Annotated in this window: 52 protein-coding genes (2 of these 52 cut by a window edge); 26 read left to right on the plus strand and 26 right to left on the minus strand. The window is 75.7% G+C overall.

The features are described from left to right. Window positions 1-3,411 carry the 5' portion of a sensor histidine kinase gene (locus tag WCD41_RS26840; protein WP_337718308.1) on the minus strand. Its footprint begins 1,251 nt before the window's first position, so the window shows 3,411 of its 4,662 coding nt (coding positions 1-3,411); the start codon lies at window positions 3,409-3,411; its stop codon lies beyond the left edge, outside the window. 490 nt (window positions 3,412-3,901) lie between these two features. Here WCD41_RS26840 and WCD41_RS26845 point away from each other — a divergent pair, with 490 nt between their 5' ends. After that, on the plus strand, window positions 3,902-5,614 hold the full coding sequence (locus WCD41_RS26845; RefSeq protein ID WP_337718309.1) for a DNA repair helicase XPB: 1,713 nt from the start codon (window positions 3,902-3,904) through the stop codon (window positions 5,612-5,614). Here WCD41_RS26845 and WCD41_RS26850 read toward each other — a convergent pair. After that, entirely contained in the window at window positions 5,611-6,159 is a 549-nt protein-coding gene (locus WCD41_RS26850) for a TetR/AcrR family transcriptional regulator (RefSeq protein WP_337718310.1), read from the minus strand. The two genes, WCD41_RS26845 and WCD41_RS26850, sit on opposite strands and share 4 nt — an antisense overlap. Window positions 6,160-6,254: 95 nt before the next feature. Here WCD41_RS26850 and WCD41_RS26855 point away from each other — a divergent pair, with 95 nt between their 5' ends. Next, window positions 6,255-7,145, plus strand: coding sequence for an LLM class flavin-dependent oxidoreductase (locus WCD41_RS26855; protein ID WP_337718311.1), 891 nt, complete (start codon window positions 6,255-6,257; stop codon window positions 7,143-7,145). Here WCD41_RS26855 and WCD41_RS26860 read toward each other — a convergent pair. Both WCD41_RS26860 and WCD41_RS26865 read right to left on the minus strand, forming a co-directional pair. Then, a complete protein-coding gene (locus WCD41_RS26860; RefSeq protein ID WP_337718312.1) occupies window positions 7,085-7,534 on the minus strand; it encodes a MaoC family dehydratase in 450 nt (149 codons plus the stop codon). The two genes, WCD41_RS26855 and WCD41_RS26860, sit on opposite strands and share 61 nt — an antisense overlap. A gap of 159 nt (window positions 7,535-7,693) precedes the next feature. After that, window positions 7,694-8,125, minus strand: coding sequence for an ester cyclase (locus WCD41_RS26865; protein WP_337718313.1), 432 nt, complete (start codon window positions 8,123-8,125; stop codon window positions 7,694-7,696). A gap of 216 nt (window positions 8,126-8,341) precedes the next feature. Here WCD41_RS26865 and WCD41_RS26870 point away from each other — a divergent pair, with 216 nt between their 5' ends. The 7 genes from WCD41_RS26870 (at window position 8,342) to WCD41_RS26900 (ending at window position 14,771) form a co-directional block, all read left to right on the plus strand. Beyond that, complete coding sequence (locus tag WCD41_RS26870; protein WP_337718314.1) at window positions 8,342-8,914, plus strand: OsmC family protein; 573 nt, start codon at window positions 8,342-8,344, stop codon at window positions 8,912-8,914. Between the two features lie 78 nt (window positions 8,915-8,992). Then, window positions 8,993-9,589, plus strand: coding sequence for an NAD(P)/FAD-dependent oxidoreductase (locus WCD41_RS26875; RefSeq protein ID WP_337718315.1), 597 nt, complete (start codon window positions 8,993-8,995; stop codon window positions 9,587-9,589). 69 nt (window positions 9,590-9,658) lie between these two features. Further along, window positions 9,659-10,138: an NAD(P)/FAD-dependent oxidoreductase gene (locus WCD41_RS26880; protein WP_337718316.1), complete on the plus strand. Its 480-nt coding sequence runs from the start codon at window positions 9,659-9,661 to the stop codon at window positions 10,136-10,138. A 10-nt stretch (window positions 10,139-10,148) separates the two neighbouring features. Continuing rightward, complete coding sequence (locus WCD41_RS26885; protein ID WP_337718317.1) at window positions 10,149-10,541, plus strand: hypothetical protein; 393 nt, start codon at window positions 10,149-10,151, stop codon at window positions 10,539-10,541. Between the two features lie 49 nt (window positions 10,542-10,590). Further along, complete coding sequence (locus tag WCD41_RS26890; protein WP_337718318.1) at window positions 10,591-13,098, plus strand: AAA family ATPase; 2,508 nt, start codon at window positions 10,591-10,593, stop codon at window positions 13,096-13,098. A gap of 87 nt (window positions 13,099-13,185) precedes the next feature. Further along, the gene (locus WCD41_RS26895; RefSeq protein WP_337718319.1) at window positions 13,186-13,596 is read left to right on the plus strand and encodes a YciI family protein; all 411 of its coding nucleotides are present in this window, start codon (window positions 13,186-13,188) and stop codon (window positions 13,594-13,596) included. Next, window positions 13,593-14,771, plus strand: a complete 1,179-nt coding sequence (locus WCD41_RS26900) for an RNA polymerase sigma factor (protein WP_337718320.1) — start codon at window positions 13,593-13,595, stop codon at window positions 14,769-14,771. The genes WCD41_RS26895 and WCD41_RS26900 overlap by 4 nt, the downstream gene beginning before the upstream one ends. Here WCD41_RS26900 and WCD41_RS26905 read toward each other — a convergent pair. Next, window positions 14,669-15,964, minus strand: a complete 1,296-nt coding sequence (locus tag WCD41_RS26905) for an NAD(P)-binding domain-containing protein (protein WP_337718321.1) — start codon at window positions 15,962-15,964, stop codon at window positions 14,669-14,671. The genes WCD41_RS26900 and WCD41_RS26905 overlap by 103 nt on opposite strands. A gap of 236 nt (window positions 15,965-16,200) precedes the next feature. Between WCD41_RS26905 and WCD41_RS26910 the strand changes: the two genes are divergently transcribed. Together WCD41_RS26910 and WCD41_RS26915 are read left to right on the plus strand one after the other, a co-directional pair. Continuing rightward, window positions 16,201-16,815 (plus strand): GNAT family N-acetyltransferase, encoded by a 615-nt coding sequence (locus tag WCD41_RS26910; RefSeq protein ID WP_337718322.1) that lies wholly within the window; start codon window positions 16,201-16,203, stop codon window positions 16,813-16,815. Between the two features lie 17 nt (window positions 16,816-16,832). After that, window positions 16,833-17,372 carry a cysteine dioxygenase family protein gene (locus tag WCD41_RS26915; RefSeq protein WP_337718323.1) on the plus strand — a complete coding sequence of 180 codons (540 nt, stop codon included), beginning with the start codon at window positions 16,833-16,835 and terminating at the stop codon, window positions 17,370-17,372. A 57-nt stretch (window positions 17,373-17,429) separates the two neighbouring features. Here WCD41_RS26915 and WCD41_RS26920 read toward each other — a convergent pair whose 3' ends face one another. From WCD41_RS26920 to WCD41_RS26945, 6 genes are all read right to left on the minus strand, one after another. Continuing rightward, window positions 17,430-17,873 carry a YccF domain-containing protein gene (locus tag WCD41_RS26920; protein ID WP_337718324.1) on the minus strand — a complete coding sequence of 148 codons (444 nt, stop codon included), beginning with the start codon at window positions 17,871-17,873 and terminating at the stop codon, window positions 17,430-17,432. A 46-nt stretch (window positions 17,874-17,919) separates the two neighbouring features. Continuing rightward, window positions 17,920-19,218 carry an MFS transporter gene (locus WCD41_RS26925; RefSeq protein WP_337718325.1) on the minus strand — a complete coding sequence of 433 codons (1,299 nt, stop codon included), beginning with the start codon at window positions 19,216-19,218 and terminating at the stop codon, window positions 17,920-17,922. Between the two features lie 65 nt (window positions 19,219-19,283). After that, window positions 19,284-20,309: a zinc-dependent alcohol dehydrogenase family protein gene (locus WCD41_RS26930; protein WP_337718326.1), complete on the minus strand. Its 1,026-nt coding sequence runs from the start codon at window positions 20,307-20,309 to the stop codon at window positions 19,284-19,286. A 7-nt stretch (window positions 20,310-20,316) separates the two neighbouring features. Then, on the minus strand, window positions 20,317-21,969 hold the full coding sequence (locus WCD41_RS26935; RefSeq protein ID WP_337718327.1) for an AMP-binding protein: 1,653 nt from the start codon (window positions 21,967-21,969) through the stop codon (window positions 20,317-20,319). Then, entirely contained in the window at window positions 21,966-22,796 is an 831-nt protein-coding gene (locus tag WCD41_RS26940) for an alpha/beta fold hydrolase (RefSeq protein WP_337718328.1), read from the minus strand. Before WCD41_RS26940 ends, WCD41_RS26935 begins: the two co-directional genes overlap by 4 nt. Continuing rightward, window positions 22,796-23,581 (minus strand): hotdog domain-containing protein, encoded by a 786-nt coding sequence (locus WCD41_RS26945; protein ID WP_337718329.1) that lies wholly within the window; start codon window positions 23,579-23,581, stop codon window positions 22,796-22,798. The genes WCD41_RS26940 and WCD41_RS26945 overlap by 1 nt, the downstream gene beginning before the upstream one ends. Window positions 23,582-23,667: 86 nt before the next feature. Here WCD41_RS26945 and WCD41_RS26950 point away from each other — a divergent pair, with 86 nt between their 5' ends. After that, window positions 23,668-24,288, plus strand: a complete 621-nt coding sequence (locus WCD41_RS26950) for a TetR/AcrR family transcriptional regulator (RefSeq protein WP_337718330.1) — start codon at window positions 23,668-23,670, stop codon at window positions 24,286-24,288. Between the two features lie 103 nt (window positions 24,289-24,391). Beyond that, window positions 24,392-25,738 carry an MFS transporter gene (locus WCD41_RS26955; protein WP_337718331.1) on the plus strand — a complete coding sequence of 449 codons (1,347 nt, stop codon included), beginning with the start codon at window positions 24,392-24,394 and terminating at the stop codon, window positions 25,736-25,738. A 441-nt stretch (window positions 25,739-26,179) separates the two neighbouring features. Here the strand turns inward: WCD41_RS26955 and groL are convergent, their stop codons facing one another. Together groL and WCD41_RS26965 are read right to left on the minus strand one after the other, a co-directional pair. After that, window positions 26,180-27,811 (minus strand): chaperonin GroEL, encoded by a 1,632-nt coding sequence (gene groL, locus WCD41_RS26960; RefSeq protein WP_337718332.1) that lies wholly within the window; start codon window positions 27,809-27,811, stop codon window positions 26,180-26,182. A 200-nt stretch (window positions 27,812-28,011) separates the two neighbouring features. Next, window positions 28,012-29,553 (minus strand): serine/threonine-protein kinase, encoded by a 1,542-nt coding sequence (locus tag WCD41_RS26965; protein ID WP_337718333.1) that lies wholly within the window; start codon window positions 29,551-29,553, stop codon window positions 28,012-28,014. Between the two features lie 154 nt (window positions 29,554-29,707). Here WCD41_RS26965 and moeA point away from each other — a divergent pair, with 154 nt between their 5' ends. From moeA to WCD41_RS26985, 4 genes are all read left to right on the plus strand, one after another. Next, entirely contained in the window at window positions 29,708-30,922 is a 1,215-nt protein-coding gene (moeA, locus tag WCD41_RS26970; RefSeq protein ID WP_337718374.1) for a molybdopterin molybdotransferase MoeA, read from the plus strand. A gap of 348 nt (window positions 30,923-31,270) precedes the next feature. Further along, window positions 31,271-32,038, plus strand: a complete 768-nt coding sequence (locus tag WCD41_RS26975; protein WP_337718375.1) for a phosphatidylserine decarboxylase — start codon at window positions 31,271-31,273, stop codon at window positions 32,036-32,038. Further along, complete coding sequence (gene pssA / locus WCD41_RS26980) at window positions 32,035-33,108, plus strand: CDP-diacylglycerol--serine O-phosphatidyltransferase (protein WP_337718334.1); 1,074 nt, start codon at window positions 32,035-32,037, stop codon at window positions 33,106-33,108. The genes WCD41_RS26975 and pssA overlap by 4 nt, the downstream gene beginning before the upstream one ends. After that, complete coding sequence (locus tag WCD41_RS26985) at window positions 33,105-35,429, plus strand: AAA family ATPase (protein ID WP_337718335.1); 2,325 nt, start codon at window positions 33,105-33,107, stop codon at window positions 35,427-35,429. Before pssA ends, WCD41_RS26985 begins: the two co-directional genes overlap by 4 nt. On the opposite strand, the gene WCD41_RS26990 is transcribed toward WCD41_RS26985, so the two are convergent. From WCD41_RS26990 to napA, 3 genes are all read right to left on the minus strand, one after another. Further along, the gene (locus tag WCD41_RS26990; RefSeq protein ID WP_337718336.1) at window positions 35,426-36,568 is read right to left on the minus strand and encodes a TIR domain-containing protein; all 1,143 of its coding nucleotides are present in this window, start codon (window positions 36,566-36,568) and stop codon (window positions 35,426-35,428) included. The genes WCD41_RS26985 and WCD41_RS26990 overlap by 4 nt on opposite strands. Window positions 36,569-36,699: 131 nt before the next feature. Beyond that, window positions 36,700-37,473, minus strand: a complete 774-nt coding sequence (locus tag WCD41_RS26995; protein WP_337718337.1) for a LytR C-terminal domain-containing protein — start codon at window positions 37,471-37,473, stop codon at window positions 36,700-36,702. A gap of 78 nt (window positions 37,474-37,551) precedes the next feature. After that, window positions 37,552-37,851, minus strand: coding sequence for a nucleoid-associated protein NapA (gene napA, locus WCD41_RS27000; protein WP_116707140.1), 300 nt, complete (start codon window positions 37,849-37,851; stop codon window positions 37,552-37,554). Between the two features lie 147 nt (window positions 37,852-37,998). Between napA and WCD41_RS27005 the strand changes: the two genes are divergently transcribed. The 5 genes from WCD41_RS27005 (at window position 37,999) to thiD (WCD41_RS27025) (ending at window position 44,782) form a co-directional block, all read left to right on the plus strand. After that, the gene (locus tag WCD41_RS27005) at window positions 37,999-38,586 is read left to right on the plus strand and encodes a peptide deformylase (RefSeq protein ID WP_337718338.1); all 588 of its coding nucleotides are present in this window, start codon (window positions 37,999-38,001) and stop codon (window positions 38,584-38,586) included. Between the two features lie 143 nt (window positions 38,587-38,729). Continuing rightward, window positions 38,730-39,650 carry a S1C family serine protease gene (locus WCD41_RS27010; RefSeq protein WP_337718339.1) on the plus strand — a complete coding sequence of 307 codons (921 nt, stop codon included), beginning with the start codon at window positions 38,730-38,732 and terminating at the stop codon, window positions 39,648-39,650. A gap of 91 nt (window positions 39,651-39,741) precedes the next feature. Then, on the plus strand, window positions 39,742-42,948 hold the full coding sequence (locus WCD41_RS27015; protein WP_337718340.1) for an ATP-binding protein: 3,207 nt from the start codon (window positions 39,742-39,744) through the stop codon (window positions 42,946-42,948). 109 nt (window positions 42,949-43,057) lie between these two features. Continuing rightward, window positions 43,058-43,891, plus strand: a complete 834-nt coding sequence (gene thiD / locus WCD41_RS27020; protein ID WP_337718341.1) for a bifunctional hydroxymethylpyrimidine kinase/phosphomethylpyrimidine kinase — start codon at window positions 43,058-43,060, stop codon at window positions 43,889-43,891. Window positions 43,892-43,954: 63 nt separating this feature from the next. Continuing rightward, complete coding sequence (gene thiD / locus WCD41_RS27025) at window positions 43,955-44,782, plus strand: bifunctional hydroxymethylpyrimidine kinase/phosphomethylpyrimidine kinase (protein WP_337718342.1); 828 nt, start codon at window positions 43,955-43,957, stop codon at window positions 44,780-44,782. On the opposite strand, the gene WCD41_RS27030 is transcribed toward thiD (WCD41_RS27025), so the two are convergent. The 3 genes from WCD41_RS27030 to WCD41_RS27040 form a co-directional block, all read right to left on the minus strand. Then, window positions 44,779-45,465, minus strand: coding sequence for a hemerythrin domain-containing protein (locus WCD41_RS27030; RefSeq protein ID WP_337718343.1), 687 nt, complete (start codon window positions 45,463-45,465; stop codon window positions 44,779-44,781). The two genes, thiD (WCD41_RS27025) and WCD41_RS27030, sit on opposite strands and share 4 nt — an antisense overlap. 67 nt (window positions 45,466-45,532) lie before the next feature. Beyond that, entirely contained in the window at window positions 45,533-46,249 is a 717-nt protein-coding gene (locus WCD41_RS27035; RefSeq protein WP_337718344.1) for a hemerythrin domain-containing protein, read from the minus strand. A 116-nt stretch (window positions 46,250-46,365) separates the two neighbouring features. Then, window positions 46,366-47,340, minus strand: coding sequence for a D-2-hydroxyacid dehydrogenase family protein (locus WCD41_RS27040; RefSeq protein WP_337718345.1), 975 nt, complete (start codon window positions 47,338-47,340; stop codon window positions 46,366-46,368). 42 nt (window positions 47,341-47,382) lie between these two features. On the opposite strand from WCD41_RS27040, the gene WCD41_RS27045 reads away from it, so the two are divergent. From WCD41_RS27045 to WCD41_RS27055, 3 genes are all read left to right on the plus strand, one after another. Beyond that, window positions 47,383-48,207, plus strand: coding sequence for a hypothetical protein (locus WCD41_RS27045; RefSeq protein WP_337718346.1), 825 nt, complete (start codon window positions 47,383-47,385; stop codon window positions 48,205-48,207). A gap of 69 nt (window positions 48,208-48,276) precedes the next feature. Continuing rightward, the gene (locus WCD41_RS27050) at window positions 48,277-49,563 is read left to right on the plus strand and encodes a cytochrome P450 (protein ID WP_337718376.1); all 1,287 of its coding nucleotides are present in this window, start codon (window positions 48,277-48,279) and stop codon (window positions 49,561-49,563) included. 128 nt (window positions 49,564-49,691) lie between these two features. Beyond that, on the plus strand, window positions 49,692-50,129 hold the full coding sequence (locus WCD41_RS27055; protein ID WP_337718347.1) for an SRPBCC family protein: 438 nt from the start codon (window positions 49,692-49,694) through the stop codon (window positions 50,127-50,129). A 145-nt stretch (window positions 50,130-50,274) separates the two neighbouring features. Here the strand turns inward: WCD41_RS27055 and WCD41_RS27060 are convergent, their stop codons facing one another. The 3 genes from WCD41_RS27060 to thiO form a co-directional block, all read right to left on the minus strand. After that, a complete protein-coding gene (locus WCD41_RS27060; protein WP_337718348.1) occupies window positions 50,275-51,030 on the minus strand; it encodes a thiazole synthase in 756 nt (251 codons plus the stop codon). Between the two features lie 6 nt (window positions 51,031-51,036). After that, the gene (gene thiS, locus WCD41_RS27065; protein WP_337718349.1) at window positions 51,037-51,240 is read right to left on the minus strand and encodes a sulfur carrier protein ThiS; all 204 of its coding nucleotides are present in this window, start codon (window positions 51,238-51,240) and stop codon (window positions 51,037-51,039) included. Between the two features lie 125 nt (window positions 51,241-51,365). Next, on the minus strand, window positions 51,366-52,502 hold the full coding sequence (thiO, locus tag WCD41_RS27070) for a glycine oxidase ThiO (protein WP_337718350.1): 1,137 nt from the start codon (window positions 52,500-52,502) through the stop codon (window positions 51,366-51,368). A gap of 23 nt (window positions 52,503-52,525) precedes the next feature. On the opposite strand from thiO, the gene thiE reads away from it, so the two are divergent. Next, entirely contained in the window at window positions 52,526-53,182 is a 657-nt protein-coding gene (gene thiE / locus WCD41_RS27075) for a thiamine phosphate synthase (protein ID WP_337718351.1), read from the plus strand. 49 nt (window positions 53,183-53,231) lie between these two features. Here the strand turns inward: thiE and WCD41_RS27080 are convergent, their stop codons facing one another. From WCD41_RS27080 to WCD41_RS27095, 4 genes are all read right to left on the minus strand, one after another. Next, window positions 53,232-54,152, minus strand: a complete 921-nt coding sequence (locus WCD41_RS27080; RefSeq protein WP_337718352.1) for a S1 family peptidase — start codon at window positions 54,150-54,152, stop codon at window positions 53,232-53,234. A 114-nt stretch (window positions 54,153-54,266) separates the two neighbouring features. Beyond that, window positions 54,267-55,544, minus strand: coding sequence for a hypothetical protein (locus WCD41_RS27085; RefSeq protein WP_337718353.1), 1,278 nt, complete (start codon window positions 55,542-55,544; stop codon window positions 54,267-54,269). Window positions 55,545-55,737: 193 nt separating this feature from the next. After that, a complete protein-coding gene (locus tag WCD41_RS27090; protein ID WP_337718354.1) occupies window positions 55,738-56,466 on the minus strand; it encodes a DUF3159 domain-containing protein in 729 nt (242 codons plus the stop codon). After that, window positions 56,463-56,706: the 3' portion of a VOC family protein gene (locus tag WCD41_RS27095; protein WP_337718355.1), read on the minus strand. Its footprint extends 197 nt past the window's final position; only the last 244 of its 441 coding nucleotides appear in the window; the start codon falls outside the window, past its right edge; it ends in the stop codon at window positions 56,463-56,465. Before WCD41_RS27095 ends, WCD41_RS27090 begins: the two co-directional genes overlap by 4 nt.

Consider the following 56,706-nt stretch of genomic DNA (forward strand, 5'->3'; position numbering starts at 1 on the left):
CGGCGGGGCCTGGGGTGCGGCGGCCCGGGTGACGTCGTCCCCGGTGCCGGTCGTCTCCTCGACGGCCTCCTCGACGGGCGTCTCGTCGCCGACCTCGACCTCGTCGGCCTGCTCGTCGGCGGGTGTCGCGGGGCCGGGCGGCGGCACGACCGGGGCGCCGTTCCACATCGGCGGGCCGGCGGCGGGCCGACGCGGCGGAGCACCGGGCGGCGGCGACCCGAACGGACCTCCCGGACCCCGTGCGGGCGGCGCGCCACGCCATCCGGGCGGCGGACCCTGACCCGGACCGCCGGGACCGGCGGGCGGCGGGCCCCACACGGGACCGGCGGGTCGGCCCTGCGCGCCGGGGGTGGGGGCGCCACCGCCGCCACCGAAGCCGCCGGGCCCGGTGGGCGCTCCGGGACCGCCGGGACCGCCCGGCTGGCCGGGACGCCCCGGCAGCGGGCCGTGCGGCTGACCCTGCTGCGGACCCTGTTGCTGCCCCTGCGGGGGGCCCTGCTGCTGACCCTGCAGGGGGTCGCGTGTCGGGCCCTCGGGGTGCGTCCCCGGGCGCCCGGCGCCCTCCGGGACGGGGCGCTCGTCCGCCTCCCCCACCTCCGGGGCCACGCCGGAGTCCGCGTCGGAGCCAGCGTCGCCGTCCGGGGCCTCCTCGGCGTCCTCCCGCTTCCAGGAGAGGTCCTCGTCGAGTGGCTCGTCGTCGTCCTCGTCGGCGGCGTCGAGGGGCTCGACGACGTCGGGGGCCTCCGGCTCGCCGTCCGGCTCCTCGGGGCGTCGGCTGCGCCGGCGGGCGGCGGCCGCGCCGATCAGCGCCGCGGCGCCCCCGGCGGCGGCGACCCCGCCGACGAACCCGTGACGACCCTGCTCCGCCTGGTCCGCGTCGTCCGGCGTCGACTGAGGAGCGGATCCGTCGACGGGCTGCTCGGCGAGCGCGCGGGCGTCCTGACCGTCCGGGACGGACCCGGCCGGCTCGCGCTCGTCCGGCGCGGGGTCGGGACGACCCAGGGGCCCACCAGGGCCGCCAGGGCCACCAGGCCCGCCGGGCCCACCCGGACGGCCCGGGCCGGACGGGCCACCACGACCCGGCAGACCCGGCCCACCCGGACCCCCGTGCCCGTTGGTGCCGTGCCCGTTCGTCCCCGGCGCGCCGCCCGACGGTCCGCGCCGCGGCAGCAGCGGGCGCCGCTCCGGCGATCCGTCAGGGGCCGGCGGAGGGCCCTGCTCCTGCGCGGGGTCGACGCCGGGCGAGAAGAACGACCCGGGCGCACCGACCGGCCGGCGCTCCCGCTGCGGGAGGCCGTTCGCGCCGTTCGCCGCGCCGTTGACGGCGCCGCGCGCCTGCTCCGGCACGGCACCCGTGCCGTTCGGGGCCGCGTCCGGCCGGCGGGTGCCGGCGCCGGCGCCCAGCGCGGGCTGCGCCTCCGAGGACCCCGCGAGCACCGCGGACGCCGGCACCAGGGCCGTGGCGGCGACCCCGCCGTCGTCGCGGTTGCGCAGCTCGACGGTGATGCCGTGCCGGGTGGCGAGGCGCCCGACCACGAACAGGCCCATGCGCCGGGACGCGGACACGTCGACGGTCGGCGGCGAGTCGAGGCGCACGTTGGCCTCGTGGAGGTCCTCCTCGCTCATGCCGACGCCGGAGTCGAGGATCTCGACGAGCACGGAGCCGTCGGCGTGCTGCGTCGCCTGCACGCGCACGCGGGTATCGGGCGCGGAGAACGTCGTCGCGTTCTCGAGCAGCTCGGCCACCAGGTGGACGACGTCGCTCGCCGTGCGGCCCAGCAGCTGGGCCTGCGGCGGCGGCGCGAGGTCGATGCGCTGGTACTGCTCGACCTCCGACGCCGCGGCGCGCAGGACGTCGACCAGCGGCACCGGCCGGCTGCCGCGCCGCGAGAGGTCGGTGCCCGAGAGCACGAGCAGGTTCTCGGAGTTGCGGCGCATGCGCGTCGCGAGGTGGTCGAGCTGGAAGAGGTTGGAGAGCGCCTCCGGGTCCTCCTCGGAGTTCTCCAGCTGCTCGATGAGCCGCAGCTGGCGCTCGACCAGCGCCTGGGAGCGCCGGGACAGGTTCACGAAGATCGAGTTGAACGCCGAGCGCAGCCCGGCCTGCTCCGCGGCCAGGCGCACCGCCTGCTCGTGGACCTGGTCGAACGCGCGGGCGACCTGCCCGATCTCCTCGCGCGTGGTGATCGGCGTCGGCACGATCGTGGTGTCGGGCGCCTCGCCCTCGCGCAGGCTGCGGACCGCCTGGGGCAGCCGCCGCTCGGCGACGTCGAGGGCGGTGCGCCGCAACAGGCGCAGCGGGCGCAGCAGCGAGCGGGTGACGAAGAAGACCACCGCGGCGCCCGCCATCAGCGCGAGCAGCAGGATCACCGAGGCGACGCCGGCGCCGCTGCGCGCGGCGGCCTGCAGCGACCCGGCCTGCTCCTGGAGCTGACCGCGCAGCTGCTCGGAGGTCGCGGCGTCGCGGTCCTCGACCGCCGCGGACGCGCGCTCCCAGTCCGGCCCCGCCACCTGCAGCGGCAGACCGGCGGCACCGCGGCCGAGCACGACCTGGGCGAGCAGGTCGCGGTTGTCGACGTCCGGGCCGACGACGGCGTCGGCGAGCGCGGCGTTGTCGGTGCCGATCGCCGAGCGGAAGTCGTCGACGGCGATCGAGCGGCGCAGCGTCGCGTTGCGGGCCTGGTCGATCGACGGCGCGTCGATGCGGCCCGCGGCGATGCCGGCGGCCACGACCGCCTGGACGTAGGCGTCCTCCTCACGGACCACCGAGAGCGAGTAGAGCCCCTGGGCGAGCCCCGCGACGCTCGGGTCGGCGGCCTCGCGCGAGAGCGAGCGGTCGAACACCTCGAGGGTGTCGATGGTCTCGGTGTAGCGCGCGATCGCGCCCGCGGCGTCGATGCGGCCGTCGATGACGTCGTCGCGCAGCCGGTCGAGCTGGTCGATCTCGGCGTCGGCCTGGTCGAAGGCCGTGACGGTCTGCTGGTCGAGGGAGTCGGCCGCGCCGGCGTTGCGCCGCAGCTCGGAGGTCGCCGCCTGCGTCGCCTCGATCCGCTGCTCGACCGGCCCGGAGCCGCCCGCGCGGTTGGCCGCGACGTAGACCGCGGCCGCCGAGCGCTCGGCGGCGAGGTCGCCGAGCACGCGCGACGTGCTGTCCTCGAGGGCCACCGCCTGCTGGACGCTGTCGTACGACGCCGCCTCGCTGGTCTGCTCGACGATCCGGAGCACACCGAGGGTCAGCACGAAGAGCGTCGGCACCAGGAGGACCGCCGCCAGCTTGACGGGCAGGCTCCAGTTGCGCAGGGCCAGCCGCTCGGTCCAGTCGCCACCCGTCCGGTCGTCCGGACCCGGCCGCCCGTCCCGCGGGTCGTGGTAGCGCACCGGGGTGCGCTCGGGTGCTCGCTCAGAGGTGGTCACGGACGGGTCCTCCCGGTTGCGCCGGACGGTCGGACGTCGCCCGGCGCCTCCACGCGCCGAACGCGTCCCTGGTCGACGCTGGGTGACCAGGGATGGGCTATGGTCACGGCCGTCCGGTTCGCGGAGTGGCACGTGGGTGACGCCGTGCGGCCTCGCGGCGACGCGTCGGTACGACGATCGGGGAGCAGGGCGGGCGAGCGCATCAGCGTGGTCTGGCGTCCAGAGCGGTCGGCGCGAGGTCCCGGGCGGGGCCCGGGGACGACGCGGGCGAGCCACGACGCCGTCGTGCGCGGCGCCGTGAGCCCATCGGGTCGGTGGTCACTCGTCGAGGGCGGTGTCGAGCGGACCTACTGTAGCCGCCCGGTGACGGGGAATGTCCGGCCCGCCTGCAGCGCTCCCCGAGCGGCGTCCCCGCTCCGCCCGACGGCGTGTCGGTCCCCCGGAGGAGAATGGGACGGACCACCCGCCGACCAGACCGGAGGTCGAGAGGTTGAGTCAGCCCGGTAACGGACCGCTCATCGTCCAGTCCGACAAGACCCTGCTGCTCGAGGTCGACCACGAGGCGGCCCCCGCCGCTCGTCAGGCGATCGCGCCGTTCGCCGAGCTCGAGCGCGCGCCCGAGCACGTCCACACCTACCGGGTGACGCCGCTCGCGCTGTGGAACGCCCGCGCCGCGGGCCACGACGCCGAGCAGGTCGTCGACGCCCTGGTGCAGTACTCCCGCTACGCCGTGCCGCAGGCCCTGCTCGTCGACGTCGTCGACACCATGGGCCGCTACGGGCGGCTGCAGCTCACCAACTCCCCCGTGCACGGCCTGGTCATGCTGTCCAACGACCGCGCCGTGCTCGAGGAGGTCCTGCGCAACAAGAAGATCGTCCCGATGCTCGGCGAGCGCATCGACGACGACACCGTCGCGGTGCACCCCTCGGAGCGCGGACGGCTCAAGCAGGCGCTGCTCAAGGTCGGCTGGCCCGCCGAGGACCTCGCGGGCTACGTCGACGGCGAGGCGCACCCGATCGAGCTCGTCCAGTCCGACTGGGAGCTGCGCGACTACCAGGCCGACGCCGTCGAGGGCTTCTGGCACGGCGGCTCCGGGGTCGTGGTGCTGCCCTGCGGCGCCGGCAAGACGCTCGTCGGGGCCGCCGCGATGGCGAAGGCCGGCGCGACGACGCTGATCCTCGTCACCAACACGGTGGCCGGGCGCCAGTGGAAGCGCGAGCTCGTGGCGCGCACGTCGCTCACCGAGGACGAGATCGGCGAGTACTCCGGCGAGCGCAAGGAGATCCGCCCGGTCACCATCGCGACCTACCAGGTGATGACCCGCAAGACGAAGGGCGAGTTCCGCGCGCTGGAGCTCTTCGACACCCGCGACTGGGGCCTGATCATCTACGACGAGGTCCACCTGCTGCCCGCGCCGGTGTTCCGCATGACCTCCGACCTGCAGTCGCGCCGCCGCCTCGGCCTCACCGCCACGCTCGTGCGCGAGGACGGCCGCGAGGGCGACGTGTTCTCCCTCATCGGGCCGAAGCGCTACGACGCCCCGTGGCGCGACATCGAGGCCCAGGGCTGGGTCGCGCCCGCCGACTGCGTCGAGGTCCGCGTCACGATGACCGACAACGAGCGGATCATCTACGCCACCGCCGAGGCCGAGGAGCGCTACCGGCTCTGCGCCTGCGCGCGCACCAAGATCCCGGTGGTGCGCAGCATCCTGGAGCGCCACCGCGGCGAGCCCGCGCTGGTCATCGGCGCCTACCTCGACCAGCTCGACGAGCTCGGCGTGGCGCTCGACGCCCCGGTGATCCAGGGCTCGACCAAGAACAAGGAACGCGAGATCCTCTTCGACCAGTTCCGCCGGGGGGAGATCCCGGTCCTGGTCGTGTCGAAGGTCGCGAACTTCTCCATCGACCTGCCCGAGGCGTCGGTCGCCATCCAGGTGTCGGGCACGTTCGGCTCGCGCCAGGAGGAGGCCCAGCGCCTCGGCCGGCTGCTGCGCCCCAAGGGCGACGGCCGCCAGGCCCACTTCTACTCGGTGGTCGCGCGCGACTCGGTCGACGCCGAGTACGCGGCCCACCGCCAGCGCTTCCTCGCCGAGCAGGGCTACGCCTACCGGATCGTCGACGCCGACGACCTGCTGGGCCCGGCCATGCCGGGCACGGAGGCCGAGGGCGAGCCGGAGTCGGAGCGCCCCGACCCGTCGGGCTAGCCGGCGCGCAGCCCGTCGAGGAGCACCGCGACGAGGCGGCGGGCGTCGTCGTCCGACGAGCCGATGCAGAGGTTGCCGACGCCGCGCATCAGCTCCCGTGGCGCGAGGTCGTCGCGGGCCTCGCCCGCGGCGACCGCGGCGTCCAGCAGCCCCGTGCACACCGGCACGAGGCGGTCGAGGAAGTACGCGTGCAGCGTCTCGAACTGCGGGCTGTCGGACTGCAGCGCGCCGGCCAGGCCGTGCTTGGTGACGAGGAAGTCGACGAACTGGTCGATCCACGCCCGGAGGGCGACGAACGGGCTGCCGGGCCGGTCGAGCGCCTGCTCGCCGGCCACGGCGCACGCCTCGACCTGGTGGCGGTAGACCGCGACGACGAGGTCGGCCCGCGTCGGGAAGTGGCGGTAGACCGTGCCGACCCCGACGCCGGCCTTCGTGGCGATGTCGCGCACGGGCGCCTCGACGCCTGCGGTGACGAACACCGCGGCGGCCGCGTCGAGCAGCGCGCCCTCGTTGCGCCGGGCGTCGGCACGCCTCTTCTCCGCCATGCATCCCCTCGCTAGAAATCGGAACAAAGTTCCGCTACGGTGGCGGAACACGGTTCCGTCTCCGGCAGGGTAGGCGGACCAGCGAGGAGGACGCCATGACCGCACCCAGTTTCGGCATCGTGACCGCGCCCCAGCAGGTCTCCTACGACGACGTGCTGCGCGTCTGGCGCGAGGCCGACACGGTCGAGGAGATCGACCACGCGTGGCTGTTCGACCACCTCAAGCCGATCGGGGGCGACGACCCCGAGGGACCGGTCCTCGAGGGCTGGACGCTGCTCGCGGCCCTCGCCGCGCAGACGGAGCGGCTGCGTCTCGGGCTGCTCGTGACCAGCAACCGGTTCCGGCCGCCCGCCCTGCTGGCGAAGATCGCGACGACCGTCGACGTCGTGTCCCGCGGACGCCTCGACCTCGGTATCGGCGCGGGCTCGCGCCCGAGCATCCCCTGGGCACGACGCGAGTACGACGCCCACGGCCTGCCCTACCACGACTTCGGCGACTCGGTGGCCGCCCTCGACGAGGCCTGCACGGTGATCCGCCGGCTCTGGACCGAGGACGCGCCGTTCGACTTCCACGGCGATCACGTCCAGCTCACCGGCGCCTTCGGCAACCCGAAGCCCGTCCAGCGCCCGCACCCGCCGATCCTCATCGGGGGCCGGGCCGCGAAGACGCTGCGCGTGGTGGCCCGTCACGCGGACCTCTGGAACATCCCGGGCGGCGACATCGCCGACTGCGTCGAGCGCAGCGCCCTGCTCGACCGCTACTGCGCCGAGATCGGCCGCGATCCCGCGGCGATCACCCGCTCGATCCACCTGCCGGTCTCCTACGACGACCCCGGCGCGGTCCGCGCGGCGATCCGCGAGGCGCTCGCCGCCGGGTTCACCCACGTCGTGCTCGGTCTGCCGGCGCCGTGGCCGGAGGGCGTGGCTCAGTGGGTCGCCGACGAGATCGTCGTGCCGTCGCGGGACGCCGCGGGCGTCGCCGTGTAGCAGACCGCGGTGCCCTCGACGGCGACCACGCCGTCGTCGCGGGTCACCCGCACGGCGAGCGTGGTGATCGGCTTGTCCGCCCGCGCGGCGGTGACCTCGGCCGACCCGGTGATCACGTCGCCCGGCCGGACCGGTGCGAGGAAGCGCAGGTCCAGCTGGAGGAACACGCTGCCGGGACCGGGGACGTCCTCGGCGACGACGGCGTTGAGCACGGCCGTGGTGACGCCGCCCTGCACGACGAGGCCGCCGAACCGGGTCGCCGCGGCGAACTCCTCGTCGTAGTGCAGGGGGTTGCGGTCCCCGGAGATCGCGGTGAACAGCTCGATGTCCCGGCGGGTGACGAGCCGCGACCGGCTCGCCCGCTGGCCCACCCGCGGTGCGCTCGTCATGGTGTCGCTCCCCTCGTCGTCGGTGCCGACGACGCTAGGAACGGGGAGGGGGCGGGCCCCAGGGCGAGCGCTGCCCAGATCGCGCCGTGACGTACCCACATCGGCGCGCCGCTCGCCGGTCGCCGCTTCGCGGGCCGCGGAACGCAGCGGGAACCGGTCCTACCCGGCCAGCGCGAGCACGCCCAGCCGGTGCAGGTTCGCCAGCTCGTCGGCGACCATGACGATCTCGCTGATCCGCCCGCCGGTGAGGGTGAGGACGTCGACCACCCGGATGTCCACGGCCCGGCCGGTGGCGGGCACCGTGCCCAGCGGCGTCGCGATCGGGCCCGTGTGGGTCCCGAGCATGCGGAAGGCGACGACGAGCTTGCCCGGGGCCTCGACGCGCTCGAGGATCTTGCGGTCGAGGTCGCCGTAGGCACCTTGGGTCGCGCGGGCGCGGGTCAGCAGATCCGCAAGCGACATGTCCGTCCCGTTGATCCGCACCGGGTCGGTGTACAGCTCCCCGAACGCGGCCCGCGCGGCCGCGTCGTCCACGGGCAGCGGGGTCGACCACAGGTCCATCAGGCGGGTCACGAAGTCGGTGGTGGCCATGGTTCGACGCTAGGGACGTGCCGGGGCGGCGGTGAAGCGCCGTGGCCACCCACATCTCCGGCCCCGGTACCCATCTCTCGCCGGAGGCGGTGGACCGACGGGCGACGTGGGCATCCGCCGCCCGGCTTGGGCATGCGCTGCCGATGCCCGTGCCGGTGCCCGGGGCCGACGGTGGTGACACCGAAGAACGGCCCCACCGAACCCCCGGAGCACACGATGACCGAGACGATCACCCACACCGTCCGCAACGGCGTGGACACCACCAACCTCTTCGCCACCCTCGACGTGCTGAAGGCCCAGCCCGACCTCGCGCGGTTCCGCTTCCGGGCCCGCAACCAGTGGATGGGCGGCTCGCACAACCGCAGCACGATCAAGGACTTCTACGCGGCGGGCGGCGAGGACACCTCCCGCGCCGAGGCATTCACCCTCGACGCCGGCGAGCCCGCCATCCTCATCGGCGCCGACGACGGCCCCAACCCGGCTGAGTTCCTGCTGCACGCCCTGGCCGCCTGCGTGACGACCTCGCTCGTCTACGCGGCCGCCGCCCGCAAGGTGAAGCTCACCGCGGTCTCCTCGACCCTCGAGGGCGACCTGGACGTCCAGGGCGCCATGGGCCTCGACGACGGTGTCCGCAACGGCTTCGAGCAGATCCGGATCACCGTCCACATCGCCGGTGAGGCGACCCCGGAGAAGCTCCGCGAGGTCGTGCAGCGCGGCACCGACCGCTCGGTGGTGTTCGACAGCATCACCCGCGGCGTGCCGGTGTCCGTCGAGGTCGTCACCCCCTGAGTTCCTCCGGTGGCCGGACGCGACCCGTCCGGCCACCGGTGGCCCCACACCCGTCGTCACCAGCAGAAAGGCGCCACCATGCACAGGTACGACGCGATCGTCGTCGGCGGCCGCGCGGCCGGCGCCGCGACCGCGATGCTCCTCGCCCGCGGCGGTCAGGACGTCCTCGTCCTCGAGTCCGCCCGGCCCGGCACCGACACCCTGTCCACCCACGCCCTCATGCGCGGCGCCGTGCTCCAGCTCGACCGCTGGGGCCTGCTGCCCACCGTGGTGGCGCAGGGCGCCCCCGCGATCACCGCCACCGAGTTCCACTACGGCGACGACGTCGTCACGGTGGCCTCCCGCCCCGGGACGACACCGTTGCGCGCGCCGCGCCGCACGGTCCTCGACCCGATCCTCGTCGACGCGGCCCGCGGCGCCGGTGCGCAGGTCGTGTTCGGCGCCCGCGTCACCGGCCTGCTGCGGGACCTGCGCGGCAGGGTGACCGGCGTCGAGTACGTCGAGCGCGGCACGCGGGCCCCGGTCCGTGCGCACGCCGCGGTCGTCGTCGGCGCCGACGGGCGGCGCTCCACGGTCGCCGAGGCCGTCGACGCCCACGTCGAGCACGCCGGCGCGGCGTCGAGCGCCGTCCTCTACTCCTACCTGCCCGGCCTCCCGGACGACCGCTACCGGTGACACTACCGCCCGGGCGTCACCGCCGGGGTCATCCCGACCACGGGCGGCGAGGCCTGCGTCTGGGCCGGCGTGCCCACCGCGCGGTTCGACGCCCTGCGCGGCGACCTCGAGGGCGCCTACCGGGCGCTGCTCGCGGAGGCCGCACCCGACCTGGATCCCGGCCCCGGCCCGCTGCGCGTCCGCGGCTTCCCGGGCGTGCCCGGCCACGTGCGGCGCGCGTCCGGGCCGGGATGGGCGCTGGTCGGCGACGCCGGCTACTTCAAGGACCCGCTGACCGCGCACGGCATCACCGACGCGCTGCGCGACGCCGAGCTGCTCGCCCGGGCGCTGCTCGGGTCCACGGAACGGACCCGGGACGCCGCCCTGCGCGACTACCAGCACACCCGCGACCGGCTCTCCGCCGACCTCGCCGCCCTCACCGAGCGGATCGCCTCGTATCGCTGGGACCTCGCCGAGCTGCGCGAGCTGCTGCCGGCGCTCAGCGCGGCGATGCGCCCCGAGGTCGAGGCCCTCCGCGCCCTCGACCACCCGACCGACCGTGCCGCCTGAGGAGCCCGCCGTGAACGCCATCACCGACCCCGAGCTCGACCTGCGCCTCGGCGTCCTCGACGCCGCCGAGACCGAGCGCATCCGCACCTACGCCACCGCCGCGTTCCTGTGGCGGCGCCTGAGCCAGGCCGACGCCCTGGACGTCGCGCGCGGCCTGCACTGGCGCGCCGTCGGCCGGGACGTCGCCGCCGGCGCGGCGGAGGTCGTCGACGCCCTGTCGCTCGTCCCGGCCGCGGACGCCGAGCGGACCCGCCTCGCCGCCGTACTCGCCATGCACTGGCAGGTCGACCACGCCGCGGACACGGGGAGCCCGGACACGCCCCGGCTCGACGACCTGCGCCGGCTCGGGCGGCGGCTCTCGCTCGCGCTCGGCCTGCTCGACAGCGCGCGCACGAGCGCCTGATGCACCGCGAGCCGCCGCCATGACCGTCACGACGACCTACCGTGGCCCCGTGGGGGTGCAGATCCTGGAGCGCGGCGAGGTCCTCGCCGAGCTCGACGCCGCCCTCGCCGACGCGCGGGGCGGCGAGGGCCGCACCGTGCTGCTCGCGGGCGAGGCCGGGCTCGGCAAGACGACCGTGCTGCGGGCCTGGACCGCCGGGCTCGCCGAGGCACGCCTCCTCGAGGGCGCCTGCGACGACCTTCTCACCTCCCGCACCCTCGGGCCGTTCCACGACGCCGCACTCGTGGCCCCCGCCCTGCGCGCCGCGCTCGCGGCGGGCGGCACCGACGCGGTGCACGACGCCGTGCTCGCCGAGCTGGGGACGCCCGTCACCGTCCTCGTCGTCGAGGACGTGCACTGGGCCGACGAGGCGACGCTCGACGTCCTCGCCGTCGCCGCCCGCCGCGTCGCCCGGCTGCCCGCGGTGCTCGTGCTCAGCTACCGCGACGACGAGGTCGACCCCGGCTCGCAGCTCCAGCGCCTGCTCGGCGGCCTGCCCGCCGCCTCGACGCGACGCCCGGCGCTGCGCCCGCTGACGGTCGGCGCGGTCACCACCCTCGCCGGCGCCGCCGGCCTGCGCGTCCACGCCGCGACGCTGGGGAACCCGTTCCTCGTCACCGAGCTGATCGCCGCCCAGAGCGAGGGCCTGCCGGTGTCGGTGCGCGACGCGGTCCTCGCCCGGGTCGCGGACCTCCCCCGGCCCGCCCAGGAGCTGCTCGACCTGCTCGCGGTGATCCCCGGGCACGCGGACGACGCGCTGCTCGACGTGCTGCGTCCCGCCTGGCGCGACGACGTCGAGGTCCCCGAGCGCCGGGGCATCGTCGGGCTGTCGGGCGCCGCGGTCGCGTTCCGCCACGAGCTCGCCCGCCAGGCTGTCGAGCAGGCGCTCCCGCCGATCCGCCGCCTCGGGCTGGAACGCACGGTGCTCGCCGCGCTGCTGGCGCAGGACCCGCCCGACCGGGCGCGCATCCTGCACCACGCGGCCCGCTGCGCCGACGTCGACGCGGTCCTCGCCCACGCCCCGGCCGCCGCCCGGGCCGCCGCCGCGGCGGGCGCGCACCAGCAGTCGCTCGCCTGGTACGCCCAGCTCGCGCCGCACGCGGAGCGCCTCCCGCCCGCCGAGCAGGCCGCGATCGCCGAGGAGCACGCCTGGGAGCTCTACACCGCCCACCGCGTCGAGGAGGCCGTCGCGACGGCCCGGCACGCCGTGGCACTGCGCACCGCGGGCGACGACCCGGGAGCCACCGTCCGGGCGCTCGTCGGGCTGTCGCGGCACCTCTACATCCGCGGCGACGTCGCCGACGCCGTCGCGACCCTCGACCGGGCGGTCGCGCTCGACCCGGAGAACGCCCTCGCCCGCACCCACCGCGGGGTGCTGTACGTGCTCGCCGACCAGGAGGAGGCGGGCCTCGCCGAGCTCGCGACGGTGCCGCCGACCGCGCTCGGCACCGTCTACCGGGGCCTCGGACGCGCGTTCCTCGGCCACGCCGACGGGCCGGACACCGTGCGCGAGGGCCTGGACGCCGCGCGGGCCTCGGGCCACCGCGAGCACGCCGCCCGCGGCTGGACGAGCCTGGTCAAGGCGCTGCGCCGGCTCGGGCGCGACGACGAGGTCGCCGCCGTCGTCGCGGAGGGCCTGGAGAGCACGCGGTCGGGCGACTTCCTCTCCCACGGCTACTCGCTGGAGGCGTTCGGGCTGCAGCTCATGGTCGACGACGGGCGGTGGGACGCCGCGGAGGCCGGGCTGCGCCGCCTCGTCGGCACCGTGCCCGAGGCCGGCATCCTCGCTAGGGAGACGCTGCCGACGCTGGGGCGCCTGCTGGCCCGCCGCGGCGATCCGGACGCCGACGCCGTCCTCGCCCGCGCCTGGGAGCTCGCCACCCGCGCGGACAGCCTGCCGGTGCTGCTGACCACCGCGGCCGGCCTCGCGGAGAAGGCCTGGCTCGACGGGGACGGCGAGCGGGAGCACGCGCGGGTCCGGGCCCTGCTCGCGCGGTCGCGGCGGCCCGGACTCGCCGGCGCCCGCGGGGACCTGCTGCGCCAGGGCCTGCGCTGCGGCCTGGCGGCGGCCCCCGACGAGCCGACCGGCGACCTGTGGCCGCGCCACGCGCTCGCCCTCGCGGGCGAGCCGGCCGCCGCGGCCTGGCCCGCCGGGTCCTACGAGCAGGCGCTGGAGCTCGTCGACGCCGGCCACGAGGACGCGATCACCGCGGGCCTGCGGATCCTCGACGACCTCGGCGCCGCGCCCGCGGCCCGCCTCGCGCGTCGCCGGCTGCAGGCGCTCGGGGTGCGGCGGATCCCGCGCGGGCCGCAGGCGGGGACCCGCGCCCACCCGGAGGGCCTCACCCCGCGCCAGGCCGACATCCTCGCGCTCGTGGCCGACGGGCTCACCAACGCGCAGATCGCGGCGCGCCTCGTGCTCTCGGTCCGCACCGTCGACCACCACGTCTCGGCCGTGCTCACGAAGCTCGGCGTCGGCTCGCGGGAGGAGGCCGCGCGACGGTCCCGGGATTCCTGAGGGCCAGAATTCTCGAGACGTGTCGAGAACGCGACGGCCGCTCCGTCCCCGGGGTACGAACCGCACGATCGACGGAGGCGAACGACGATGAAGTACCTGATCCTCAAGCACTACCGGGGCGGACCGGGCCACCCGGGCATGGACTACACGCCGATGGACCAGTGGAAGCCCGCCGAGGTCGACGCGCACATGCAGTTCATCTCCGACTTCGCCTCCCGTCTGCAGGACACCGGCGAGTTCGTCGACAGCCAGGCGCTCTCGACCGCCGGGGCGTTCGTGCGGTTCGACGGCGAGGGCCGGCCGCCGGTCACCGACGGCCCGTTCGCGGAGACCAAGGACCTCATCGCCGGCTGGATGATCGTCGACGTGGAGTCCTGGGACCGCGCGGTCGAGCTGGCGGGCGAGCTCTCCGCCTCACCCGGGGCCGGAGGGGAGCCGATCGGCGAGTGGCTCGAGGTCCGGCCGTTCCTCACCGGGGTGCCCGGGAACACGGAGTGACACCGGGCTTCGACACGGCGGATCTGCGGGAGCTCGTCCCCGCGGTCATCGCCGTCCTCGGCCGGCGCGGCGCGGACTTCGCGTCGGCCGAGGACGCGGTGCAGGAGGCGCTGATCCGCGCGCTCGAGACCTGGCCCGGCGACCCGCCCCGGGACCCGAAGGGGTGGCTCGTCGCGGCCGCGTGGCGCAAGTTCCTCGACGCCACCCGTTCCGAGACCGCCCGGCGGGGACGCGAGGTCGTGGTCGACGCCGAACCGCCCGCCGAGCCGGGCGCCGCCGCCGACGACACGCTGCGCCTCTACTTCCTGTGCGCCCACCCGACGTTGCCCTCCAGCGCGGCGGCGGCGCTGACCCTGCGCGCGGTGGGCGGCCTGACCACCCGGCAGATCGCGGCCGCGTACCTCGTCCCCGAGGCGACGATGGCCCAGCGCATCAGCCGGGCCAAGAAGCGGATCACCGGGCTGCCGCTCGACCGGCCCGGCGACCTCGCGACCGTGCTGCGGGTGCTCTACCTCGTGTTCAACGAGGGCTACGGCGGCGACGGGCCCGACCACACCGACCTGGCGGCCGAGGCCGTCCGCGTCACCCGCCAGCTCGTCGCGCTCACCGACGAGCCCGAGGTCGCGGGGCTGCTCGCGCTGATGCTGCTGCACCACGCGCGCCGCGACTCCCGGACCGGCCCGGGCGGTGCCCTGGTGCCGCTCGCCGAGCAGGACCGCTCGCGCTGGGACACCACGCTGATCGCCGAGGGCGTCGCGGTCCTGCAGGCCGCCCTGGCCCGCGACCGCCTCGGCGAGTACCAGGCGCAGGCCGCGATCGCGGCCCTGCACGCGGACGCCCCGAGCGCCGACGAGACCGACTGGGTGCAGATCGTCGGGTGGTACGACGAGCTGCTGGCGATCACCGACAGCCCCGTGGTGCGGCTCAACCGCGCGGTGGCGGTCGGCGAGGCCGACGGCGCCGGGGCCGGTCTCGCGGCCCTCGCCGCGGTCGACGCCGACGTGCCGCGCTACGCGGCGGTGGCCGCGCACCTCCACGAGCGCGCCGGCGACCGGGAGCGGGCGGCCGCCCTCTACGCCGAGGCCGCCGGCGCCGCCGCCAGCGTGCCCGAGCGCGACCACCTCACCCGCGAGGCCGCGCGGGTGCGCCAGCTGCTGCGCGACGACGCGAGCTGATCGGCGAGGAACCGCGACAGGTACTCCGCGTCCGCACCCACCCCGTCGAGGAAGCTCGACGACCGGTGGTGCAGCCACTTCAGGCCCAGGAAGTACAGGCCCTCCGCGGCCGTGACCCCCCGCCGCTGCACCGGCTCCCCCGCCGCGTCGAGCACCGCCGCGTGCACCCAGGAGAAGTCGCGGCGGAACCCGGTGGCCCAGACGACGGTCCCGATGCGGCCCAGAACGAGCGCCCGGTCGGCCTCCTCGGCCCAGGGCGCCGGCCGCGGCAGGCGGGCCGGCTCCGGGGCCACGTCGAGGCCGCTCCGGGCCACGAACCCGTCCACCCTGGCGCGGAACCGCACGGCGTTGTCCTCGGCCTCGGCGACCATCGCCGGGAGCGTGCCGTCGAACGACGCCGTGCCGTCCCGCACCCCGACGAGCCTGCCGTGCGGCACCACGCCGTCCGCGACGAGGCGGTGCAGGTCGAGGTCCCGCGTGCCACCGGTCAGCACCGCGTTCGGCGTGCGGACGGCGGACGGGTCGGGCAGCGACTCCCGGGTGCGGGAGAGCGTGCCCATGCGGTCCATCCACCAGTAGGTGTCGTGGCCGCGGTAGCGGCGCGGCAGGCACTTGTGACGCCCGACCGCGAGGTGCACGGCGCGCCCGGCGCGGGCGAGCTCGCCGGCGATCTGCTGGCCCGACGGGCCGGCCCCGACGACGAGGACCCCACCGGGCGGCAGCGCGCCGGGGCGTCGGTAGTCGCGGGTGTGGAGCTGGACGACGTGCGGGGGCAGGTCCGCGGCGAGGGCGGGGACCGCCGGGACGTCGAGGTCGCCGGTGGCGACGACGACGGCCGGGGCGGTGAGGTCGCCCTTGTCGGTGCGGACCCGCCAGCCCGCCGCGTCGGGGTCGACGGCACGCACGGTGACGCCCTCGCAGACCTCCGCGCCCGTGTGCGCGGCGTAGTCGCCGAGCATCGCGGCGACCTCGCGGCCGGTCATGAAGCCGTCCGGGTCGGACCCCGTGTACGCGCCCTCCGGGAGACGGGTCTGCCAGTTCGGGCTCAGCAGCGTGAACGAGTCCCAGCGCTCGCGACGCCACCGCTGCCCGACCCGTCCCCGCTCGAGCACCACGTGCCCGACACCGCGCCGCGTCAGGCACCGGCTCATCGCGAGACCCGCCTGACCTGCGCCGATCACGATGACGTCCATCGTCTCCTCCTCGTTCGTCGATGCTCCCTCGACGCTAGGGAGACCGCCCCGCGACCGGATCGGCGTCGGCTGCCCATCCCGGGCGGCTGCCCTGCCCACCTCCCGGTGTGGGGACCGGCGTAGGTACCGCCGGCGCGCGAGATGGGGAGCGCTCACCGACGAGGGAGGCGGGGCCCGCGGAGCACGCTCGGTGACGTCGCCGGGCATCGAAGTCCGGCCACGAGGAAGGACCCGACATGGCCGCCGTGCACCTCGTCCCGAACACCTCGACCACCCCGGTGACGGAGGAACCCCCGTTCCGACCCCGCGGTCGAGCTCCCGTGACGCTGCGGGAGCTGGGCCCCGACGAGTTCGACGTCCTCGACACCGTCTTCGCGGGCCTGTCGGACCACAGCCGCTACCTGCGCTTCCACGGCGCCACCCCGCGGCTGCGCGGGGCCGTGCGCCGCAAGCTCGCCGCCGTCGACGGGCGCCGGCACCTCGCCGTCGCCGCGTTCGGCCCCGGCGGCGAGCCCATCGGCATCGCCCGGCTCATCGGGCCCTGCGGCACGAAGCGCAGCGGAGCTGCCGCGCCGGAGGCCGTCGGCAGCCTGCGCGACGCGGAGCTCGCCATCGAGGTCGTCGACACCTGGCAGGGCCGGGGCGTCGGACGTCGGCTGCTCGCCGCGGTCGCCGTCCTGGGCCGCGAGGAGTGCTACTCGCGCCTCGTCGCCGACGTCCTCACCGAGAACACCGGGATGCGCGTCCTGCTCGCCTCCGTGCTGCCGATCCTCGCCGTCGAGACCGACGGCCACGAGACCACCCTCACCGCCGACCTGCGCGCCGGGACCCCGGCGTTCGTCGCGGCCTGACCCCCGGGAGCCCCGCCATGACCACCCCACCCGTCAGCCGGATCATCACACCGCTGGCCGCCCTGACCGCCGACCTCGACGCCGCCGTCCGGCAGTCCGCACCGGGCCTCGCCCGGGTGGACGCCGTCGGTGACGCCCTGGCCCCGTTCCTCGGCGACCCGCGGCTGCTCTCGCCTGCCCAGTGCGTCGGTGACCCGCAGCACTACCGCCAGCACCTCCTGCACGTCGCCGACGACGGCGCGTTCTCGCTGGTGGCGCTGGTGTGGCTACCGGGGCAGACGACCCCGATCCACGACCACCTCTCGTGGTGCGTGGTCGGCGTGCACGCGGGCGAGGAGCACGAGATCCGCTACCTCCGCGTCGGGGACCGCCTCGTCGTCGACGGCGAGGACGTCGCCGGGCCGGGCTCCGTGGCGGGCCTGCTCCCGCCCGGCGACATCCACCAGGTCACCAACTCGGCACCGACCACGACGATCTCGCTGCACGTCTACGGGGTCGACGTGCGCAGGCTCGGCTCGAGCATCCGCCGCCGCTACGACCTCCCGGTGTCCGGCTGACCGCGGCGTGTCAGCGGAGTGGCTCCGCAGACGTTCAGTGTCCGCAGCTCCACTCCGTCAGCGGCGCGCGCCGACCGGCGGGGCGGCGTGGTGACCCTCCACGCCGAACCCGCGGGGGTCGTCGGTGTCGACGATCCGGCGCCCGAGCGGGGTGAGCGACACCGGGATCATCTTGAGGTTCGCCCAGGCGAACGGGATGCCGACGATGCTCACCGCGAGCGGGATCGCCGTCACGACGTGCCCGATCGCGAGCCACCACCCGGCGACGACGAACCAGATGACGTTGCCGAGCGTGGAGCCGACCCCGGCGTCGTGGCGGCGCTCGATGCGGCTGCCGAACGGCCACAGGGCGAACAGCGCGATCCGGAACGACGCGATGCCCCACGGGATCGTGACGATGAGGATGCAGCAGATGATGCCGGCGAGGAGATAACCGAGAGCCATCCACACGCCCGCCAGCACCAGCCAGATCAGGTTGAGCAGTGTCCGGAGCAGCTCCATGGCACCAGAGTGCCACCACGTGCCCGAAACGTCCGCTCCGTGAGGGCTAGGTGAGCTGGCGGCCCTTCGTCTCCGGCAGCGTCAGGATGATCAGGAACGCGACGAGCGCGCCGCCGGAGACGTACCAGAAGAACAGCTGCGGACGGTCCGCACTCGAGAGCGCCGAGATCAGCAGCGGCGCGGTGCCGCCGAACAGCGCGACCGTGAGGTTGTACCAGGCACCGATGCCCAGGGCGCGCAGCTCGGTCGGGAACAGCTCGCTCATGATCGCCGGGGCGATCGAGGACATGAACGTGTAGAGCCCCAGGCCGACGACGAACACGATGATCAGGTTGATCAGCGGCGGCCGTTCGGTGATGAGCAGGCTCAACGGCACGGTGATCACGGTCATCAGCGCCGACCAGATCAGCAGCTGCGGGCGCCGCCCGAACCGGTCGGCCGCGTAGCCCATGGGGTACTGCAGCGCGATGAAGACGATCGTGCCGATCGAGAGGGCGAGGAACACCTCGCCGCCCTCGGCCGCCCGGAACTGCACGGCGTACGGCGTCAGCGCGCTGAAGAACGTGTAGAAGCACAGCGTCGAAAGCAGCGTGAAGCCGAAGAGCTGCAGCACGGCCTTGGGGTGCTCGCGCAGGGTCAGCATCAGCGGGTTGCGCACGGCCTTCGCGCGCTCGCGGTTCTCCTCGAACTGCTCGGTCTCGGCCAGCGCGCGGCGCAGCCACATGCCGACCAGGCCGAGGACGCCGCCGACGAGGAACGCGATCCGCCAGCCCCACGACTCGAGCTCGGGACGCGACAGCGTGGTCGTCAGCACGAGCCCGAGCACGCTGGCGGCGAGCAGCGCGATGCCGGTGGAGATGTAGAAGAAGCTCGAGTACCGGCCGCGGTGGGCGGGCGGCGCGATCTCGGCGAGGTAGGCGCTGGCGTTGGAGACCTCGCCGCCGAGGCTCAGGCCCTGGGCGATGCGGGCCAGCAGCAGCAGGATCGGCGCGAGCCACCCGACCGCCTGGTAGGTCGGCAGGATCGCGATGACGAACGACCCGCCGGCCATCAGCAAGATCGTCACGAGCATCGCCCAGCGGCGCCCGCGGATGTCGGCGAGGCGCCCGAGCAGGATGCCGCCCAGCGGACGGAAGAAGAACGCCAGCGCGTAGGTGCTGGTCGTGCCGATGAGCGCGAGCGTCGGCGAGCTCTTGTCGAAGAACTGCGACGAGAAGTAGACGGCGAACGTCGCGTAGATCGTCCAGTCGAACCACTCGATCGCGTTGCCGATGCTGGCCGCGACGAGGGTCCGGACGGGCAACCGGTGGCGCTCGGTGCTCGTCGGATCGGACACCTGGCTCATCCGCGCTCCTTCCGCTCGCCCCCGGTGCGACGGAGCGTAGGCGACCGTGTCCCCACCGTGAAGCGTCAGTCGCGCACGATCCCCACCTTGCCGCGCGCACCGGCGTCGGCGACCTCGTACGCACGCGCCGCGTCCTCCAGCGCGAAGCGGTCGGTGACGACCCGCTCGGGGTGCAGATCCCACCGCGCGAGCCGCTCGAGCAGCTCGGCCATCCGCCACGTCGACGCCACCCACGAGCCGTGGACGGCGAGCTGGCGGTGGATGAGGACCTCGCTGACGTCGACGGTCAGCGTCCCGCCCTCGCCGACGAGCGCGCACCGGCCGTGGCGGCGGGTGTGGCGCAGGGCGGTCAGCTGGGCGACGCCGGCGCCGGAGCAGTCGACGGTGACCTCGGCGCCGTCACCCAGGAGATCGTGGAGCTCCTCGTCGGCGCCCTCGAGGGCCACGTCCACGGCACCCAGGTCGCGGGCCAGCGCGCGCCGGTCGGGCGACGGGTCGGTGCCGACGACCCAGGGCGAGCCCATGGCCGACGCGAGCATCCCGGCCGCGAGGCCGACCGGGCCGAGACCGGTGATCAGCACCTGCTCGCCGCCCGCCGGCGCCGCGCGGCACAGTGCCTCGTAGGCCGTCGCGAACCCGCAGGCCACGCACGCCCCGTCGAGGAAGGTCAGGCTGTCGGGCAGCGGGACGAGGTCGCGCTCCTCGGCGAGCAGCAGGTCGGCGTGCCCGCCGTCGCGCTGCCACCCGTAGGCCGCGCGCCGCGGCGAGGTGCAGCTGATCTGGTAGCCGCGGCGGCACTCGTCGCACTGGCCGCAGCCGCTGATGTGGTAGACGACGACGCGGTCGCCGACGCGGATCCGCTCGACCTCGGCGCCCACCGCGACGACCTGCCCGCACGGCTCGTGACCACCGATGACGTCCTGGTAGGCCTCGGGGCCCTCGCCCAGGTGCTCCCGGTAGATCGCCCGCAGGTCGCTGCCGCAGATCGTCGAGGCCCGCATCTGCACGACGACCTGCCCGCGCCCCGGTTCCGGGTCGGGCACCTCGCGCAGGTCGACCCGTCGTCCGCCCGGCAGGTAGACGCCTCGCACCGTGGGCTCACCCCATCTCGACGGCCCACCGGCGCAGCTCGGCGGCCTTGATCTTCGTGCCGTTCGTGCCCGACGTCGTGGGCATGGCGTCGACGACGTGCACCGCCGCCGGCACCTTGAAGCCCGCGAGCGCCTCGCGGCACCAGGCCACCAGATCCTCCCCCGCGGGCGCCCGTCCCGCCGCGCCGACCACGAAGCCGACCGCCGTCGTGGCCCCGTCCGCGCCCTCGACGCCGACGACCTTCGCCGTCGCCACGTCCGGGTGGGCGGCCAGCCGCAGCTCGATCTCGGCCGGGTCGACGAGGAAGCCCCGCAGGCGCAGGGCGTCGCCGCGGCGGCAGACGTAGACGAAGACGCCCTCGTCGACGAGCACGCCGAGGTCGCCGGAGCGGAACCAGCCGTCGGCGGTCCACACGTCCGGAGCGTCGGCGCCCAGGTACGCGTCGACGACGTTGGGCCCGCGGAACTGGATCTCGCCCTCGCGGCCGGGCTCGAGGACGGCGTCGGTGTCCGGGTCGACGACGCGGACGGCGATGTCGGGGTGCACCACGCGCCCGCCGCCGGCCCAGCGCGCGGGCGCGGGCTCGTCGGCGGGCCAGGCGGCGGTCAGGGCGAAGACCTCCGAGGAGCCGTAGACGCCGGTCACCGCCGTCCCGGCCTCGGCGCCCAGCCACGCGGCCAGCTCGTGGCTGCGGCCCTGGAAGTCGGCGACGCCCCACCAGCGCCAGCTCGAGAGGTCCCGGGGGTGCTCACGGTGGGCGTCGCGCAGCCGCAGCACCATGTCGTCCCCGGCGCCGACGTGCGTGACGCGGTGGGCCTCGATGTGACCGAGCACCCGCGCGGCGTCGAAGGTCGGCTCGAGCAGCACCGTCGCGCCGGCGGCGAGCCCGGCCATCACCGCGTTGTAGCCGTACACCCCCGAGAGCGGCAGGGCCCCGAGCACGACGTCGCCCTCGCCGAGCCCGAGCACGGCGGCGTCGGCGACGGCGTGGGCGAGCACCGCGGTGGCGGTGTGGGCGGCGAGCTTGGGCAACCCGGTGGAGCCCGAGGTGGTGAACGCGACCGCGAGCGCGGCCGGGTCGGCGTGCGCCGGCTCCGGGCCGTCGTCGCGGTGCGGGGTCCAGGCGCCGGCGCCGACGTCGCAGGCCTCCGGGTCGGCCTCGGCGCCGGACGGTCCGGTGACGACGGCGACCTCGGGCACGACGCCGGAGTGCTCGACGGCGGCACGGAGACGCTCGAGCAGGTCGAGGCCGTGGAAGCCCCGGGCCAGCGCGACGAGCACCGGACGGGCCCGGCCGAGGACGTGCCCGGCCTCCTCGATCCCGTAGCGGGTGTTGACGCCGACGACGTGCGCGCCGCGGGCGGCCACCGCGAACTGCCAGACGAGCGCGTCGCTCCAGTTCGGCATCCACACCGCGACGGCGTCGCCGGCCGCCACCCCGTGCTCGCGCAGCTCCTCGGCCAGCGCGCGGACGCGTCGCCACAGGTCTGCGCGGCTCACCGGGTGCGTCGTGCCGTCGGGCGTCGTGTCGAGCACGACGGTGGCGCCGGGGTCGCGGCGGGCCAGGCGTCCGAGGAGGTCGGGCAGGTCGGCGGGCCGCTCGCCCGGCGCCGGGAAGGGGCCGACGGGGTGCGGGGTCGCCGTCGCTCGCTCCGTCATGCCGTGACCGCCGTGACCGCTGGGGGCCCGGCGAGCTCGGTGAGCCAGCCGTCGAGGACGGCGTCGAAGTCCGCGATCTCCTCCATCGGGTAGTGGCCGATGCCCTCCAGCACGGTGCAGCGCGCGCCGGGGATGCTGGCCGCGGCCTCGCGCACGCGGGCGACGTCGAGCCAGAGGTCGTCGTCGCCGACGACGATGTGGGCGGGGCAGGTGATCGTCGGCAGCTGCCCCCGCAGGTCGTGGGTCGCCCAGCCCAAGAGGTCGGAGGTGGACACGGCCGGGTCCTCCCGTCGGTGCATGGTCGCGATCAGCTCGGCGCGCTCGCGCGGGACGTCGCTGCCGACGACGGCCAGTGTGCCGAGGTAGGTGCGGTCGGTGCGGCTCGGCGCGGCGACGTCGGCGAGCTCGCGGCGCAGCCCGCGCACCGACGGGCGCCCGCCGGTGTGGGCGTCGGCGGCCATGGCGACGACGGCGGCGAGCCGGTCCGGGGCCCGCACGGCGACGTCGAGCGCGATCTTGCCGCCGATCGAGCAGCCGACGACGGCGGGGCGCTCGAGCCCCAGGCGGGCGATCAGCTGCAGGCACCAGTCCGCGTAGACCCCGAGGTCGGTGACGGGCCCGCCGGGCGCGGGCTCGGAGCGGCCGTGACCGGGCAGGTCGGGAACGATCACCCGGTACCCGCGGGCGGCGAGGGCCGGGGCGACGTGGCGCCACTGGACGCCGCTCTGACCCGCGGTGTGCAGGCAGAGCACGGGCGGCGCGGTCCCGCCGCCGTGCTGCTCGACGAAGGCGAGGCCGCCGGCCAGCGGCAGGTAGTCGGCGCGCATCAGGCGATCTCCCGGGCGGCATCGGCGAGGCGGTGGAGCGCGGAGGTCAGCCGCAGGTACTCGTAGCCGTCGCCGGTGACGGTGAAGCGCCCGGCCATCGCCAGGCGCATGAACGGGTTGTCCGGCGCCTCGACCAGCTCGAGCCAGGTCGCGGCGTCGGCGCCGAGGGTGAACGTGGCGCCGCGCGGCGACCGGCGCGCCACCTCGACGACGCGCCCGCGGTAGATCCGGACGTGCACCTCGTCATCGCCGCTGCGCAGGCCGATCGCGCCGTCCCAGCTGGCGAGCTCGTCGGCGAGGTCGGCCTTGTCGGTGAGCGCCTCGGCCCAGCCGACCGTGCCGAAGGCGCGGCCGACGGGGTCGGGCCCGGCGCTGCGGGCGGCGATCATGGCCGCCGTCGTGCCCTCCTGGACGGTCTCGCGGAGCTGGTTGACCAGGCTCATGGCCCGGGTGACGACGCCGCGGTCGCCCGACGAGGTCCGGCGGGCGCGCACGATCGTCACCTCGAGGGTCAGCTCGTCGCCCACGCGCACCGGGCGCCGGTAGGCCCAGTGGGTGTCGAGGAGACCGAGCACGGCGTCACCGTGGATGTCGAGCCCCTGCAGCAGCCCCATCGCGACGGCGACCCCGAACGGTCCCTGCAGGATCGCGCCGGGTCCCGCGTGCAAGGGGTGGTCGTCGCCGCTGACGCGGGTGAAGTCGGCGAGATCGTCGTCGGTGACGACGCGCGGGGCGCTGGTCCACCGCTCCCCCACGACGAAGTCCTCGAACCAGCGGTCGGCCACCCGCACACCTCCACACGAACGACTGTTCGTGTACCAATCCACCATCTGTCTCGTGACGGCGTCAAGAAGGGCCCTACCCTGGTGACGTGAACGCGCGTTCGACGGTCTCGCTCGTCGGGGACACCGGCCGTGGTCACGAGGCCGCGATCCTCAACGCCGCCCTCGAGGCGTTCGGGGCGAAGGGCTTCCACGGCGCCTCGATGCGCGACGTGGCGCGCGGCGCGGGCACCAGTCTGTCGAACCTCTACAACTACTTCCCGTCGAAGTCGCGCCTGCTCGCCGAGGTGCTCCGGCACGCCAACGACGAGCTCGTGACCCGGCTGCACGTGGCCGTCGACGAGGCCGGCGACGACGCGGTCTCGCGCCTGCGCGAGGTGGTGCGCGCGTACGTGCGGTTCGTGGTCGACCACCAGCTCGCGATGGTCGTGTCCACCAACGAGGTGCGCTACCTCGCCGGCGAGGACCGCGAGCGCCTGGTGGTCGACCGCGACGCGACCCAGGCGGTGTTCGAGGACATCGTCGCCCAGGGCGCGGCGTCCGGGGAGTTCCGCACGCCCCACCCCGCCGACGCCGCCCGCACCGTGCTCTCGGCGCTCGCGGGCGTCGCGCAGTGGTACCGGCCCGACGGGCGGCTCTCCCGCGGCCAGCTCGCCGAGCAGCAGGCGCGCTACGCCCTCGCGCTGCTGGAGAGCCCGCTCGCGCACTGAGGCTTGTGGTCGGCGCCGCCGCGCTCGTACGGTACGAACGATCGTTCGTGTACCGGAGAGGGCCGACGCCGTGACCCACCCACAGCCCGCAGCAGCGCCCCGGATGGGGCGTCTCGCGACGGCCGCCGTCTTCGCGACCACCCTGGAGTGGTTCGACTTCCTGATCTACGCCACCGCGGCGGCCCTGGTGCTCGGGCCCCAGTTCTTCCCGTCGTCGAACCCGGTCGCCGGCACGCTGGCGTCGTTCGCGACGTTCGCGGTCGGCTTCGTCGCCCGGCCCCTCGGCGGCATCATCGCCGGGCACGCCGGCGACAGGTACGGCCGCAAGCCCCCGCTCGTGGCGGCGATGCTGGTCATGGGCGTCGCGACGTTCGCGATCGGCGTGCTGCCGAACTACGCCGTGATCGGCGTCTGGGCGCCGGTGCTGCTCGTCCTCGCCCGCCTGGTCCAGGGCCTCGGTGTCGGCGCGCAGTGGGGCGGGGCGGCGCTGCTGCTCACCGAGCACGCGCCGGTCGAGCGCCGCGGGTTCTACGGCAGCCTCGTGCAGACCGGCGCCGTGCTCGGGGCCGTCGCCGGCAACCTGTTCTTCCTGGTCCTCACCGCGACGCTCACCGACGAGCAGTTCACGAGCTGGGGCTGGCGCGTCCCCTTCCTGTCCGGGCTGGTGCTCGTGCTGATCGGGCTCTACGTGCAGCTCAAGATCGAGGACACCCCGGTGTTCAGGACGCTGAAGGAGCGCTCGGCCGAGGCGAAGCGCGAGGCCGGCCTGCGCAAGGCCCCGCTGGTGGAGGCCGTGCGGGTCTACTGGAAGGAGATCCTCCAGGCGACCGGCGCGTTCTTCGTCGTCAACGCGACCTTCTACATCCTGATCTCGGGCGTGCTCGACTACGCCACCAAGACCGTCGGGATGTCGCGCACGTCGATCCTGCTGTGCGTCATGGGCGCCGGGCTCACCCAGGTGATCACCATGCCGTTCTTCGGGGCGCTCACCGACCGGATGGGCTCCCGCAAGAAGCTCTACCTCGCCGGCTCGGTCGGCATGGCGATCTGGGCGTTCCCGCTGTTCTGGCTCATCGACACCGGCTCGGTGCCGCTGGTCTTCCTCGCCCTGCTGGTCGGCTTCACGATTCACGCCACGATGTACGGGCCGCAGGCGACGCTGTACGCCGAGATGTTCCCCGCCGACGTCCGCTACTCCGGGGCGTCGCTGGGCTACCAGTTCGCGTCGGTGTTCGCGGGCGGCCTCGCGCCGTTCGTCATGACCGCGCTGCTCGCGGCGACCGGTGCGTCCTGGTCGGTGTCGCTCTACATCATCGGCACCGCGGCGCTGACCTTCCTCGCCGTGATCACGATCCGCGAGCGCTTCCGCCGCGACCTCTACGCGACCTCGCAGGACGAGGAGGCGGCGAGTCGTGGCGCGGAGTCGGTGCGCGCCGGCACCCCTCGGTAGCAGCGAACGCGCTGTTCGTTGCTTCTATGCGCGCGAAGTCCCCGTTCGCGTCGGCGGCTCGCCCGTCCCGATGGGCACGTGCGTTCGAGGAGCCCGTGCATTCGAGGAGCCCGTGCGCTCGAGGAACCCGTGCGTTCCGAACGAAGGTGCCCTTCGCTCGGATAGATGAGCGAAGGGCGCCCCTGGCCGGAACGGGGTGGGTGACCCCGGTGCCCCACCGCGCCGCGAGAGGCACGTTGCGCATGATCATCAGGCGTCGCGGCCTGCGGAACGTGCCTCTCGCCCCGGCAGGCGCGCCACGGCCGTGGAGCGAGGGACTCCCTCGCTGCCTGGCACGCAGTCAGGGAGTCCCTCGCTCCCACCACCACGAGCACCCCGGACACGACGAAGGGCCGCACCCCGGTGGGGTGCGGCCCTTCGTGTGCAGCGAGAAGGCGCGGACTAGAAGTCCATGCCGCCCATGCCGCCGGTCGGGTCAGCAGCAGCGCCGCCGCCCTTCTCCGGCTTGTCCGCGACCACGGCCTCCGTGGTCAGGAACAGCGCGGCGATCGACGCGGCGTTCTGCAGCGCCGAGCGGGTGACCTTGGCGGGGTCGATGATGCCCGCGGCGATCAGGTCCTTGTACTCGCCGGTGGCGGCGTCGAGGCCCTCACCGGTGTTGAGCCCACGGACCTTCTCGGCCACGACGCCGGGCTCGTGGCCGGCGTTGTGGGCGATCTGCTTCAGCGGCGCCTCGAGCGCGGTGCGCACGATGTTGGCGCCGGTGGCCTCGTCCCCGTCGAGCCCGAGGCCCGAGAAGACGTCGCCGACCGAGGCCTGCAGCAGGGCGACGCCGCCGCCGGCGACGATGCCCTCCTCGACCGCGGCCTTGGCGTTGCGGACCGCGTCCTCGATGCGGTGCTTGCGCTCCTTGAGCTCGACCTCGGTGGCGGCACCGGCGCGGATCACCGCGACGCCGCCGGCCAGCTTGGCGAGACGCTCCTGGAGCTTCTCGCGGTCGTAGTCGGAGTCGCTGCGCTCGATCTCGGAGCGGATCTGCTGCACGCGGCCCTGGATCTGGTCGGCGGCGCCGGCGCCGTCGACGATCGTGGTCTCGTCCTTGGAGACGGTGACCTTGCGGGCGCGGCCCAGCAGGCTCAGGTCGGCGGTCTCGAGCTTGAGGCCGACCTCCTCCGAGATGACCTCGCCACCGGTGAGGATGGCCATGTCGGCCAGCATCGCCTTGCGGCGGTCACCGAAGCCGGGGGCCTTGACGGCGACCGACTTGAAGGTGCCACGGATCTTGTTGACGACCAGGGTGGCCAGGGCCTCGCCCTCGACGTCCTCCGAGATGATCGCCAGCGGCTTGCCGGACTGCATGACCTTCTCCAGCAGCGGGAGGAGGTCCTTCACCGACGAGATCTTGGAGGACATGAGCAGGATGTAGGGGTCGTCGAGCTCCGCCTCCATCCGGTCCTGGTCGGTGACGAAGTAGGGCGAGATGTAGCCCTTGTCGAAGCGCATGCCCTCGGTGAGCTCGAGCTCGAGCCCGAAGGTCTGCGACTCCTCGACGGTGATGACGCCTTCCTTGCCGACCTTGTCCATCGCCTCGGCGATGAGCTCGCCGATCTGGGCGTCGCCGGCGGAGATCGACGCGGTGGCGGCGATCTGCTCCTTGGTCTCGACCTCCTTGGCCGACTTCAGGAGCTGCTGCGAGACGGCCTCGGTGGCCTTCTCGATGCCCTTCTTCAGCGACATCGGGTTGGCACCGGCGGCCACGTTGCGCAGACCCTCGCGGACGAGGGCCTGGGCGAGGACGGTCGCGGTGGTCGTGCCGTCACCGGCGACGTCGTCGGTCTTCTTCGCGACCTCCTTGACGAGCTCGGCGCCGATCTTCTCCCAGGCGTCCTCGAGCTCGATCTCCTTCGCGATCGAGACGCCGTCGTTGGTGATGGTGGGGGCGCCCCACTTCTTCTCCAGGACGACGTTGCGGCCGCGGGGGCCGAGGGTCACCTTGACGGCGTCCGCGAGGCTGTTCATGCCCCGCTCGAGGCCGCGACGGGCCTCCTCGTCGAACGCGATCATCTTGGCCATGCGGGTGGTCCTCCGATGAGAGACACGTAACTCGGTCAGGCGCGGTGCCCGCGACGGACGACCGGCTCCGTTCCGCCGGCCTCACCGTCCCGACCTGGCACTCGACGATACCGAGTGCCAAACCCATGCTGGCACTCGGGTCGGGCGAGTGCAACCGAACCGCCCGGGGTGTCGCCCCCCGCCGGAGCAGGGCCGGTGCCCTACAGGAGCAGCAGCACCACGAGCACGACGAGCACCACGACGACCGCCCCGACGACGATCGGCACCAGGGGGCGCGGGCCGCCAGCGGCGCGCGCGAACGAGCCGTCACGGTCGGGGGGCATCGGGTCACGCAGACGCATCGGCGGCGCGACCGACGAGCGGGTGATCGGACCGGGCGGGCCGCCGGGCGCCCCGGGTGCGGCGAACGGTCCCGAGGGCCTGGGGCCGGGCGCCGGGAAGGGACCCGACGGCGTCGCGCCGGGGGCGGGGAACGGCCCCGACGCCGGTCCCTGCGGCGGCCGCCCGGGCGGGCTCGGCGGGCCGCCGCGGGGTGGCGTGGGCGGGGCGGGCGGTGGGCCCGTCCGCCCGGCAGGCCGGGCGGTGGTGTCCCGCGGCGGCCGCACGCCGTTCGACGACGCACTGCTCGCCGCCGCACCGGTCGTCGAGGCACCCGCCGACGACCCGCTGTCCGGCGACGCCTCGACGGGGACGGCGTCCGACGGCCGATCCGCCGGTCCACCGGCACGGTCCGGCGCGGCCGGGGTGTCGGCGGCCAGGTTGTCGGCGGCCGCGGACGTCGACGGCGTGGGAACGGGCGGGACCGGCGGCACCGGCGGGACCGGACGCCCCGGCGGCGGGCCGGCATGCCGGGGCGGGGGGCGACGGGCGGGCGGGGGCCCGACGAGCGGGGCCGGCCCGGGGCCGGTGAGCGCGCCCCGGGCCGCCTCGACGACGGCGCTCGCCGTCTCGTGCCGACGGGGCCGGTCCGGATCCATCCCGCGCCGCACGACGTCGTCGATCCGCGGGTCGAGCCCGACGAGGTCGGCGACCGAGGGCACGTCGCCCGCGAGGTGTCCGTCGATCACCTCGGTGACCGACCCGAGGTAGGGCGCGCGCCCCGTCAGCGCGGTGAACAGCACGCAGGTCAGGGAGTAGACGTCGGTGCGGGCGTCGACGGGTTCGCCGCGCAGGTGCTCGGGCGCGGCGTAGGTCGGGGAGCCCAGGAAGTCGCCGCCGGAGGTGCGGTGGCCGGTGGCGCCGCGGCGGGTGAGCCCGAAGTCGGCGAGGTAGACGTGCTCGCCGGCCGACTCGCGCGTCGTGACCAGCACGTTCGCGGGCTTCACGTCCAGGTGGACGAGCCCGCGGGCGTGCACGGCGTCCAGCGCGTCGGCGACCTGCCCGAGCAGGCGCAGCGTGCGCGCGACGGTGAGCGGCCGGTTGTCGATGACGCTCGCGAGGTCCGGGCCCTCGACGTGGCGCATGGCGATGTAGAGGTGGCCGTCGGTCTCGTCGAAGTCGTAGAGCGGGACGACGTGCGCGTGGTCGACCGCCGAGGTGTTGCGGGCCTCGTCGACGAAGCGCTCGCGGAACTCGCGGTCCGCGGCCAGCGCCTCGTCGATCACCTTGAGCGCGACCCGGCGCCCCAGCCGGGTGTCGGTGGCCCGGTAGAGCACGCTCATGCCGCCGCGGCCGATGACCCCGTCCACGCGGAAGTGACCGAGCCGCTGCCCGGTCAGGTCCTGCGCGTTCCGGCCCGCCACGCGGAAACCCTAACGCCGCGGGCCCGCCGATCCGGGTCGGTTCGCGACACGGCCGCCGGCAGCACGCCACGGGCCCGGTGCGCGGCACGGCACGGCGGGCGGCACGATGCCCGCCGTGACGGGACACGGGCACGACCACGGCGACCCGGCGGCGATGCGGCCGGTCGCCGAGCACGCCGCCGCCGTCGCGGCCCTGCTCGGCCCGACGGCCGCGGAGACCGCGACGCTGGCCGACGCCCGCGGGCGGGTCCTCGCCGAGGACCTCGTCGCGCCGCACCCGCTGCCGCCGTTCGCGAACTCCGCCATGGACGGCTACGCGGTGCGCAGCGCGGACCTCGCCGCGACGCCCGTCGCCCTGCCGGTCGCCGCCGACGTCCCGGCCGGGCGCACCGACGGCCCGCCCCTGGCGCCCGGCACCGCCCACCGGATCATGACCGGCGCCGCGCTGCCCGAGGGCGCCGACGCCGTCGTGCAGGTGGAGTGGACCGACGGCGGCACCGAGCAGGTGCGCGTCGAGCAGGCCGTGGACGCCGGGCAGAACGTGCGCGGGGCCGGCGAGGACGTCACCGCCGGGCAGGTCGTGCTGACCGCCGGCACCCTGCTCGGACCGGCGCAGATCGGGCTGGCCGCGGCGATCGGGGCCGGCACGCTGCGGGTCCGCCGGCGGCCGCGGGTGCTCGTGCTCTCGACGGGCTCCGAACTGGTCGCACCGGGCGAACCCCTGCGCCACGGGCAGATCCACGAGTCGAACGGCCCCATGCTCGCGGCCGCGGTCGACGAGGCGGGCGGGCGCGGCGAGCTGCTGCGCTTCGTCCCCGACGACGTCGAGCAGTTCACCCGCACCCTCGACGACGCCCTCGCCGCCCGCGCCGACGACCCGGTCGACCTCGTCCTCACCTCCGGCGGGGTCAGTGCCGGGGCGTACGAGGTGGTCAAGGACGCGTTCACGGGCCGCGGCGTCACGTTCTCGAAGGTCGCGATGCAGCCGGGCATGCCGCAGGGCGCCGGGCACCACCGCGGGCCCACCGGCGAGGTGGCGGTGGTGACGCTGCCCGGCAACCCGGTGAGCTCGCTGGTCTCGTTCGAGGTGTTCGTCCGCCCGGTCCTGCGGGCCGCGTTCGGGCACCCGCAGCCCGAGCGGCCCCGCGTGCGGGCCCGTCTCGCCGAGGCGCTGAGCTCGCCGGCGGGCCGCCAGCAGTTCCGGCGGGGTCGGATCGACGCCGTCGCCGGCACGGTGGCGCCCGTCGGCGCCGCCGGGTCGCACCTGCTCGCGGCACTGGCCCACGCCGACTGCCTGTTCGTGGTGGACGCGCAGGTCACGCGGGTCGAGGCCGGCGAGTCCGTCGAGGTCTGGCTCCTGGACGGGTGATGCCGGTGGGGCTCGAGGGGCGCTCGATGGAGCCCCTCGTACCCCGGTCGAGCGTCCCGTCGAGCGGTCCCGTTGGACCGTTGGGGCGACTCGGACTTCCGCAGTCGCGCGACATCGGGCACCATGTGTGACAGGTGTCATGGACCGCCGCACGTGTGTCCAGGTGCCGATCCGGATGAGGACCAACCGCTTGTCGCTGGGGAGCGGACGAGCGGTTCCCGGCCGGGGTCGCCGACTCGGGGGTTGGCGGCCCCGGCCCCATCCGGGCCTTCCCACCTCGTCCCGTCGCACGCTCGGCCCGATAGGTTTCTCCTCGCGCGCCGTCGAGGAGAGGGATCCGTGCCGACGATGGTCATGTCCGACCAGTCCCCCGCCCAGCACGCCGACCGTCCGGCGGTACCCGCCGGTCCCGGCGGCACCGTGCGTCACGCCCTCGCGCTCGTCCGCGACACGATCCCCCCGCTGCACCCCGGCGGCGCCCCCGTGATCGGCGCGGTGGCCGCCGCGGCGTTCGGCGTGCGGGCCCTGCGCGGGCGCGGGACGTTCGGCGCCCTCGCGCTGACCGCCGGGGTCGCCGCGTTCTTCCGCTCGCCGCACCGCACCACGCCGCGGCGCGAGGGCATCGCCGTGGCCCCCGCGGACGGCACCGTGAGCCTCGTCGACACCGCCGAGCCGCCCGAGGACCTCGTCGCCCGCGGCCTGCCGCCGGGGCCCCGCCCGCGGGTCAGCGTCTTCCTCTCGGTGTACGACGTGCACGTCCAGCGGATCCCGGTCGACGGCCAGGTCCAGGCCGTCGAGCACAAGCCGGGCAGCTACCTCTCGGCCGACCTCCCCGCGGCGAGCGACACCAACGCCCGGACGGCGACGTGGGTGCGCAGTACCGACGGACAGGACCTCGCCGTCCTGCAGATCGCCGGGCTCGTCGCGCGCCGGATCGTCTGCGACGCCGCGCCGGGCGACGAGGTGCGCGCCGGCGACGTCTACGGCCTGATCCGCTTCGGCTCCCGGGTCGACCTCCTGCTGCCGCCGGGCAGCACGGTGCGCGTCGAGCCCGGCCAGCGCGCCGTGGGCGGGGAGACGGTGCTGGCGGACCTGCCGGCGCCGGACACGCGATGACCCCCGAGACGGTCGAGGGGCGTCGCGGTGTCCGGCTGCTGCCGAACGCCGTCACCGTCCTCGCGCTGTGCTCGGGGCTCTCCGGGGTGCAGTTCATGCTCGCGGACAACCGCGTCGCCGCCCTGGCGTGCATCGCGCTCGCGGCCGTCTTCGACGCGCTCGACGGGCGCCTGGCGCGCCTGCTCGACGCGACCAGCCGCATGGGGGCCGAGCTCGACTCGCTGTCGGACTGCGTGTCCTTCGGCGTCTCGCCCGCCCTGATCCTGTTCCTCTGGTCGCTGCACGACATCCGCATCGGCTGGGTGGTCGCGCTGGTGCTCGTGGTGTCGGCCGCGCTGCGCCTCGCCCGCTTCAACACGCTCTCCGACGACGAGGAGGCGCCGCCCTACGCGGGCGAGTTCTTCGTCGGCGTGCCCTCCCCCGCCGGGGCGCTGGTGGCCCTCGCCCCCATGGCCCTCGAGATCCAGATCGGGCCGGGGTGGTGGTCGCACCCGATCGCGATCGCCGTGTGGACCGTGATGGTCGGGACCCTGATGATCAGCCGGGTGCCGACCGCCTCGCTCAAGAGCGTCCGGGTGCCGCCGTCGCTCGTCGCGCCGCTGCTCGTCGCCGTCGCGTTCGCGGCCGCCGCGCTCGTGACGTTCCCGTTCGTCGTCTACGTCGTGGCCGTGGCGTTCTACCTGCTGCACATCCCCTACGCGGTCAACCGCTACCGCTGGCTCGGCCGCCACCCCGAGGTGTGGCACGTGCCCCCGCGCCAGCGCCGCGCCGTCCGCCGCGCCCACCGCCGCCTCGGCCTCGCGCCGCCGCGGCGCAACCTGCGCCGGCGGGTCGCCGGCGCGGCGGCCCGGGCCGGGAGCGCTGCGCGCAACATCGGCCGCGACCGGCGCGACGTCGGCCTGCCCGAACGCGATCCGTGGTCGCCCTCGGGCCCCCTGGACCGGTCGCCGGGGCGGCCCGTCGAGCGTCCCGCCCGCGCCGCGGACCGTGAGGCGGCGGGCGACCGGCGGCCCCGGCCCCGGGGGTCCCGACGTCTGGGGCTGCGCCGGAACCGGGACGAGCGCCGATGAGCGCAGCGGTCGGCCTCGACCTCTTCGCCCGGTTGGGTACGTCGGCGGGTGACTCGCGCCGCGGGGTCGTGCGCCTCCACCCCGAGGTGATCATGGCCCTCGGCCTCGAGGCGTGGGACGCGGTCCGGGTCACGGGCGTGCGCGCCACCGCCGCACTAGTCGCCCCCGCGCCCGCCCTCACGGGGAGCTCCACCGCCATCCTCGACGAGACCACGATGATCAATGCCGGTCTCGTCGACGGCGCCACGGTGCGCGTGAACGCCACATCCGTCGCCGCCGCCCGCCAGGTCGAGCTCTCCGGCTCGCGTTTGGCCGTCGGCGCGCTCCCGGCGGAGACGCTGCGCCTCGCGCTGATCGGCAAGGTCCTGCTGACCGGCGACACGCTCTCGCTGCTTCCCCAGGACCTCGCGCCCGTCCCGGGGGCAGATGCGGTCAGAGCGCGGCAGGGCCTCGCAGCTGCGCTGGGCGGCACCTGGACGACCGAGACCGTCACCGTCACGGCTGCCGACCCACCGGCCGGCGCTGACCCCGCCTCGGCGTTGATGGTCACTTCGACGACGATCGTGCGCTGGCGGAATGGGACGAGCACGGGGACAGGAGCTGCACCGGATGCCTCGGCGCGGCCCGGCTCCCGCGAGACGTCATCAGCCACGGCGGCGTCGGGCTCCGGGGCGGCATCCGGTGGGCTCTCGGTTGCGGCGTCCGAGGCCCCGGCCGCGCCGGCCCCGGTCGCCGAGATGCCGGCCGAGCCCGCCGTCGCCGTCGCCGACCTCGTCGGTCAGGCCGAGCCCGCCCGGCGCCTCGGTGAGTGGTTCGACCTCGTGTTCCAGCGCCCGGAGCTTCTCGAGCGCCTCGGCGCCGCGCCTCGGCTCGGGGTGCTGGTCAGCGGGCCCGAGGGCGCCGGCAAGACCACCCTCGTGCGGTCGGTCGCCGCCGACGAGCAGGCACGGGTCGTCCGCCTCGACGCGCCGGCCGTCGCGGCGATCGAGGCCGGCGCGGCCGCGGCACGGGTGCGGGAGGCCGTCGACGACGCGACGGCGAGCGCCCCGACGGTGCTGCTGGTGACTGACGCTGAGGCGTTGCTGCCCGCCGCCGACCCGCCGCCGCTCTCGACGCTCGTGCTCGAGGCCCTGCGCCGCGCCGCCGGGACGCCGGGCACGGCGCTGGTCGTCACCTCGTCGCGGGCGGAGGCGCTGGACCCGCGCCTGCGCGGCGCCGACCTCGTCGACCGCGAGCTGACCCTGCCCGCCCCGAGCGACCGCGACCGCGCCGAGCTGCTCCGGGTGCTGCTGCGCGGGGTGCCGCTGGCCAAGGACGTCGACCTGGCCTCGGTCGGCGCGCGGACCCCGGGCTTCGTCGCCGGCGACCTCGTCGCGCTGCGGCGGGAGGCCGCGGTGCGCGCGGCGCTGCGGGTCGGGAGGGCCGACGAGGACCCGACGCTGCAGACCGAGGACCTGCTCGGCGCGGTCTCGTCGGTGCGCCCGGCGTCGCTGTCGTCGGGGTCGCAGACGCTGTCGTCGGGCGGGCTGACACTCGACCGGGTCGGCGACATGGTCGAGACCAAGCAGGCGCTGACCGAAACGATCCTCTGGCCGCTGCGCTATCCCGACTCGTTCGCGCGGCTCGGGGTCTCACCCCCGCGGGGCGTGCTGCTCTACGGGCCGCCCGGGTGCGGGAAGACGTTCCTCGTGCGGGCGCTGGCCGGCACGGGGTCGCTGAATGTGTTCGTGGTCAAGGGCGCGGAGGTGCTCGACAAGTTCGTCGGCGAGTCCGAACGGGCCGTGCGCACGCTCTTCCGGCGCGCTGCCGCCGCGGCACCGGCGCTGGTCTTCCTGGACGAGATCGACGCGCTGGCCCCGCGCCGGGGCGGCTCGACCGACGCCGGGGTCTCCGACCGGGTCGTCGCCGCCCTGCTCACCGAGCTCGACGGCGCCGAGCCCCTGCGCGATGTGGTGGTGCTCGGCGCCACCAACCGCCCCGAGCTCATCGACCCCGCCCTGCTCCGGCCCGGTCGTCTCGAGCGTCGGGTATATGTGCCGCCGCCCGACGCCGCTGCGCGGGCCGACATCCTGCGCGCGTCTGCCCGGGACACCCCGCTCGCCGACGACGTCGACCTCGACGCGCTCGCCGAGGACCTCGACCGCTACTCCGCCGCCGACTGCGCCGCGCTCGTCCGCGAGGCGGCGCTGACGGCGATGCGGACGTCGCTGGAGTCGACCGAGGTGTCGGCGGACGACCTGGCTACGGCGCGCGAGGCCGTCAAGCCTTCACTGGACCCGCGCCAGCTCGCCGAGCTCGAGGCCTACGCCGGCGAAAACTAGGGATAGCGCCCGGGACCAGAGGTCGAGGCGCCGTCACGCCAGCGCACTGTGGTCGTCGGTGCGACGACGAGCGCAGAAAAGGGATCGGCATCGGGAGGTGCCTGAGCGGCAGTCACGGTAACGAGCTCGGTGGTCCAGGTCCCGCCCAGTGCAGCAGCAAGCTCGCGGCGCGCGCCAGCCGCATCGGCTCCCGGGACGGGTGCGACGTCCTGGGGGAGCAGCGAGAGCGTATCTCCGGGCAGCAGAACCTTGCCGATCAGAGCGGCGCGGAGAGTCTCTGGTGGAAGCGCCTTGACCGCCAAGCGGGAGCCTGCGAGCTCAACCGAGCGTGCGGCAACTACGGGCGCAGCGGAGATCCCAACCGTCGACCCGTCGACGACCCCTGCGTTGACCATGGCCGTCTCGTCCAGGATGGCCGTTCCTGGTGCCGACGGTTGCGGTGCCGGGCCTACCAACGCAACCGTCGACCGAGCGCCTGTCACCCGGATCGCGTCCCAATACTCGAGCCCGAGAGCACCGATGACCTCGGGGTGCAGGCGCGCGACACCGCGACGCGCGTCCACGACCGACGTCCCGAGACGCGCCAGGAGGTCGATACCGACAGGCGGGACTGCCGCCCGGGATACGCCGCGAGCGTCCTGGTCGCTGGCGGCCGGGCGGGCCTGTGGTGCGTCTTCCTCGAGCGGCGAGGATGACGTATCGGCATCGACGGCCGAGGTTGTCAGTGGGGCGAGAAACGTATCGGCCAGGCGTTCCATGGCCGCATCGAAGTAACCCGGAGGGAACTCGACGCCGTTCATATGCGCCAACCCGGCGATGCCCGAGGGCAGCGGTCCGTTGATGTCGAAGCGGAAACCTAACTCCATCGCCGGCACCACGTTGCGGCCGACTGAGAAAGCGTGAGCGATCTCCAGCTGCATCCAGTCGGACTCTGAACGCGCGGCGTCGAACACTGTGGCGGGTTGGAGGACGACGACGACGTGCGCTCGATCGTCGATCTCTCGCAGTACCCGTTCTCGGAAGTTACCTCGGCCGAGATGAGCGACGTCCACGAAGACGTCGTATCCGCGACCCTCGAGTGTGTTCCGGATGAGGAGCGCGAGAGGCCATGACGTCGCACGACGGTAGGAGATGAACACCCCACGAGGATTCGGCTCCACGCCCATCGCGCCCCCACGCCACTACCCGTGCGCCCCGCAGCCGCGGGCGACAGCCAGGACGATATCGAGTCGGTCCCGTGACTCGCCCCCTGACCAAACGACGGAGAGCGCTACCGCCCGTCCTGGCCCCAGTTGTTCGTCGCGATGACGATGATGCCGGGCGAGGCGTTCTGGATGCCCGGGAAGCGGGGCATGACGCGCAGGCCGAACTCGTTGCCGATCGCGTCGGCGGCGCCCTGCTCGCCGGTGCCCGGCTCGAAGTAGACGGTGCTCTGGGGGATCACGCCGCTCGGGTAGTTGCCCACCTCGACGACGTTCCAGCCCTCGGAGCGCATCTCGGCGGCCGCGCGGTCGGCGAGCCCCTGGATCGTCGAGTTGTTGAAGACCCGCACCGGGGTCGCGGTGTTCACGCCACCGCCACCGCCACCCGAGCCGCCGCCCGAGCCACCGGCGCCGACGCCGGCACCACCCGCGCCACCGCCGCCGGGCACGATCGGCGCGCCCACCGCGGGGCCGCCGCCGGGAGCGCCACCGACACCGGGAGCGCCACCGACGCCCGGCGCGCCACCGACACCGGGAGCACCGCCGACGCCCGGGACACCACCGACGCCGGGCTGACCGGGCTGCCCCGGCTGTCCGGGCTGACCTGTCCCGCCCGGTACGCCCGCCTGGTTCGGACCGGCGGGCGGCTGCTCGCCGGGAGGGACGTTGCCGGTCGCCCCGGGGAGCGGCGCCGCCGGGCTCGCGGGCGCGGCCGTTGGGCTCGAGGGCCCCTCACCCCCGAGAGCGAGCAGGCCGACCACGGCGGCGACACCGGCGATGGCGAGCAGGACGATGCCCGCGATACGCATGCGCGAGGCGTCGGCGGACCCGGGCCCAGTCATCTCCTGCTCCCCTCAGCGGACCGTCGTCCGCTTCCCTGCTCGCTCGGCGGAATGCCGCGTCAGGGAGTCAGGAGACCATCAACGGGGCTCCACACCGAGGCGACGCGCCGCACGGGCCCGCTGCCGGCTCTGTCGCAGGCGCCTCAGGCGTTTCACGAGCATCGGGTCGGCCGCGAGGGCCTCGGGACGATCGACCAGTGCGTTGAGCACCTGGTAGTACCGCGTGGCGGACATGTCGAAGAGCTCGCGGATCGCCTGCTCCTTGGCGCCCGCGTACTTCCACCACTGACGCTCGAACGCGAGGATCTCGCGGTCGCGACGGTCGAGCCCGTCCGACGGCTCGTCCTGCGGGGGATGCACCCGGACCGCGTCCGCCACGCTTCTCGCCTCCTGCCCACCACGGCGTCCCGCTGAGCTCGAATGACACGCCTGTCATTCGGGCTCCTCCATTCAATCACGGCGCCCCGACACCGCGGGGCTCCACGCGTGGGAAGGCGGCGAGCGGCGGGCACTACGGTGCCCGCCGTGACCGTTCGGCCCGTCGTCATCGTCGGTGACCCCGTGCTCCACCGGCCGACCCGGCCCGTGAGGCCCGAGGAGTACGGCGGGGACGCGCTGCGAGCCCTCGTCGACGACCTCTACGAGACGATGGACGCCGCCAACGGCGTCGGCCTCGCCGCCAACCAGATCGGCGACGACCGCCGCGTCTTCGTCTTCGACTGCCCGGACCCCGAGCAGGACGGCGAGCGCCGGCGGGGCGTCGTCGTGAACCCCGTCCTGTCCGCCGACCCGCCGCCCGGGACGATGCCCGACCCCGACGACGACGAGGAGGGCTGCCTCTCGGTGCCGGGCGAGGCCTTCCCGACGGGGCGCGCCGAGTGGGCCGAGGTGCGCGGCGTCGACGTCGAGGGCACGGAGGTCGTCGTCACCGGGACCGGCTACCTCGCCCGCTGCCTGCAGCACGAGACCGACCACCTCGACGGCTACCTCTACCTCGACCGCCTCGTCGGTAGGCACCGCCGCGCCGCCACGCGCGCCGTGCGCGACCACGGCTGGGGCGTGCCGGGGCACTCGTGGATGCCGGGCGTCGACCCGGACCCCTTCGGGCACTGAGACGGCCCGAGCCGCCCTCGATCAACGCGGACTTCGCGCGCCTAGAAGCAGCGAACAGCACGTTCGCTGCAACGACCGCTGCCACGTCCGCCGACAGCGGACACGCCGACCCGGACGCCTGCAACGGTGTAAGCACGAGAGGTATGGACGAGCTCGACGCCTACTCCCGCACCGTGAGCACCGTCGCGGCCGCGGTGGGGCCCTCGGTCGCGGCGGTGCAGGCCGGCCGGGGCAGCGGGTCGGCGGTGGTCGTCGAGGGTGGTGCCGGCGGCGGCGTCCTGGTGACCAACGCCCACGTCGTCGGCGGGCACCGCGACGGCACGGTGGCGTACGCCGACGGCACGGAGGGCCGGGTCACCGTCCGCGGCACCGACCCGCTCTCCGACCTCGCCGTCCTCACGACCCGCGACCCCACCCCGCCGGCGATCGAGCTGGGCGACGCGGCCGGGCTGGTCGTCGGACAGCTCGTGGTGGCGGTCGGCAACCCGCTGGGGCTCGCCGGTTCGGTCACCGCGGGCGTGGTGAGCGGCCTCGGGCGGGCGCTGCCGGTGCGCAGCGGGCGGGCGAGCCGGGTCGTCGAGGACGTCATCCAGACCGACGCCGCGCTCAACCCCGGCAACTCCGGCGGGGCGCTCGCGGACGCGTCGGGACGCGTGGTCGGGATCAACACCGCCGTCGCGGGCGTCGGGCTCGGCCTGGCCGTGCCGATCACGGCGACGACGCGGCGCATCCTCGACTCGCTGCGCGCCGACGGGCGCGTGCGGCGCGGCTACCTCGGGCTCGTCGGGGCGCCGGCCCCGCTGCCGGCCGCCGTGGCGACGAGGCTCGGCCGCGCGCAGGGGCTGCGGGTGGCCGAGGTCGTGCCCGGCAGCCCGGCCGCGCGGGCCGGCCTGCACGCCGGGGACCTCGTGGTCTCGGCCGACCGCGAGCCGGTCAGCGACGCCCAGGGGCTGCAGCGCCGGCTGTTCGCGACGTCGATCGGGCGGACGATGCCGGTGACGGTGCTGCGCGGCGACGCCATGGTCGACGTCCTCGCCGTGCCGTCCGAGCTGACGGACCACTGAGACCTCGCTCACCGGGCCGGGTGACGCTGCCGACCGCCGGAGGAACGACCTACCCTCGGCCGATGGGGGTACGCGAGCCTGCGGATGCGGGATGACCGTCGAGATCGGGGTCCTGGGCCCGCTGCACGCCGCCGTCGACGGCACGCCGGTGGAGCTGGGCGGGCCGGCCCGGCGCGCGGTGCTCGCCCGGCTGGCCGTGGCGGGCGGGGAGGTCGTCCCCGCCGACCGGCTCGTCGACGACCTCGCGGGCGGCCGACCGGGCCCGAACGCCCAGGCGTCGCTGCAGGTGCACATCTCGCACCTGCGCCGCGTCCTGGAACCCCGGCGTGCCCCACGCGCCCCGTCGCAGGTGCTGGTCACCGCCGCGCCCGGTTACGCGCTACGCCTGGCGCAGCCCGATCTCGTCGACGCGCGGCGCCTGGCCGCCCTCGTCGACCGCGCCCGCGGCGAGGGACCGGCCCGGGCCGCCGACCTGCTGCGGGAGGCCCTCGACGTCCCGCGCGGCCCGGCCTACGCCGAGTTCGCCGACGAGCCCTGGGCGCACGCCGAGGCAGCCCGGCTCGACGAGCTGGTCCTCTCCGCCCGCGAACGCCTCGCCGCCGCGGAGCTCGCCCTGGGCCGGCACGCCGACGTCGTCCCGCTGCTCGACGGCCACGTCCACGCCCACCCCCTGCGCGAGGAGGGCGTCCGGCTGCTCGCGACCGCGCTGCACCGGGGCGGGCGCTCCCCCGAGGCCCTCGAGCTCCTGCGCCGCACCCGTGACCACCTGCGCGAGGAGCTCGGCCTCGACCCCGGCCCGGCCCTCGCGCGGCTGGAGACGACGGTGCTCGCGGCCCCGGCGCCGTCCCGCGAGGTCGTGCCCGAGCCCCTCGGCCGCGACGACGAGCTCGCCCGCTGCGACGCCGCGGCGGCGCGCGTCGCGGCCGGCGCGGTGGAGCTGGTGCTCGTCGCCGGCGAGGCGGGCTCGGGCAAGACGACCCTCGTCGACGCCGTCGCCACCCGCCGCGCCCGGGCGGGCTGGGCCGTCGCCCGCGGACGCTGTCCCGAGGTCGACGGCGCCCCGTCGGCCTGGCCGTGGACGGAGGTGCTGCGGGACCTGGGTGTCGGTGACACCGACGACACCGCCACCCCGTTCGTCCGCGGTCGCGCCGTGCTCGACGCCCTCGGGAGCCGCACCCCGGTCCTGGTCACCCTCGACGACCTGCACCGCGCCGACGACGAGACCCTGCGCCTGCTGCGCATGGTCGCGACCGAGGCGGGGTCGGGGCTGCTCGTCGTCGGCACCCACCGCACCGAGGAGGACACCGCCGCCCTGGACGCCACGTGGGCGGCGCTGGCGTCGGTCGTCACCGACCGTCTGGACCTCGCGGGGCTCGCCCCCGACGCCGTCGGCGCCCTGCTCGCCCGGCACGGGCTGCGGGCCGACGCCGCCACCGCGTCCGCCGTGGCCGACCGCACCGGCGGCAACCCGCTCTTCGTCCGCGAGGTGGCCCGGCTGGCGGCGACGGCGCCGGGCGAGGGCCGCGCGGTGCCCGCCGGGGTGCGCGACGTCCTGCGCCGGCGCCTGCGCGACCTGCCCGGCCGCTCGCGCGCGGTGCTGGCCCACGTGGCGCTGCTCGGCCGGTCCGCCGACGTCGACCTCGTGCTCGCCGTGGAGGCCGCCGTGGCCGGCCGGACCGTCGCCGAGGTCGAGGAGGAGGTCCTCGACGGGCTCGAGGCGGCCGTCGCCGCGGGCGTGCTCGGCGAGGACGACGGGGCGCGGGCGGTGCGCTTCGCCCACGACCTGTGGCGCGAGGTCGTCGCCGACGAGGTGCCGCGCCTGCGCCGGGCCCGTCGCCACGCGCGCATCCTCGACGTCCTGGAGGCGGGGATCGCCGGACCCGCGACCCCGGCCGCGCTCGCCCACCACGCCCTCGCCGCCGGCGACCGCGTCGCCCCCGAGCGGGTGCTCGCCCACGTCGGCGCGGCCACCGACGCCGCGATGGCGCGCGGGGCCTTCCGGGCGGCGGTCACGCTGTGCCGGGGCGCGCTCGCCGTCCCCGGGCCCGCGACGCCGGCGGTCGTGGGCCTGCGGTGCGCGCTCGTCACCGCGCTGGCCGCGTCCGGCGCCGGGGAGCACGCCCACGCCGAGCGCGACCTCGCCGTCGACGCGGCCCGCGCCACCGGCGACCCGGAGCTCGTCGCCCGGGCGCTGACCAGCCTCGACGCGCCGATGCCCTGGCCCGTGCGCGGCACCGGCGGGCGGATGGCGCCGCTGCTGGCCGAGCTGCTGGACCTCGACCGTGCGGACGGATGGGCTCCCGACGACGACCTGCGCACCCGCCTGCTGCTCGCGTCCTCCCGCGAGGTCGAGTTCCTCGAGCCGGTGCGGGCGGCCGCGCTCGCCGAGGAGGCCCTGACGCGGGCCCGGGCGTCGGGCCACACCCGGCTGCTGTGCACCGCGCTGAACACGGTCTTCCTCGTCAACTCCCAGCCGGAGCACTGGGACCGCATCGAGCCGCTCGGCCGCGAGATGCTCGACGCCGCGACCGCCGGCGGGCACACCGACCACCGCGCCGAGGCCCACCACGTGCTGTTCTGCGCGGCGGTGGTCCGCGACGACCTGACCGCCGCCCGCCGGCACGCCGACGCCGCGCTCGCCGCCGCCACCGACGGGCAGCTCGAGATGACGCTCGCCTTCGTCGGGCTGCACGACGCGATGGTGGCGCTGACCGCCGGCCGTGACGAGCTCGCCGAGCGCACCTACGACGAGGAGGGACGCCGCCTCGCCGTCGCCGGGGTGCCGCACGCGACGGTGCTCGTCGAGGTCGCCCGGTTCACGCTCTCGCTCGCCCGCGGGGACGTCGGCGCCTGCGTGACGCACCTGCGCGAGATCGACGCCGCGTTCCCCCGCTACGTCCACGACCTGCTCGCCCTCGCGCTGCTCGACGCCGGGCGCGAGGAGGAGGCGCGGGCGCTGTGGTCGCAGCGGCTGCCGGTGCCGCGCGACTGGAGCTGGGGCGGCCTGCTCACCGTGCAGGGTCTCGTGGCCGCGCGGATGGGCGACCGCGAGCGGGCCGCGGAGGCGTTCGCCGCGCTCGCGCCGTTCGCCGGCCGGTGGGGTCTCTCGGTCACCGGGATCCTCGCGTTCGCCCCCATCGACCTGGTGCTGGCGCGGCTCGCCCGGGTCCTGGGGCACGGCGACGACGCCGTCGCGGCGCACCTGGCGCGCGCCGTCGCCGTCGTCGGTGACGAGGGGCCGTGGCGTGAGCAGGTCGACGCGGAGCGCGAGTTGCTGTCCGAGCGGGCGCGCGGTTAGGTTCCGCGCCGATCTCGATCGCGCGGGAGCCCGGACCGACGGGCTGAGAGGGCAGTGGCGCTGCCGACCGCTGGACCAGCCGGGTCATGCCGGCGTGGGAGGACCCCTCGTGGACTCGCCGGACTCGCCGCCCGTCGCCCTGGCCATCGCGGGCACCGATTCCGGCGGCGGCGCCGGGCTCACTGCCGACGTCCGGGCCTTCACCGCCTGCGGTGTGCACGGCGCGGTGGCGGTCGCCGCGGTCACCGTGCAGAACTCCGTCGGCGTCTCCGGGTACCACCCGATCCCGCCCGAGGTCGTCGCCGACCAGATCCGCACCGTCGCGGGCGACATGGGCGTGGACGCGGCCAAGACGGGGATGCTCGCCTCGACCGAGATCATCGCCGCGGTCGTGGAGGCCGGCGACGAGGTCGGGCTCGGGACGCGCGTGCCGTTCGTCGTCGACCCCGTCGCGGCGTCGATGCACGGGCACCCGCTGCTGGCGCCCGACGCCCTGGACGCGGTGCGCACGCTGCTGATCCCGCGGGCCACCCTCGTCACGCCCAACCTCGACGAGGTGCGGCTGCTCGTCGGGGTCGACGTCGTCGACGACGACACCGCGCGGCAGGCGGCCCGCGCGCTGCTCGACCTCGGGGCGGGCGCCGCGCTGGTCAAGGGCGGGCACCTGACGGGGTCACCGGACGTCGTGGACCTGCTCGTCACCGCCGACGGGACCGAGCACCGCCTCACGTCGCCGCGGCGGTCCACGGAGCACACGCACGGCGGCGGCGACTCGCTGGCGTCGTCGATCACCGCGGGGCTGGCCCGCGGGATGGCGCTGGTGGACGCCGTCGCGCTCGGCAAGGCCTACATCACGCGCGCGGTCGACCACGCCTACCCGCTCGGCGCCGGCCACGGCCCCGTGTCGTCGCTGTGGTCGGTGGCGCCGTGGGAACCCATGTGAGCGAACTTCGGTGCTATAGCACCGAAGTTCGCTCACATAGGGGCTGACGCGATGATGACGCCCATGGCCGAGACCCCGCCGCGCGCGCTGACGATCGCCGGTTCCGACTCGGGCGGCGCCGCCGGGCTGGAGGCCGACCTGCGGGCGATGACCGCCTGCGGCGTGCACGGGTGCGTCGCCGTCACCGCGGTCACGGTGCAGAACTCGCTCGGCGTCTCCGGGGTCCACCTCGTCCCGCCGGAGACGGTCGCCGCGCAGGTGCGGGCCGTCGTCACCGACATCGGCGTCGGGGCCGCGAAGACGGGGATGCTCGCGTCGCGACCGATCATCGACGCGGTCGCCGACGTCGTCGACGAGGTCGGGATCGGGCGCGACGAGGACGTGACCCCGTTCGTCGTCGACCCCGTCGCGGCGTCCATGGCCGGCGAGCCCCTGCTCGCCGAGGACGCGATGGAGGCCATCCGCACGCGGCTGTTCCCCCGCGCGGCGCTCGCGACGCCGAACCTCGACGAGGTCCGCCTGCTCGCCGGCGTCACCGTCACCGACGCCGCCACCGCCCGCGAGGCCGCGGCGGCCCTGCACGCCATGGGGCCGCGGTACGTGCTGGTCAAGGGCGGGCACCTGCGCGGGTCGCCGGAGGTGATCGACCTGCTCTTCGACGGCGAGCAGACCTGGGAGTTCTCCGGCCCCCGCATCGACACCCCGCACGTCCACGGCGCGGGCGACGCCCTGGCCAGCGCGACCTGCGCCGCGCTGGCCCGGGGCGCCTCGATGCCCGACGCCGTCGCGTCCGCCGAGCGCTTCATCCGGCGCGCCGTCGCCGAGTCCTACCCCCTCGGCGCCGGCGTCGGCCCGGTCTCACCGCTGTGGGCCGTGGACGCCCACCGCTAGAGGGTCGCCTCCCCGAACACCAGCTTCTCGGCGCGGCGCAGGCGCCAGCGGGTGACGGGCAGCAGCACCATGAGCACCGGCCCGGCGGCGCGGCGCAGGTGCGCCAGCTGCTCGGGGTCCGCGGCCGCGGCGACGCGCGGCAGCACGAACGGCATGTCGCCCCCGCGGTCACGGACGGCGGCCTCGACGGCGTGCCAGTCGTCCTGCGGGACGTGGGCGAGGATGATCGGGAAGACCTCGCGCTCCTCCTCGGCGATGTGCTCGGCGAGCAGGTCGGCGAGGGCGCCCAGGTGCTGGGCCAGCGCCCGGGCGGCGGGGTGACCGGGCAGGGCGTCGGCGGGGACCTGCGCGACGTCGTCCGCGGCGCGGCGCACCTCGACCAGCAGCGGGTCGAGGGCGGCGTGGTCGTCGGTGAGGGCGGCGAGATCCACCCGGTCGCCCGCCCGGCGTTCGAGCACGGGCCACAGCACGTCGTCCTCGGCCTCGTGATGGTGATGGATCTCGGCGGCCAGGCGCCCGATCCATCGCGCGAGCGCTGCTCCGCGGGCCCGGTCGACGCGTTCGGCGCCGGTGACGATGCGCGCGGCGAGGGCCGCGAGCCGGCGGCTGTCGGCGCACATCGCGCGGTGGCCGAGGGTGATGCCGAGGAGGTCGTTGCGGAGGGTGGGCGTCGCGGTGGTCATGGGGGTGCTCCGTTCGTGGGGTCGGGGGTCGGGGGTCGGGACGGGGACGTGCGGGACGACGTGCGGGTCAGCTGCCGAAGACCGACCGCTCGCGGCGGCGAAGGCCGCGGCGCGCCAGCGCGCCCGTGAGGCCCCGCCCGCCGAGGGCGCCCTCGACGGCGGCGACCTCGTCGGGGCCGGCGGCCGCGCGGGCCCGGGCGGCGGTGAACGCCGGGTCCGGGGCGCCCGCGTGCAGGAGGCGGGTGGCGCGCCGCCAGTCCTCGCGGGGCACGCGCGCCAGCACCTCGTCCAGCTCGCGCTCGGCGTCGCGCCGGTGCTCGTCGAGCAGGTCGGCCAGCTCGCCCAGGAGGCGGGCGAGGCGACGGAGGCGCGCGAAGTCCTCGGCGCTGGCGACCGCGATCGGGCGCAGCTGCACCGCGTCGACGGCACCGCGCGTGCCCCGGCGCACCTCGCCGAGCAGGCCGCGCAGGGCGACGTGGTCGTCGCGCAGCCCGGACAGGTCGAGGGTGCGCCCGGCGTGGCGCTCCAGCACCGGCCAGAGCAGGGCCTCCTCGGCCTCGTGCCGGTGACGGATCTCCTCGCTGACGCGCTCGACCCAGTCACCGAGGGCCCACGCGCGCCGCTCGCCGAGGGGCACCGTGCCCCCCGCGATCCCGTCGGCGAGGCGGGCCAGGCGGCGCACGTCGGCGAGCGTCGCGCGGTCCGCGGCGCGCAGCGGGGCGAGGTCGCCCGGGGAGACGGAATCGGTGGCGGGCGCGGTCGGGGCGGTCGGGGCGGTGGTCACGCCGGGCTCCTGAGGATCACGTGCTGCTCGTCGGATGCCCGGAACGGTGACACTCACCGCTTGTCGTCGACTTGCCGTCGACTTGTCGTTCGCTCACCCGAGAGGGTGAGCAATCCTCACCCTCCGTCGTCGGGGCCGAGCTCGCGCACCGGCGCCCCGTCGGCCCAGGCCCGGATGTCCTCGACGGCGTCGCGGTAGAAGACCTCGTACGTGCCCTCGGTGACGTAGCCGAGGTGGGGGGTGAGCACCGTGTGCGGGGCGGTGCGCAGGGGCGAGTCCACCGACAGCGGCTCGGTCCCGAAGACGTCCAGCCCCGCGCCGCCGATCGTCCCCGCGTGCAGCGCCTCGACGAGGGCGTCCTCGTCCACGATCGGGCCGCGGGAGGTGTTGACCAGCAGGGCGGTCGGCTTCATCCGCGCCAGCTCGTCACGCCCGATCAGGCCGGTGGTCCGCTCGGAGAGCTTGAGGTGGATCGTCACGACGTCCGAGGTCGCGAGCAGCTCGTCCTGGGTGACGGGCGTGACGCCGTGCGCGCGCGCCTCGTCGGGGTCCAGGTGCTCCGACCAGGCGACGACGTCCATGCCGAGCGCGAGCCCGACCGTGGCGACCGGTGCACCGAGCCCGCCGAGCCCGACGACGCCGAGTCGCCGGCCGGCCAGGTCGCGGCCGACCGTGTGCTGCCAGCGGCCCTCGCGCACCGCGCGGTCCTCGGCCGGGATGTGGCGGGCCAGCGCGTGGATGAGCCCCCAGGTCATCTCGACGGTGGGGGTGGACGGGCTGACCCCGCCGGTGCCGGACACCGTGACCCCGCGCTCCCGGGCGGCCGCCACGTCGATCGCGACGTTCGCCGGGCCCGTCGTCACCAGCAGGGCCAGCTCCGGCAGGCGGGCGAGGACCTCGGCCGGGAAGGCGGTGCGCTCGCGCATGGCCACGACGACGTCGAACGGGGCGAGCGCGGCGACGACGTCGTCGGGACCCCCGAGGTGCTCGGCGAAGAAGGTGACCTCGGCGTCGAGGGACCCCCAGTCGGCGTAGGTGGCCGCGACCTGCTGGTAGTCGTCGAGCACGGCGATCCGTCGGGGCTTCGGCACGGGCCGGGTGTGCCCTCACCGACCGGGGGGCACACACCCGCCGTGTCCGCTGACGCCGACCCGGCGCCCGTCCTGCGCCCGACCCGGGCCGGCTGGCCCGTCTACGCCGAGCGCCCCCGGCGGCGCACCCGCCAGTTCCTCGCGGACGTCGCGGTGCTCGTGTGGGTGGCGGTCGTCGTGTCGCTGGCGTTGCTGCTCCACGACGCGGTGCTGACGCTGCAGGAGCCGGGCCGACAGCTCGGCGCAGCCGGCACCCGGGTGCGCGACACGTTCGCCGGCGCCGCCGACACCGCGTCCGGCGTCCCCTTCGTCGGGGACGACCTCGCGCGCGCCCTGTCGGGCGGCACCGACGCCGGGCAGAGCATCGTCGCCGCCGGCGACCAGGAGATCGCCGCGATCGAGGCCCTGGCCTCCGGGCTGTCGTGGACCGCGGCGCTCCTGGCGATCGTCCCCGTCGTCGCCGTGTGGCTCTGGCTGCGCCTGCGCTGGATGATCGCCGCGCGGGCGGTGCTGGCCCTGCGCGACGGGCTGCGCGGCCGGGTGGGGGACGCCGACCTCCTCGCCCTGCGCGCCCTGGTCCAGGCCTCGCCGCGCCGGCTCGCGCGCGTGCCCGACGCGGCGGCGGGCTGGCGTCGCGGCGACCCCCACGTGCTCTCCCGGCTGGCGGAACTGGAGCTCGCACGGCTCGGGCTGCGGGCCCCGACCCTCGTCCGCGCACCGGTCGGAGGCGTACCGTCCGGGGCTCAACCGGACGAATGGGACGGCGCCGCCGAGGCACCCCCAGGACCCGTCCCCGGGGTCGACCCCGACGAACGGTGGGGTGACACACCCCCACCACCGGGTCCATCGGGCACTCGAACGTCCTAGCCTCGGCCCCCGAGCGGCGTCGTCGTGCGCGGGGAGGGCAGAGTGGACACGGTGGTGGACCGTTCACGACTGGCCGCGTGGCGGTCACGGGTCGTGGGCTGGGCGGCGCGCCGGTACCTCGCGTGGCGCAGCCGGCGGGGCCTGGACCCGGTCACGTTGCTGCCCGACCACGCTCTGATGCCGTTGCGGCGCGACGGCCTCGACCCGGTGCCGGGGCTGCGGGAGGCGCGCGAGGACAACCCCGTGCGGCACTTCCCGCTGCCCTTCGGGGTGACGGCCTGGCTGGTCACCGGCCACGAGGAGGCGCGCGCCGTGCTCGGGCGCACCCGCGGGCTGTCGAACGACTTCGGGCACCTCGTCGGGCAGGCCGGCGTCAAGGAGGGGCAGAACCCCGGCGGGCTGGGCTTCACCGACCCCCCGGAGCACACCCGGCTGCGGCGCCTGCTGACCCCGGAGTTCACGTCACGGCGGCTGGCCCGTCTCGGCCCGCGGATCACCGAGATCGTCGACGGCCGCCTCGACGCCATGGCCGAGCTGGCCGCGGCGGGCGAGCCGGTCGACCTCGTCCGCGACTTCGCGACGCCCATCCCCTCGTTGACGATCTGCGAGCTGCTCGGCATCCCCTACGACGAGCGCGACGAGTTCCAGGCGCTCTCCACCGCCCGGTTCGACCTGTTCGGCGGGGCCGGCGCGGTGTTCGACAACATCTCGGGGTCGCTGCAGTACCTGCGCGGCGTCGTCGAGCGCCAGCGCGTCGAGCCCGGCGAGGGCCTGCTCGGCCAGCTGATCCGCGACCACGGCGACGAGCTCGACACCGACGAGCTCGCCGAGCTCGCCGACGGCCTGCTCACCGGCGGCCTGGAGACCTCGGCGTCGATGCTCGCCCTCGGCGCGATGGTGCTGCTGCGCGACCCCGACAGCTTCGCCCTCGTGCGCGACGAGCCGGGCGCCGTGCACGGGTTCGTCGAGGAGCTGCTGCGCTACCTGTCGGTCGTGCAGATTGCGTTCCCGCGCTTCGCGACCGAGGACATGACCCTCGGCGGCGTCGCGATCAGCAAGGGCGACGGGCTGCTCGTGTCCCTGTCGGCCGCCGACCGCGACCCGCGCCTGGTCAGCGACCCCGAGCGCTTCGACCCCCGCCGCCCGCCGACGCCGCACCTGGCCTTCGGGCACGGCATCCACCGGTGCATCGGGGCCGAGCTCGCCCGCATGGAGCTGCGCACGGCCTACCCGGCCCTGCTGCGCCGCTTCCCGCACCTGTCGCTGGCCCCGGACGCCGGGACCCTGGACGACCAGCCCTTCCGCCGGACGTCGATCGTGTACGGCGTCGACGCGCTCCCGGTCGTCCTGGGCTGACCCCGGGAGCCACGGGGTGTGTCAGCCTGGCGGCCACCTGCTGACGATTCGGGACAGCACGCCGATAGGGTCAGGAAATCCGCCACGATCATGAGTTCGGTCCACCGGCCGTGGGTAGGAGCGCCGGTGTGACGGAACGCCAGGTGTCCCGCTCCATCGAGATCGACGCGCCGCCGACGGCCGTGTTCGCGCTCCTCGCCGACCCGCGCCGCCACCCCGACTTCGACGGCTCGGGCACGGTCGAGTCGTCGATCTCCGGCCCGTCGCGGCTCTCCCTGGGCTCGACGTTCGGCGTCGGCATGCGGATCAAGCTGCCCTACCGGATCTCCAACACCGTCGTCGAGTTCGAGGAGGACAAGCGCATCGCCTGGCGGCACTTCAACCGCCACCGCTGGCGCTACGAGCTCGAGCCGACCGCGAACGGCGGCACCACGGTCACGGAGACGTTCGACTGGTCGACCGCGCTCGTCCCCTTCCTCCTCGACCGCAGCGGCTTCCCGGCCGCCAACGCGCGGGGCATCGAGAAGACGCTGCCGCGGCTCAAGGCGCTGGCCGAAGGGCGCTGACGCATCGAGCGGGCGGATTTCCTGACGTTGAACGTCAGGCTGACCCACCCCGTGCGTCGCGCGTGGACCGTCGGCGTGTCGCGGAAGTGAGCGTGTGGCGTTTCTGACGCCCAGTGTCTGCGGTGGCCCACCGCTGACACGGGCGCTAGTCCACGTGGGGGCTGGAGGCCTGGGCCCAGTGGCGGCGGGGGATGCGGCCGGCGCCGTGGGCCAGGCGGCCCGCCTCCACGCCCAGGCGCATGGCCGTCGCCATCGCCTCCGGGTCCGAGGCGCGGGTGACGGCCGTCGCCAGCAGCACCGCGTCGCAGCCCAGCTCCATCGCCTGCGCGGCCTCGGACGCCGTGCCGATCCCCGCGTCGAGCACCACGGGCACCGGGGACGCGGCGGTGATCATCTCGATGTTGTGCGGGTTGCGGATGCCCAGCCCCGTGCCGATCGGCGCGCCCAGCGGCATCACCGCCGCGCAGCCCGCGTCCGCGAGCTTCGCCGCGAGCACCGGGTCGTCGTTCGTGTACGGCAGCACGGTGAAGCCGTCGTCGACGAGCTGCTCGGCGGCGTCGAGGAGCTCGATCGGGTCGGGCAGCAGCGTGCGGTCATCGAAGACGACCTCGAGCTTCACGAGGTCCGTCGACAGCGCCTCGCGCGCCATCCGGGCGGTGTGCACGGCCTCGGCGGCGGTGCGGCACCCCGCGGTGTTGGGCAGCGCCTCGATGCCGAGGCGCTCGAGCAGCGCCAGCACGCCCGGCCCGCCGCCGGCGTCGAGGCGACGCATCGCCACCGTGGTCAGTTCGGTGCCCGACGCGACGAGCGCGCGCTCCAACACGGCCAGCCCGGACGCGCCCCCGGTGCCCATGATCAGGCGCGAGCCGAACTTGCGGCCACCGATCACCAGCGGATCCATGGACGATCAGCCTCCCTGCACCGCGGTCAGCACCTCGACGCGCGAGCCCTCGACCAGCGCCACGGTTGCCCAGCCCGCGCGCGGCATCACCGTGCCGTCGACGGCCACCGCGACACCCCGCTCGGGCACCCCGTGGTCGGCCATGAGGGCGGCGAGGGTGGTGCCGACGACCACCTCGCGCCGCTCGTCGTTCACCCAGACGGTGGTCATCGCTGCCCCTCACTCCCTGCGCCGGCATGACCCGGATCAGGTTCGACGGTCGGGGCCCGTGACGGCCCCCTCTCAGCCCGCGCCCGGGCTCCCGTGGTGTCCGGTTCCCACCGTACGCGCGGCCCTCAGCCCGGCGCGACGGCCGACCGGTCCGCCGCCGCCGCTCGCGCCTCCGCCGGCAGCGCGTCGCCGCGCAGCACCGCCGCCAGCGTCGACACCGTCACCGCCACCAGCAACATCCCGTTGCGCCCGTGCCCCGTCGCCGCCAGCAGCCCGGACGGCCCGAGGGGACCGAGCATCGGGAGGTTGTCGTCGGTCCCCGGACGGAACGAGGCCGCCGACTCCTCGAGCGCGTAGTCGGCGATCCCCGGCAGCACACGCTCGACGTCGCCGACGAGGTCGCGCACACCGCCGACGAGCACGTCGGGGTCGAAGCCCGCCTCGTACTGCGTCGCCCCGACCACCAGCCGTCCGCCGTCGCGGGGCACCGCGTAGACCGGCCGGCCGCTCACCGACGCCCGCACCGTCCGCGACGGCGGCGGCAGCGACGTTCGGCGCGCCCGCACCCGCAGGATCTCGCCCTTCACCGGGCGCACCCGGCCCTCGAGCGCCGGGTGCAGCGACCCCGACCAGGCCCCCGCGGCCACCACGACGCGCTCGGCCTCGAGCACCCCGCCGTCCGCGAACTCCACCCCCGTCACCCGCGCCCCGTCGTCGAGCACCCGCACCACGCGCCGGGCCAGCGACCGCACCCCGACGACGGACCCCGCCGCCCCCAGCGCCCCGAGCAGCTCCCGGTTGTCGACGGCCAGGTCGTCGGGGACGGCCAGTCCCGCGCGCACCGACGGCCCCAGCGAGGGCTCCCGCCGCCGCGTCTCGCGCCCGGTCAGCCGCTCCACGGGGCGGCCCCACTCCGCGAGGTGGGCGGCGACGCGGTCCAGGTCGGCGACGTCCGCCGCGTCCACGGCCACCTGCAGCGTGCCCTCGGTGCGCAGCCCCACGTCCCGCCCGGCGTCGGAGGCCACGCGAGCGGCGAACGACGGCCACGCCGCCAGCGACGCCGCTCCCAGCTCGAGGACCTCCCGCTCGCCGGGCCAGGCCTCGCTGATCGGCGCGAGCATGCCGCCCGCCACCCGCGAGGCGCCGGAGCCCGGATCGGGGTCGACGAGGACGACCTCGCCGGCGAGCCGCTCGCGGGCCGCCGCCCACGCGACCGCGGAGCCCACGGCCCCTGCTCCCACGACGACGAGCCGGTCGACCACGGTCTCCGAAACTACGCGATACCGTGATCACGGTGAGTGCCACGAGGATCGACCGGCGCACGCGCCTGCAGGACGCCCGGCTCTACCTGTGCACCGACTCCCGCGCGGCACGGGGCGACCTCGCCGACTTCGCCGACGCGGCGCTGCGCGGTGGCGTCGACGTCATCCAGCTCCGCGAGAAGGGCCTCGAGGCGCTCGAGGAGCTCGCCGCGCTGGAGGTCCTGGCCGCGGCCGCGCGCCGCCACGGCGCCCTGTTGGCCGTCAACGACCGCGCCGACCTGGCCCTCGCCGCCGGCGCCGACGTGCTGCACCTCGGCCAGGACGACCTCCCGGTGCCCTGGGCCCGCCGAGTGGTGGGCGACGACGTGCTCATCGGGCGCTCCACCCACGACGCCGACCAGGCCGCCGACGGCGCGACCGAGCCCGGCGCCGACTACTTCTGCACCGGCCCGTGCTGGCCCACACCCACCAAGCCCGGCCGCCCCGCGCCGGGCCTCGACCTCGTCCGCACCACCGCCGCGGCGGCGCCCGCCCGCCCGTGGTTCGCGATCGGCGGCATCGACCACGACCGCCTCGACGAGGTGCTCGCCGCGGGTGCCACGCGCGTCGTCGTCGTCCGCGCGATCACCGAGGCCGACGACCCCGAGGCCGCCGCGCGGACGTTGCGCACGCGCTTGTGAGCCCTATCGGCGTGCTCCCCTGACTCCGTGCCCTGGCACGGACAAGCACTCACGAGGCGACAGTCAAAGTGAGCTCCTCGGCCGCCAGGATCTCGTCGATCGGCTGGTAGAGGCTCGTGCCCCCGGCCGTGGTGCAGTCGCCCGTGCCGCCCGAGAGCAGTCCGAGCGCGGAGCTCCCGGACACGAACGGACCCCCCGAGTCGCCGCCCTCGCTGCACGCGTCGGTGAGGACGAGGCCCTGGACGGGGCCGGCCGCGTAGTTCGCGGTGACGTCGACCGCGGTCACCTTCCCGCAGCGCCAGCCCGTCGTGGAGCCCGAGCGGCAGACGGTCGCCCCGACCGGCGCCGTCGCGGTCCCCGTGATCGAGCGGGTCGTCGAGCCCTCCGCGGCCACCGACGGCGTGGCCCGCCAGCCCGGGCCCACGTCGACGACGCCCCAGTCGCCCGTGCGGTCGAACACCGAGCTGCGCACCGGCCCGACGGGGGTGTTGTTCGCGCCGGTGACGTCGCCGCCGCGGTTGGTGCAGTGCCCGGCGGTGATGAGCCGCGGCGCGCCGGACGCCGCGGTGGCCGTGAACGCGAGCGAGCAGCGCGTGCGGTTCACCCGGATCGTGTCGCCGCCGACGAGGTCGTAGACCGGCGGGTCGGCCCGCGGGGACGGCGCCGCCACGCCGTCCACGACCCGCACCGACGCGTCGACCTCCCGCGCCTCCTGCACCCAGCCCGACGTCCGGGAGTCACGCGGTGCCGTGTTGAGCGCCAGCACCACCGTGCGGCTCGCCGCGTCCACCCACCAGGCGCTGACGGCGGCCGGCGCGCCGTCGCGCTCCGCGAGGGCGTCGAGCCGGTCCTTGACGCCGGCCAGCTCGCCCGGTGTCGACGCGGGCGCCGCCTGCGCCGGTCCCGGCGCCGCGAGCAGGACGGCGGCCGCAGCGACGGCGCTCAGCACCGAGCGAGCCCCCCGGCCCATGACCACCCCCGCCTCGCGAACCCGTCACCGCCGCCCGTTCGGCGGTACGAACGACGACGGCCGGACGAACGCTAGAACGTTCGTCCGGCCGTCGGTGGGAGTCCGCGCGGGATCTCAGCCGTTGGTGGAGCCTCCACCGGAACCGCCCGAGTCGCGGGGCACGAGGTTCGGCAGCAACCCGTTCTGCGAGGTCCGGGTCGACTGCTGCGAGGTGCTCGTGTCGGGCTGCTGGGTGCCGGTGCTGCCGGTGTCGCCGCCCTGCTCGTCCTGCTGGGTGTCGGTGGACGTCGTCGAGCTCGGCGCGCCCGTCTCCTCGGTGCTCGAGTCGGACGGCGCCGTGGTGGCCTCGGACGTGCCGGTCTCCTGGCCGAAGAGGCTGCCGACCGACGTCCCGCTCGACCCGCCGGAGAGCGGGCGCCCGGCCGCCGTCTCGACACCGACCGTCGCGATGAGGGCGATGACGAACACGCTGGCCGCGACGCCGCCGAGGGTCAGCCAGGTCTTCCACCCGAGGCCCTTGAGCGCGCTCAGCAGGCCCGCGGCGGTGAACCGACGGCCGGCGGGCTCGGGCTCGAGCGGCGCCACGCGGGTGACCGCGTCGTCCGGGCCGGTCGGGGGCCCACCGGGTCCACCGGGTCCCGCCGGACGCCCCGGCTGGCCCATGACCGCGGTCGGCCCACCGCCGGGCGGGGTGCCCGGCTGACGGCTCGACGGGATGAACGCGGTCGGGCGGGCCTCCGTCGGCGCGCCGGGGGCGCCCGGGGCGAGCGCGGTCGGCGGGCCGTTCGGGTCCACCCGCGGGTGCACCCGCGTCGGGTCCGAGACGCCCTCCGCCCGCAGCGCCACACGGCCGGGCGCGACGGGCTGGCCGGGCGCGGCCGGCTGGCCGGGACGTCCGGTCGGCGGGCCGCCGGCCCCGGGGACGCGTCGCGTCGGGTCGGCCGGCGGCATCCCGGGACGCACCTGCCGCTGCCCCGGGGGCAACGGCGTGCCGGGCCCCGGTGTCGGCGGGCCGACGACGGGCCGTCCGGGCGGCGGGGCCTGCATCGGCGTCCGGGCCGGGGCAGCACCCGTTCGCGGTGCGGCCTGCTTGCCGCCCGCGATCTTGCCGACGGCCGTGGCCACGCGGGTGTTGTTGGGTCCCGCCACGACGAGCCGCTGCTTCACCCGGTCACGGGTGACCTCGAGCGACTTCTGGTAGAGCGCGGCGCCGACCGTACTGATGATCGACGCGACCGCTGCGCCGCCGATGGTGCCGAGGACGCCGACGAACGATCCGAGGATCGCCGCGGTGGCGGCGGCCAGCGCACTGGCGATGATCTGCGGGAAGGTCAGGCCGATGCCGGCGGAGGCGGCGCTGTCGGACTTCTCTTCGGGGTTCGCTGGTGACATGGCTCCCGGGGTCGCGGGTCGGGGTGGACACGGGGCAGCTGGCAGGCCGGAGGGCACGTCCGAGGTGCCGTGACGAACCCGCCGACCACACCGGACGACGCCCACCATCGTGCCCGGTTGTCCGTCGGTGAGAGTGTTCACCCACGGACCACGTCGGTCACCCCCGGTCGGCCCAATTGCTGGGCCGAACGGATCACTCCGGCTGGACGACGGGGTGCCGTGGGCCCGGATGCCCGCTCGGGAGGGCCGAACGAACCAGCGGCCAGGAGGCCGCGACGCACACCACCACGAGGGGCCAGGTCAGCACGATCTGGGCGATCCCCAGGGCCACCACCTGATCGGCCGCCCACAGGCCCGTGAACACGACCACGCGCACCGCGTACTGCGCGACCCACACCCAGCTCGCCCGGCAGTAGCCGCGGACGAGGTCGGGGTCGCGGCGCCACTTCGTCGGGTGACCCGTGAGCGCGCCCACGACGAGACCCAGCAACGGCCAGCGGATCGCGATCGACACCAGCCACGCCGCGAGGCTGCCGGCGTTCGCGACGATCCGCGGCAGGAAGAAGTCCTGGGCCCGCCCGGTGTAGAGCGCGAGCAGCGCCGCGCCGACCGCGAGGAGCAGCCCGACCGCCACCGCGCGGGGACGTTCCCCGCGACGGTGCCGCCACAGCGCGACCCCGCCGGCGACGACGACCGCGGCGATCCCGCCGACGAGCACGGGCTGCGCGGACCCCAGCGGGCCGGCCGCGAGCCACGCGACGACGAAGACGACCGACGGCACGGTCGCGTCGAGCGCCTGACCGCGGCCACCGAGGATCTCGGTGAAGGGATTGGCCTCGGGCGCCGGCGGCCGACCCGCCTCCGGCGCGTCGGGGTCGTCGGGGACCGGGTCGTGCGCCCCCGGGTCGTTCGGAACGGTCAACCGAGGGTCTCCGCGGCGCGGCCCCGGCGCGCGAGCTCGGCGGTGAACGCCGGGGACGGCGTGCTCGGACTGGAGACCTCGACGAGCATGCCGTTGGGGTCGGTCACGAGCATCTGGCGCCGGCCGTGGAACAGGTCACGCGGCGGGGCGACGAGCGGCAGGCGCAGGCGCCGGGCCTCGGCGTGCACCGCGTCCACGTCGTCCACCACGAACGTGAGGATCACCCCGGCCGGCTCCGCG

Source organism: Actinomycetospora aeridis, assembly GCF_037400275.1.
Lineage (GTDB): Bacteria > Actinomycetota > Actinomycetes > Mycobacteriales > Pseudonocardiaceae > Actinomycetospora > Actinomycetospora aeridis.

Excerpts from the sequence above, each read along its gene's own strand:
- WCD41_RS26850 (WP_337718310.1), bottom strand. The coding sequence starts at position 6,159 with ATGGCGGAGAAGAGGCGTGCCGACGCCCGGCGCAACGAGGGCGCGCTG.
- WCD41_RS26855 (WP_337718311.1), top strand. The coding sequence starts at position 6,255 with ATGACCGCACCCAGTTTCGGCATCGTGACCGCGCCCCAGCAGGTCTCC.
- WCD41_RS26860 (WP_337718312.1), bottom strand. The coding sequence starts at position 7,534 with ATGACGAGCGCACCGCGGGTGGGCCAGCGGGCGAGCCGGTCGCGGCTC.
- WCD41_RS26865 (WP_337718313.1), bottom strand. The coding sequence starts at position 8,125 with ATGGCCACCACCGACTTCGTGACCCGCCTGATGGACCTGTGGTCGACC.
- WCD41_RS26870 (WP_337718314.1), top strand. The coding sequence starts at position 8,342 with ATGACCGAGACGATCACCCACACCGTCCGCAACGGCGTGGACACCACC.
- WCD41_RS26875 (WP_337718315.1), top strand. The coding sequence starts at position 8,993 with ATGCACAGGTACGACGCGATCGTCGTCGGCGGCCGCGCGGCCGGCGCC.
- WCD41_RS26895 (WP_337718319.1), top strand. The coding sequence starts at position 13,186 with ATGAAGTACCTGATCCTCAAGCACTACCGGGGCGGACCGGGCCACCCG.
- WCD41_RS26905 (WP_337718321.1), bottom strand. The coding sequence starts at position 15,964 with ATGGACGTCATCGTGATCGGCGCAGGTCAGGCGGGTCTCGCGATGAGC.
- WCD41_RS26910 (WP_337718322.1), top strand. The coding sequence starts at position 16,201 with ATGGCCGCCGTGCACCTCGTCCCGAACACCTCGACCACCCCGGTGACG.
- WCD41_RS26915 (WP_337718323.1), top strand. The coding sequence starts at position 16,833 with ATGACCACCCCACCCGTCAGCCGGATCATCACACCGCTGGCCGCCCTG.
- WCD41_RS26920 (WP_337718324.1), bottom strand. The coding sequence starts at position 17,873 with ATGGAGCTGCTCCGGACACTGCTCAACCTGATCTGGCTGGTGCTGGCG.
- WCD41_RS26925 (WP_337718325.1), bottom strand. The coding sequence starts at position 19,218 with ATGAGCCAGGTGTCCGATCCGACGAGCACCGAGCGCCACCGGTTGCCC.
- WCD41_RS26935 (WP_337718327.1), bottom strand. The coding sequence starts at position 21,969 with ATGACGGAGCGAGCGACGGCGACCCCGCACCCCGTCGGCCCCTTCCCG.
- WCD41_RS26940 (WP_337718328.1), bottom strand. The coding sequence starts at position 22,796 with ATGCGCGCCGACTACCTGCCGCTGGCCGGCGGCCTCGCCTTCGTCGAG.
- WCD41_RS26955 (WP_337718331.1), top strand. The coding sequence starts at position 24,392 with ATGGGGCGTCTCGCGACGGCCGCCGTCTTCGCGACCACCCTGGAGTGG.
- groL (WP_337718332.1), bottom strand. The coding sequence starts at position 27,811 with ATGGCCAAGATGATCGCGTTCGACGAGGAGGCCCGTCGCGGCCTCGAG.
- moeA (WP_337718374.1), top strand. The coding sequence starts at position 29,708 with ATGCGGCCGGTCGCCGAGCACGCCGCCGCCGTCGCGGCCCTGCTCGGC.
- WCD41_RS26975 (WP_337718375.1), top strand. The coding sequence starts at position 31,271 with ATGGTCATGTCCGACCAGTCCCCCGCCCAGCACGCCGACCGTCCGGCG.
- pssA (WP_337718334.1), top strand. The coding sequence starts at position 32,035 with ATGACCCCCGAGACGGTCGAGGGGCGTCGCGGTGTCCGGCTGCTGCCG.
- WCD41_RS26985 (WP_337718335.1), top strand. The coding sequence starts at position 33,105 with ATGAGCGCAGCGGTCGGCCTCGACCTCTTCGCCCGGTTGGGTACGTCG.
- WCD41_RS26995 (WP_337718337.1), bottom strand. The coding sequence starts at position 37,473 with ATGACTGGGCCCGGGTCCGCCGACGCCTCGCGCATGCGTATCGCGGGC.
- WCD41_RS27010 (WP_337718339.1), top strand. The coding sequence starts at position 38,730 with ATGGACGAGCTCGACGCCTACTCCCGCACCGTGAGCACCGTCGCGGCC.
- WCD41_RS27015 (WP_337718340.1), top strand. The coding sequence starts at position 39,742 with ATGACCGTCGAGATCGGGGTCCTGGGCCCGCTGCACGCCGCCGTCGAC.
- thiD (WP_337718342.1), top strand. The coding sequence starts at position 43,955 with ATGGCCGAGACCCCGCCGCGCGCGCTGACGATCGCCGGTTCCGACTCG.
- WCD41_RS27030 (WP_337718343.1), bottom strand. The coding sequence starts at position 45,465 with ATGACCACCGCGACGCCCACCCTCCGCAACGACCTCCTCGGCATCACC.
- WCD41_RS27060 (WP_337718348.1), bottom strand. The coding sequence starts at position 51,030 with ATGGATCCGCTGGTGATCGGTGGCCGCAAGTTCGGCTCGCGCCTGATC.
- thiS (WP_337718349.1), bottom strand. The coding sequence starts at position 51,240 with ATGACCACCGTCTGGGTGAACGACGAGCGGCGCGAGGTGGTCGTCGGC.
- WCD41_RS27080 (WP_337718352.1), bottom strand. The coding sequence starts at position 54,152 with ATGGGCCGGGGGGCTCGCTCGGTGCTGAGCGCCGTCGCTGCGGCCGCC.
- WCD41_RS27085 (WP_337718353.1), bottom strand. The coding sequence starts at position 55,544 with ATGTCACCAGCGAACCCCGAAGAGAAGTCCGACAGCGCCGCCTCCGCC.